General features: G+C 51.0%; 41 protein-coding genes, 16 tRNA genes and 1 rRNA gene (1 of these 58 cut by a window edge). 50 read left to right on the top strand and 8 right to left on the bottom strand.

Annotated elements, in window-relative coordinates:
• The 23 genes from I8J30_RS24845 to I8J30_RS24735 all read left to right on the top strand — a co-directional run.
• Window positions 1-118 (top strand): 23S ribosomal RNA (locus tag I8J30_RS24845); the annotation flags it as partial.
• Window positions 119-225: 107 nt separating this feature from the next.
• Window positions 226-301 (top strand) — tRNA-Asn (locus I8J30_RS24840).
• Window positions 302-308: 7 nt separating this feature from the next.
• Window positions 309-399 (top strand) — tRNA-Ser (locus tag I8J30_RS24835).
• A 5-nt stretch (window positions 400-404) separates the two neighbouring features.
• Window positions 405-479, top strand: a tRNA-Glu gene (locus tag I8J30_RS24830).
• Window positions 480-557: 78 nt separating this feature from the next.
• A tRNA-Val gene (locus I8J30_RS24825) sits at window positions 558-633 on the top strand.
• A 30-nt stretch (window positions 634-663) separates the two neighbouring features.
• Window positions 664-740 (top strand) — tRNA-Met (locus I8J30_RS24820).
• 37 nt (window positions 741-777) lie between these two features.
• Window positions 778-854 (top strand) — tRNA-Asp (locus I8J30_RS24815).
• 14 nt (window positions 855-868) lie between these two features.
• Window positions 869-944, top strand: a tRNA-Phe gene (locus I8J30_RS24810).
• Window positions 945-966: 22 nt separating this feature from the next.
• Window positions 967-1,042, top strand: a tRNA-Thr gene (locus I8J30_RS24805).
• Window positions 1,043-1,046: 4 nt separating this feature from the next.
• Window positions 1,047-1,130, top strand: a tRNA-Tyr gene (locus I8J30_RS24800).
• Between the two features lie 9 nt (window positions 1,131-1,139).
• Window positions 1,140-1,213 (top strand) — tRNA-Trp (locus I8J30_RS24795).
• 16 nt (window positions 1,214-1,229) lie between these two features.
• Window positions 1,230-1,305 (top strand) — tRNA-His (locus tag I8J30_RS24790).
• A 27-nt stretch (window positions 1,306-1,332) separates the two neighbouring features.
• Window positions 1,333-1,407: transfer RNA gene (locus tag I8J30_RS24785), tRNA-Gln, on the top strand.
• A 6-nt stretch (window positions 1,408-1,413) separates the two neighbouring features.
• Window positions 1,414-1,488: transfer RNA gene (locus I8J30_RS24780), tRNA-Gly, on the top strand.
• A gap of 8 nt (window positions 1,489-1,496) precedes the next feature.
• Window positions 1,497-1,570 (top strand) — tRNA-Cys (locus I8J30_RS24775).
• Window positions 1,571-1,593: 23 nt separating this feature from the next.
• A tRNA-Arg gene (locus tag I8J30_RS24770) sits at window positions 1,594-1,670 on the top strand.
• 7 nt (window positions 1,671-1,677) lie between these two features.
• Window positions 1,678-1,759, top strand: a tRNA-Leu gene (locus I8J30_RS24765).
• 344 nt (window positions 1,760-2,103) lie between these two features.
• Entirely contained in the window at window positions 2,104-2,397 is a 294-nt protein-coding gene (locus tag I8J30_RS24760; RefSeq protein WP_210662722.1) for a LiaF transmembrane domain-containing protein, read from the top strand.
• A 48-nt stretch (window positions 2,398-2,445) separates the two neighbouring features.
• Window positions 2,446-3,138: a PspA/IM30 family protein gene (locus I8J30_RS24755; RefSeq protein WP_210662720.1), complete on the top strand. Its 693-nt coding sequence runs from the start codon at window positions 2,446-2,448 to the stop codon at window positions 3,136-3,138.
• Window positions 3,138-3,608: a PspC domain-containing protein gene (locus I8J30_RS24750; RefSeq protein ID WP_210662718.1), complete on the top strand. Its 471-nt coding sequence runs from the start codon at window positions 3,138-3,140 to the stop codon at window positions 3,606-3,608. Before I8J30_RS24755 ends, I8J30_RS24750 begins: the two co-directional genes overlap by 1 nt.
• Before the next feature lies 1 nt (window position 3,609).
• Window positions 3,610-4,299, top strand: coding sequence for a PspA/IM30 family protein (locus I8J30_RS24745; protein ID WP_210662716.1), 690 nt, complete (start codon window positions 3,610-3,612; stop codon window positions 4,297-4,299).
• Between the two features lie 123 nt (window positions 4,300-4,422).
• Window positions 4,423-5,577, top strand: coding sequence for a sensor histidine kinase (locus I8J30_RS24740; RefSeq protein ID WP_338044939.1), 1,155 nt, complete (start codon window positions 4,423-4,425; stop codon window positions 5,575-5,577).
• A complete protein-coding gene (locus tag I8J30_RS24735) occupies window positions 5,534-6,211 on the top strand; it encodes a response regulator (RefSeq protein ID WP_210662714.1) in 678 nt (225 codons plus the stop codon). Before I8J30_RS24740 ends, I8J30_RS24735 begins: the two co-directional genes overlap by 44 nt.
• A gap of 67 nt (window positions 6,212-6,278) precedes the next feature.
• Here I8J30_RS24735 and I8J30_RS24730 read toward each other — a convergent pair whose 3' ends face one another.
• Window positions 6,279-7,151 (bottom strand): AraC family transcriptional regulator, encoded by an 873-nt coding sequence (locus tag I8J30_RS24730; protein ID WP_210662712.1) that lies wholly within the window; start codon window positions 7,149-7,151, stop codon window positions 6,279-6,281.
• A 162-nt stretch (window positions 7,152-7,313) separates the two neighbouring features.
• Here I8J30_RS24730 and I8J30_RS24725 point away from each other — a divergent pair, with 162 nt between their 5' ends.
• Together I8J30_RS24725 and I8J30_RS24720 are read left to right on the top strand one after the other, a co-directional pair.
• Window positions 7,314-8,828: an L-fucose/L-arabinose isomerase family protein gene (locus I8J30_RS24725; RefSeq protein WP_240548352.1), complete on the top strand. Its 1,515-nt coding sequence runs from the start codon at window positions 7,314-7,316 to the stop codon at window positions 8,826-8,828.
• A 15-nt stretch (window positions 8,829-8,843) separates the two neighbouring features.
• Window positions 8,844-9,164 (top strand): L-rhamnose mutarotase, encoded by a 321-nt coding sequence (locus I8J30_RS24720; protein ID WP_210662711.1) that lies wholly within the window; start codon window positions 8,844-8,846, stop codon window positions 9,162-9,164.
• Between the two features lie 46 nt (window positions 9,165-9,210).
• Here the strand turns inward: I8J30_RS24720 and mobB are convergent, their stop codons facing one another.
• On the bottom strand, window positions 9,211-9,726 hold the full coding sequence (gene mobB, locus I8J30_RS24715) for a molybdopterin-guanine dinucleotide biosynthesis protein B (protein ID WP_240548351.1): 516 nt from the start codon (window positions 9,724-9,726) through the stop codon (window positions 9,211-9,213).
• 204 nt (window positions 9,727-9,930) lie between these two features.
• On the opposite strand from mobB, the gene I8J30_RS24705 reads away from it, so the two are divergent.
• Window positions 9,931-11,322 carry a molybdopterin molybdotransferase MoeA gene (locus tag I8J30_RS24705; RefSeq protein ID WP_240548363.1) on the top strand — a complete coding sequence of 464 codons (1,392 nt, stop codon included), beginning with the start codon at window positions 9,931-9,933 and terminating at the stop codon, window positions 11,320-11,322.
• Between the two features lie 65 nt (window positions 11,323-11,387).
• On the opposite strand, the gene fliD is transcribed toward I8J30_RS24705, so the two are convergent.
• The gene (gene fliD / locus I8J30_RS24700; RefSeq protein WP_210662705.1) at window positions 11,388-12,710 is read right to left on the bottom strand and encodes a flagellar filament capping protein FliD; all 1,323 of its coding nucleotides are present in this window, start codon (window positions 12,708-12,710) and stop codon (window positions 11,388-11,390) included.
• Window positions 12,711-12,857: 147 nt separating this feature from the next.
• Window positions 12,858-13,268 carry a hypothetical protein gene (locus I8J30_RS24695; protein WP_210662703.1) on the bottom strand — a complete coding sequence of 137 codons (411 nt, stop codon included), beginning with the start codon at window positions 13,266-13,268 and terminating at the stop codon, window positions 12,858-12,860.
• Between the two features lie 94 nt (window positions 13,269-13,362).
• On the opposite strand from I8J30_RS24695, the gene I8J30_RS24690 reads away from it, so the two are divergent.
• The 4 genes from I8J30_RS24690 (at window position 13,363) to I8J30_RS24675 (ending at window position 18,127) form a co-directional block, all read left to right on the top strand.
• The gene (locus tag I8J30_RS24690) at window positions 13,363-14,178 is read left to right on the top strand and encodes a YwmB family TATA-box binding protein (RefSeq protein WP_210662701.1); all 816 of its coding nucleotides are present in this window, start codon (window positions 13,363-13,365) and stop codon (window positions 14,176-14,178) included.
• Between the two features lie 125 nt (window positions 14,179-14,303).
• Complete coding sequence (gene zwf / locus I8J30_RS24685; protein WP_210662699.1) at window positions 14,304-15,860, top strand: glucose-6-phosphate dehydrogenase; 1,557 nt, start codon at window positions 14,304-14,306, stop codon at window positions 15,858-15,860.
• Window positions 15,861-15,892: 32 nt separating this feature from the next.
• Window positions 15,893-16,522, top strand: coding sequence for a cyclase family protein (locus tag I8J30_RS24680; protein ID WP_210662697.1), 630 nt, complete (start codon window positions 15,893-15,895; stop codon window positions 16,520-16,522).
• Between the two features lie 18 nt (window positions 16,523-16,540).
• Window positions 16,541-18,127, top strand: a complete 1,587-nt coding sequence (locus I8J30_RS24675; protein ID WP_091212250.1) for a peptide chain release factor 3 — start codon at window positions 16,541-16,543, stop codon at window positions 18,125-18,127.
• A gap of 59 nt (window positions 18,128-18,186) precedes the next feature.
• On the opposite strand, the gene I8J30_RS24670 is transcribed toward I8J30_RS24675, so the two are convergent.
• Together I8J30_RS24670 and I8J30_RS24665 are read right to left on the bottom strand one after the other, a co-directional pair.
• Window positions 18,187-18,621 carry an NINE protein gene (locus I8J30_RS24670; protein WP_210662695.1) on the bottom strand — a complete coding sequence of 145 codons (435 nt, stop codon included), beginning with the start codon at window positions 18,619-18,621 and terminating at the stop codon, window positions 18,187-18,189.
• A gap of 21 nt (window positions 18,622-18,642) precedes the next feature.
• Window positions 18,643-18,987 carry a TM2 domain-containing protein gene (locus I8J30_RS24665; RefSeq protein ID WP_210662693.1) on the bottom strand — a complete coding sequence of 115 codons (345 nt, stop codon included), beginning with the start codon at window positions 18,985-18,987 and terminating at the stop codon, window positions 18,643-18,645.
• A 147-nt stretch (window positions 18,988-19,134) separates the two neighbouring features.
• Here I8J30_RS24665 and I8J30_RS24660 point away from each other — a divergent pair, with 147 nt between their 5' ends.
• The 6 genes from I8J30_RS24660 to I8J30_RS24635 all read left to right on the top strand — a co-directional run bounded on the left by I8J30_RS24660 (window position 19,135) and on the right by I8J30_RS24635 (window position 25,057).
• Window positions 19,135-20,220, top strand: coding sequence for a LacI family DNA-binding transcriptional regulator (locus tag I8J30_RS24660; protein ID WP_210662732.1), 1,086 nt, complete (start codon window positions 19,135-19,137; stop codon window positions 20,218-20,220).
• A 95-nt stretch (window positions 20,221-20,315) separates the two neighbouring features.
• Complete coding sequence (locus I8J30_RS24655) at window positions 20,316-21,488, top strand: Gfo/Idh/MocA family protein (RefSeq protein ID WP_210662691.1); 1,173 nt, start codon at window positions 20,316-20,318, stop codon at window positions 21,486-21,488.
• A 44-nt stretch (window positions 21,489-21,532) separates the two neighbouring features.
• Entirely contained in the window at window positions 21,533-22,171 is a 639-nt protein-coding gene (locus tag I8J30_RS24650; protein ID WP_091212261.1) for a ThuA domain-containing protein, read from the top strand.
• Window positions 22,172-22,230: 59 nt separating this feature from the next.
• Window positions 22,231-23,325, top strand: a complete 1,095-nt coding sequence (locus I8J30_RS24645) for a Gfo/Idh/MocA family protein (RefSeq protein WP_210662689.1) — start codon at window positions 22,231-22,233, stop codon at window positions 23,323-23,325.
• Window positions 23,326-23,423: 98 nt separating this feature from the next.
• Complete coding sequence (locus tag I8J30_RS24640; protein ID WP_210662687.1) at window positions 23,424-24,524, top strand: Gfo/Idh/MocA family protein; 1,101 nt, start codon at window positions 23,424-23,426, stop codon at window positions 24,522-24,524.
• Window positions 24,525-24,595: 71 nt separating this feature from the next.
• Window positions 24,596-25,057, top strand: a complete 462-nt coding sequence (locus I8J30_RS24635; protein WP_210662685.1) for a DinB family protein — start codon at window positions 24,596-24,598, stop codon at window positions 25,055-25,057.
• A 4-nt stretch (window positions 25,058-25,061) separates the two neighbouring features.
• On the opposite strand, the gene sspI is transcribed toward I8J30_RS24635, so the two are convergent.
• Window positions 25,062-25,301 (bottom strand): small acid-soluble spore protein SspI, encoded by a 240-nt coding sequence (sspI, locus tag I8J30_RS24630; RefSeq protein WP_210662683.1) that lies wholly within the window; start codon window positions 25,299-25,301, stop codon window positions 25,062-25,064.
• Window positions 25,302-25,445: 144 nt separating this feature from the next.
• Here sspI and I8J30_RS24625 point away from each other — a divergent pair, with 144 nt between their 5' ends.
• The 4 genes from I8J30_RS24625 to I8J30_RS24610 all read left to right on the top strand — a co-directional run bounded on the left by I8J30_RS24625 (window position 25,446) and on the right by I8J30_RS24610 (window position 29,179).
• Window positions 25,446-26,111, top strand: coding sequence for a potassium channel family protein (locus I8J30_RS24625; protein WP_338044937.1), 666 nt, complete (start codon window positions 25,446-25,448; stop codon window positions 26,109-26,111).
• Between the two features lie 31 nt (window positions 26,112-26,142).
• On the top strand, window positions 26,143-26,928 hold the full coding sequence (locus I8J30_RS24620) for a TrmH family RNA methyltransferase (protein WP_210662731.1): 786 nt from the start codon (window positions 26,143-26,145) through the stop codon (window positions 26,926-26,928).
• A gap of 196 nt (window positions 26,929-27,124) precedes the next feature.
• Entirely contained in the window at window positions 27,125-28,204 is a 1,080-nt protein-coding gene (locus I8J30_RS24615; RefSeq protein ID WP_210662680.1) for an acyltransferase family protein, read from the top strand.
• Between the two features lie 273 nt (window positions 28,205-28,477).
• Entirely contained in the window at window positions 28,478-29,179 is a 702-nt protein-coding gene (locus I8J30_RS24610; RefSeq protein WP_210662678.1) for a DsbA family protein, read from the top strand.
• A gap of 50 nt (window positions 29,180-29,229) precedes the next feature.
• Here the strand turns inward: I8J30_RS24610 and I8J30_RS24605 are convergent, their stop codons facing one another.
• Window positions 29,230-30,093 carry an AraC family transcriptional regulator gene (locus tag I8J30_RS24605; RefSeq protein WP_210662676.1) on the bottom strand — a complete coding sequence of 288 codons (864 nt, stop codon included), beginning with the start codon at window positions 30,091-30,093 and terminating at the stop codon, window positions 29,230-29,232.
• Window positions 30,094-30,612: 519 nt separating this feature from the next.
• Here I8J30_RS24605 and I8J30_RS24600 point away from each other — a divergent pair.
• The 10 genes from I8J30_RS24600 to I8J30_RS34085 all read left to right on the top strand — a co-directional run.
• Window positions 30,613-31,422, top strand: a complete 810-nt coding sequence (locus I8J30_RS24600) for an ABC transporter permease (protein WP_240548349.1) — start codon at window positions 30,613-30,615, stop codon at window positions 31,420-31,422.
• Window positions 31,423-31,436: 14 nt separating this feature from the next.
• Window positions 31,437-32,327, top strand: coding sequence for a carbohydrate ABC transporter permease (locus I8J30_RS24595; protein WP_210662672.1), 891 nt, complete (start codon window positions 31,437-31,439; stop codon window positions 32,325-32,327).
• 21 nt (window positions 32,328-32,348) lie between these two features.
• Window positions 32,349-33,956 carry a type 2 periplasmic-binding domain-containing protein gene (locus tag I8J30_RS24590; RefSeq protein WP_210662669.1) on the top strand — a complete coding sequence of 536 codons (1,608 nt, stop codon included), beginning with the start codon at window positions 32,349-32,351 and terminating at the stop codon, window positions 33,954-33,956.
• A 233-nt stretch (window positions 33,957-34,189) separates the two neighbouring features.
• Complete coding sequence (locus I8J30_RS24585) at window positions 34,190-35,980, top strand: sensor histidine kinase (RefSeq protein ID WP_210662667.1); 1,791 nt, start codon at window positions 34,190-34,192, stop codon at window positions 35,978-35,980.
• A complete protein-coding gene (locus tag I8J30_RS24580; protein ID WP_210662666.1) occupies window positions 35,973-37,574 on the top strand; it encodes a response regulator in 1,602 nt (533 codons plus the stop codon). The genes I8J30_RS24585 and I8J30_RS24580 overlap by 8 nt, the downstream gene beginning before the upstream one ends.
• A 108-nt stretch (window positions 37,575-37,682) precedes the next feature.
• Complete coding sequence (locus I8J30_RS24575; protein WP_210662664.1) at window positions 37,683-39,071, top strand: ABC transporter substrate-binding protein; 1,389 nt, start codon at window positions 37,683-37,685, stop codon at window positions 39,069-39,071.
• A gap of 63 nt (window positions 39,072-39,134) precedes the next feature.
• Window positions 39,135-40,013 (top strand): carbohydrate ABC transporter permease, encoded by an 879-nt coding sequence (locus I8J30_RS24570; RefSeq protein WP_091212304.1) that lies wholly within the window; start codon window positions 39,135-39,137, stop codon window positions 40,011-40,013.
• Window positions 40,013-40,831 (top strand): carbohydrate ABC transporter permease, encoded by an 819-nt coding sequence (locus I8J30_RS24565; protein ID WP_240548348.1) that lies wholly within the window; start codon window positions 40,013-40,015, stop codon window positions 40,829-40,831. The genes I8J30_RS24570 and I8J30_RS24565 overlap by 1 nt, the downstream gene beginning before the upstream one ends.
• A gap of 33 nt (window positions 40,832-40,864) precedes the next feature.
• Window positions 40,865-41,182, top strand: a complete 318-nt coding sequence (locus tag I8J30_RS24560) for a hypothetical protein (RefSeq protein WP_210662662.1) — start codon at window positions 40,865-40,867, stop codon at window positions 41,180-41,182.
• A 27-nt stretch (window positions 41,183-41,209) separates the two neighbouring features.
• Window positions 41,210-42,735, top strand: partial view of a discoidin domain-containing protein gene (locus I8J30_RS34085; RefSeq protein WP_210662660.1) — the 5' portion only. Its footprint extends 1,228 nt past the window's final position; only the first 1,526 of its 2,754 coding nucleotides appear in the window; its start codon is at window positions 41,210-41,212; its stop codon lies off the right edge, out of view.

The raw sequence follows: 42,735 nt of genomic DNA, 5'->3' as shown, positions 1-42,735 counted from the left end.
CAAGATGAGATTTCCCAGTATGTAAGACCCCTGAAAGACGATCAGGTTGATAGGTTCGAGGTGGAAGTGCAGCAATGCATGCAGCTGACGAATACTAATCGGTCGAGGGCTTATCCTACGAACATTCGCTCGGATGTTCAACTTCGGACAAAATCAGCTAAACAAAACCTTCGCAAAGGTTCGTATCCAGTTTTCAGGGTGACATAAGTTCCTGAATTATACTGTTCCCTGATAGCTCAGTTGGTAGAGCACTCGACTGTTAATCGAGTTGTCACAGGTTCGAGTCCTGTTCGGGGAGCCATTCATCTGGAGAGCTGTCCGAGTGGTCGAAGGAGCACGATTGGAAATCGTGTAGGCGCTAACCGCGTCTCGAGAGTTCGAATCTCTCGCTCTCCGCCAGATATGGCCCGTTGGTCAAGTGGTTAAGACACCTCCCTTTCACGGAGGTAACAGGGGTTCGAGTCCCCTACGGGTCACCATTTTCTTTAAAAATTCTTCAAAAAAAGACTTGCATTGACACAAGTAAATGAGTTATAGTATTACTTGTCGCTCAACACGGAGGCTTAGCTCAGCTGGGAGAGCATCTGCCTTACAAGCAGAGGGTCGGCGGTTCGATCCCGTCAGCCTCCACCATTTAACTTCATAAGAAGTACCTTTTAATGACGCGGGGTGGAGCAGCTCGGTAGCTCGTCGGGCTCATAACCCGAAGGCCGCAGGTTCAAATCCTGCCCCCGCAACCAAAACAATTCGGTAGTACATACCGAGCATTAATAACGCGGAGCCGTGGTGTAGTGGCCCAACATGCCTGCCTGTCACGCAGGAGACCGCGGGTTCGAATCCCGTCGGCTCCGCCATTTCTTCAAAGTTCGGCTCGGTAGCTCAGTCGGTAGAGCAGAGGACTGAAAATCCTCGTGTCGGCGGTTCGATTCCGTCCCGAGCCACCATTTTTAAACTAGAAGTCCATATGCCGGTGTAGCTCAGTTGGTAGAGCAACTGACTTGTAATCAGTAGGTCGTGGGTTCGACTCCTATCGCCGGCACCATTATGGAGGATTAGCGAAGTGGCCAAACGCGGGAGACTGTAAATCTCTTCCTCACGGTTCGGTGGTTCGAATCCATCATCCTCCACCATTTAATCTTAGGGGCATAGTTTAAGGGTAGAACAACGGTCTCCAAAACCGTTGGTGTGGGTTCAATTCCTGCTGCCCCTGCCAATTAATTAGTTGTATGGCGATCGTGGCGAAGTGGTTAACGCACCGGTTTGTGGATCCGGCATTCGTGGGTTCAATTCCCATCGGTCGCCCCATAACAACTACAATGTACACTTATGCGTTGGGGATTAGCCAAGCGGTAAGGCAACGGACTTTGACTCCGTCATCCCTAGGTTCGAATCCTAGATCCCCAGCCATTTTATGCGGAAGTGGCTCAGCGGTAGAGCATCGCCTTGCCAAGGCGAGGGTCGCGGGTTCGATTCCCGTCTTCCGCTCCATCTTTTATGGCGCCATAGCCAAGTGGTAAGGCAGAGCTCTGCAAAAGCTTTACCCCCAGTTCGAGTCTGGGTGGCGCCTCCACAATTCTTTACTCTTTGAAATATGTGCCCTTAGCTCAGCTGGATAGAGCGTTTGACTACGAATCAAAAGGTCAGGAGTTCGAATCTCTTAGGGCACGCCATCAATTTGCCGGCGTGGCGGAATGGCAGACGCGCGCGACTCAAAATCGTGAGGGAAACCGTGGAGGTTCGAGTCCTCTCGCCGGCACCATATTGAATAAGACAACCTGTAGGATCTATGATCTTACAGGTTTTTTGTTGTATTACATGTATGATCGGTAATGCACTTGCCGACCGGTGAGTGAGAGACAAACGGTATAGCAGCTAAAGTCTTGGTCTGTACTGAATCCCTCAGAATGGACCATTTTGTCGTTCAGCCTTAAGGTCGGCGCATTCCCCGCCTGAGGTCCAGTAACAAAAACCGTCGCGAGTCCGTTTTGGAAACCGCTGAAACAACCTAGAATAAGAACATAAGCAAGAAACGAAACAAATGAATGAAGCAAGGCGTAATGAGAAGTACCAGCATTTAAACAATGAGAGGCGGTGACACAAACAATGAACGGAAAATCTGCATTAGGTGCAATTCTAGTCGTGATTGGCGCATTGATTGTCATGAAGTTTGTAGGTATCAATTTAAACTGGATTATCGGTCTAATCATGCCATTCATCTTGATCGGTCTTGGCGTGGTAGGTATTCGTAATAACAGCAAAATCATCGGCGGCATTCTGATCGTAGTCGGAGCTATTCTGCTGATGAGTAAATTAGCAGGATTGTTCGCACTGCTGCTCGCAGTAGGACTTATCGTATGGGGCGTCTCCTTATTCAAAAAACGTAGAAACAGTATCTAACGCTTGAACCACAAAGGATTATAGCAGTGGACGAAGGAGGCAAGAACGATGAGTATCATGCGGAGAGTGCGGGATATGACGGTTGCGACGCTGAATGAGCGTCTTGAGAAAGCAGAAGATCCCGTAAAGCTGATCGATCAGTTTCTCTGGTCGACAAGAGAAGAGATTATCGGAGCAGAGAAGCTCTATCAGCAATGCGCCGGTCATAACAATCATTTGAAAATGCAGTGGCTGCAGGCTGAGCAGTTGAAAGAAAAGCGGGAACAGCAAGCCATAATCGCGCTGAAGGCCGGCGAGGAGCAAGTGGCTCGCATCGCATTGATGGAGAAAGCGTCCAGCGAGGAACGCGCGTTGCAGTACCGTGAGCTTTATGATCAATCGCTGCAAAGCACGAGAGAATTGGAAGAACAGCTGCGCGAGCTGCGCAGTGAGTATCAAACGGTGTATGAGAAACGTGAGTATTTTGCCGCACGCATGGAATCGCTTCGCTTACAGCAGCGCATGAATGAGCGTTATTCAGGCAGCAGCGCATTTGGTTCGGCAGGACAACAGCCGAGCGGAATGTTCCGCAAGCTGGAAGACCGGATTTCGGATATGGAGCTGGAAGCACGCAGCTTGCGTGACCTACGTAAAGCAGGGCAAGAATTTATTGCTGAGGCGGGACATACGCTGCAGAACGTCATCGAACGTGAAATGGAGCAATTAAAACGTAAATTACAACAGGAAGGATGGAAGCCGTAATGAAGAAACTGTATCGTTCGCGCCGCGACAAGAAGCTCTTTGGCTTATGCGGCGGTTTAGCCGAAATGCTGAATGTTGATGCGACGCTGCTGCGGATTCTTCTGATCGTGGTGACCGTCTTTACAAGCGGTGCATTAATACTTGTCTATATTCTGGCTGGATTGGTTGTCCCGAAAGATCCGTACCACTATGGCGGATATGGACCGGGCGGTTATAACGGCGGCGGTAATTGGAATAACGGACCGCAAGGCGGCCATTACCCGGGACAGGATCATGGTTTTGGTTATAAGAGCTCGTACAACACACCGCCTCAGCCACCGGCTTCAGGCGGAGCAAATTGGCAGTCGCCGCCGGCGCAGTCGGCTTCTAATATAGATGCCATGATGGAAGATTTGGAGAAACGTGCATTGCGCAAAGAAATCGAAGAGCTTCGTGCTAAATTAGCGAAACATGAGAAGGGAGAGTTTTAACATGAGTATTTTCAAAAGAATGAAAGATATGACGAAGGCATCGTTACATGAGCTGCTTGATAAAATGGAAGATCCGGTTGTGATGCTTAATCAGTACTTGCGCGATATGGAGGCTGAGATCCATACGGCTGAGCTCACTGTAGCCAAACAAATGGCAAGTGAGCGCCGCATGAAGCAGCGCCTGGATGAGGCGGTACGCAGCGGTGCAGACCGTGAAGCGAAAGCGGAGACTGCACTTCGTGCAGGTCAAGAGGAATTGGCACGCAAGCTGCTGGAAGAGAAAATCTTCTTCGATCAGAAAACGGCGGAATACACAGAGATGCACGCTAGCGCGAAAACGCAAGCAGATGATCTCATGACGCAGCTGCACGGCATGAAAGATGAATACTACCAGCTTCGCAACAAACGCAATGAGCTGGCTGCCCGTGCCCAAATGGCGAAGGCGAAGAAACAAATGGCGCAAGTATCTGCTGTACATTCCATCGAAAGCGGCCACGCATCGCGCGGCTTCAGCCGGATGGAAGAGAAAATTATGCAATTGGAAGCTGAAGCAGATGTCATGCGTGTTCCATACGGCACATACAATGCACCCGCAACAGCAGCAGGTTCTGTAGACCCTGCCAAACAGCTTCAAATCGATGAGCAGCTGCAAGCGCTCAAGAACAAGCTAAACCCGCCTTCCGGCGAGTAAAGCGGAACGAAAGCATTCACAATAACCGTACTAAGCTACAAACAAGCCATACCTGGTCGATGCGCTATTCAGGCATCGACCACTGGCTTGTCTGCGGTTATACATAGATGAGGGGGTACCGCAGTGAAGGAAGAAGCGTCTTCGCCGAGATCGGAGGCTGAGAAGGATCGTTCTTCGAAGTCGATGACAGCACCGGCAACGACACCGGCAGCACAAAACCGCTTTCCGGTGTATCGGAATGAAGGATCGCCTTCAGCCATGCAAACGGAGAAACGAAGGAATGCAGCGGAAACCGTATTGTGGATACTCGTTATTCTCGGTTTAATTGTATTGGTTCTGCAAGGAACCGGTTATGTGAAGCTGTTTGCACTGCAAAGTAAAGCAGCGTTGATCGGGCTTACCGTAATCGCCCTCTCGCTCGTCCTTGCTACCGCGTATAGTTACTTGCAAAGCGTGAAGCTTCGGGAAGCGATGAAGAGGCTCACGGAACAGCAGCGCCGTAAACGTCAGCGGGTGACACTGCCTGACCAAGAAGGGCAGGCGCAGGCGCCTGAATCCTTCTCGGAAGAGGATGAGGCTTGGACGGAGCAGGTACGGTTCTCCGCAGTCATTGAGGAGCGGCAGCGGCTTGCGCGCGAACTCCATGATGCGGTTAGTCAACAGCTCTTCGCCATCTCCATGACCGCTACGGCGGTCAGCCGGACGATGGAGAAGGACTGGGAACGAGCGAAACGTCAGGTACAGCTCATTGAGGAGATGGCATCTGTAGCACAATCGGAAATGCGTGCTTTGCTGCTTCATTTGCGGCCGATCCATTTGGACGGCAAAAATCTGGGTCAAGCTCTGCACAGCTTAATCGATGAGCTGAAGCAGAAGGTGCCGATGGCGATTACGCTGGAGGCGGATCCAACGATCAAGCTGGATACGGAAGCAGAAGACCATTTGTTCCGCATCGCTCAGGAGGCGCTCTCCAATACACTCCGCCACTCCAAGGCAGAGCATCTCAATATCTATTTGCAGCACGCCGGAGCTTATGTACGGCTGACCTTGCAGGATGATGGAACCGGCTTTAACCTGGAGGAAAAGAAGCAAACCTCCTACGGATTATTAACGATGGAGGAGCGCGTCAATGTGCTCGGGGGCTCGTTAAAACTAATAACTTCACCGGGAAATGGCGTACTAATAGACATATGGGTGCCTGCGGCAGGGCATGATGGAGGAGGAATATCACCGAATGGAAGCGATCGAACGAATGGACAGCATCGAACAACCTATTAAAGTATTGCTCGTGGACGATCACGAAATGGTTCGTATCGGGCTTGCAGCTGTGCTGAATACAGAGGATGGCATTGAAGTCGTAGGGGAAGCAAGCAATGGGATGGAAGGAATCCGCCTGGCGCAAGCGTATCGGCCGGATGTCGTCTTGATGGATTTGGTGATGGAAGGCATGGATGGCGTCGAAACGACCCGCAAGCTCTTGGAGTTATATCCGGATTGCAAAGTAATCGTACTTACCAGTTACTTAGATGATGGCAAAATGTATCCGGTTATTGAAGCCGGAGCGTTCAGCTATTTGCTCAAAACGTCCCGTGCAAATGAAATTGCCGATGCGATCCGCGCTGCGGCAAGAGGGCAGTCCGTGCTGGAATCGCAGGTTGCCGCGAAGATGATGAACCGGTTCCGTCAGCCGAAGGCTGAGGCCGTTCGTCCTCTCCACGACCAGTTGACAGACCGGGAAATGGACGTGCTGAAATGCGTGGCAAAAGGGTTATCCAACCAAGAGATCGCCGAGGAGCTGTTCATCGGAATCAAGACGGTGAAGTTCCATGTCACGAATATTTTTGCGAAGCTTGGCGTGGATGATCGGACGCAGGCAGCTATATATGCGCATAAGCATGGATTAGCGGAGTAGTACTTAGAAATAAAAGGTCGTTTCCTGGATTTCAGGGAACGGCCTTTTTTGGCGGGAAAAGGGGTTGTCATAACGTTCTCCATTTCTTACGGAAGGCGAAGGGCGTCAGACCTTCCCGCGCTTTGAAGAGGTTAATGAAATGGCTGACATTGTCGATGCCGATTTCATCCGCAATGGCTGCGATGGATTGAGCGGTATATTGGAGCAGCTCTTTGGCTTTTACGATGCGGAGATAAATCAGGTAGTCATTCGGCGACATCCCGATATGTTTCTTGAACTCACGGGTGAAATGATATTTGCTCACTGCAAGTGACCTCGCCAAGTCATCCATCCGCAATCGTTCGGAGTAGCGACGTTCCATCTCGCGTACGGCATCGGCAATATAGGAGGGCATGGCGTCGGAATCGGAATCTCTGACATGAGCGGACAGGATCAGCTCGGTTGTTAATTCGGTCAACAGCTTGGAGGCCAGCAACTCTGTATGTACGGTTTTGTTCTCGTGGATATCGATTAGGGCTCGGATTTGCCCGAGAAGGGGTGATTGCTGCAGTAGTTGCAGTCGGGGATCGCCTTGCTGCGCATACAGCTCGTAGTAATGCTTGCTGGCCCAGCCATAGAAATGAACCCAAGCGAACTCCCAATGGTTATGCTCGGCCGTTCGATAATGCTGATGCGCCATACAGTCGATGAAGAACAGCGAATGAGGCTGTAAGCTGTAGGTTTGCCCGCCATACTCGAGCTGTCCCTCGCCGGAGACGGTGTAGAGGAGCAGATACGAAGGCAGATGCTGACGTTCTGTGAAGTACGGCGGATGCGTCCAAAAATAGCCGACTTCCTGCACATACATTAGCGCCGATCGGGCTGCAACACTGGGCGAAGTAATGAGACGGACGGAATCCGGAGTCCAGCTGTGAGAGGCATGCTCTGTATATTGCGGCATAGTCCACTTCCTTCGCAGCAGTCTATTTCCTCCATTATCCAATGCATTCGGAAAGATAGCAATATTCTGTTATTTTGAAGCAATATCGCGCGATGTTAGTTAATATCATACGAATTACAATGAATGTATAAATCTATTATTTATACATGGGAGGAAACGACGATGTCTTTGCTCACCCCTATCAAGCCAGCAAGAAAACCTCGCATCGGCTTATACTCGATCGGCCTGGAAGCTTACTGGCCGCAGTTTCCCGGTCTTCGAGAGCGGCTAACGGAGTACGGCAGCCATTTGGAGAAAAAGATGTCTCAGCATGGTGTAGTCTACAATTTCGGGCTGGTCGACTCGGAAGGCAAGGGGCGGCAGGCAGGGGAATGGTTCAATGAGAAGAACGTCGATCTTGTTTTCTGCCATGTAGCTACTTATTCCACGAGTTCGACGGTGCTGCCTGTCCATCAGTTCTGCAGCAAACCGGTGATCGTCTTGAATTTGCAGCCGACGGCGCGAATCAACTATGCGCGATCGACGACAGGCGAATGGCTCGCGCACTGCGTGGCTTGTCCGGTTCCTGAAATCTCGAATGCCTTCAACCGGGCCGGCATTCGCTTCCGCGTCATCAATGGGCTGCTTGGGCTCGACTATACACCGGCTATTTCATTGACGGATGAAGTAACTCAAGATCGGCCCGAGGCGATAAAGGCGCTGCGCGAGATCGAGGAATGGATTAAAGCGGCAGGCGTTGTTCGGACGCTGCGCCATGCGCGGTTTGGTTTTCTCGGGAATACGTACAGCGGGATGCTCGACATGTACAGCGATTTCGCGATGCTCCAAGCTCAGCTAGGGCTGCATGTGGAGGTGCTGGAGATGTGCGACCTCGATCGATTTCTGAAGGAAGTGACGCAGGAGGAGATTGAAGCAAAGCTTGAAGAAGTGGAAGAAATGTTTGAGATTAGCGGGGATTCCCCTTCGGATCCCATTGCCAAGAAACCAACCCGGGAGCAGCTGGAATGGTCGGCGAAGGTGGCGGTAGCGCAGGAAAAGCTGGTGCGTGCCTATGACTTGGACGCGCTCACGTACTATTATCACGGCCAGGACGGGAATGAGTACGAGAAGCTGCAGGCTGGTTTTATCGTTGGCCACTCCCTGTTAACCGCACGCGGAATTCCATGCTCAGGCGAAGGGGATATGAAGACAGCGATTGGGATGAAAATATGCGATATCCTCGGAACCGGCGGGAGTTTCTCCGAAATCGTTGTGGTTGATTATGAGGATGAAACGATTTTGCTCGGACATGACGGGCCGTTCCATATCGCAATCGCGAGCGAGAAACCGATCTTGCGCGGGATGGGGCTGTATCATGGGAAGAAAGGGACAGGGGTATCCGTAGAAGCGAAGGTGAAGCGGGGCTCCATAACCACACTGAATGTGACACAAACCGGCGACGGCAAACTGGCGCTGATTGCGAGTGAAGGTCAAGCGACAAATGGGGAAATCATGCAGATCGGCAATACGCAGACGCATGTGAAATTCGATCTTCATCCCGACGACTATATGGAGAAATGGTTTGCCGAAGCGCCGACGCATCATTGCGCGATTGCGGTCGGCAATCAAGCGGCTCAGTTCAAGAAAGTAGCGGAGCTGCTCCAGCTTCGTCATGTGACGTTGTGCAAAAACAAATAAAAGGAGTGAGCGGCGATGCAGCGGGTTTCTTTTATTTTGCAAATTGATGAGCGCGATCGCGAGGCGTATATCGAACGGCATCGGAATGTCGATCCGGAGCTGTTACAGGCCTTCGGGGAGGTCGGTATTCGAACGTACAGTATTTTCATCGACGGCGGCAGGCTGTTCGCTTATATGGAGGTAGAAGATTTCGAGCAGGCGATGCAGACGCTGAGTACGCATCCTGCGAACATTCGGTGGCAGCAGTTTATGGCGGATTTGCTGATAAAGCATGAGGATGGAAATATTGTACACGAGATTTCAGAGGCGTTTCATTATTCGAGGGATACAAAATAATGCGGCTGCTCCGAGAGTCAAGTTGACTTTCGGAGCAGCTTTTGCGTTAGAGGTGCGTGAGCAGATGATTATAGATGGCTGGGATATCGTTAATATCAAAGTGCGGGACATGGGGGAGTAAGCGTGGGTTGGCCTGCGGCCAGACGGCTGTCATGATGGGATTCGTCAGGGTAAGCAAAGACTCGTCCTCCGGTGAGCGAAGAAGAATTAGCTTGGGATAATGCTCCTGCTTAAAGCCTTCGACAAGCACGATATCGACATGCTGCATATGTGTAAGCAGAGCGGAAAGCGGCTCAGCGCGCGCGCTGATGATGGCAGTGCGGGCAGATGAGCTGATCGCGGTGATATCGGCGCCGGCTTCTTGATGCCGCCATGTATCGGTTCCCGGCGTATCCATCGTGAAGTCGTGGGCGTCATGTTTCGCGGTACCCACAGTATAGCCGGCTTGTTTTAACAGCTTCGTGAGTAGGGTGACCATGGTGGTTTTGCCGCTGTTTTTGTAGCCGACGATTTGAAGGACGAATGGGGTAGAGCGGCGAAGTGATTCGGCATGCATTGTCATGACGGGTACTCCTTGTTTCAGAATGGCTCGTTGCTTGTCGAGGTTAGGATGTTGCCTTGAGTATAACATAAGCGGTATCGCGGGTTTGCCTCATTCTGATACAATGGTGGGACAAGAGATCGAGTGAGTGGAGGAGAAGCATACGTGAAGCAGCCGCAGGGAGAGGCGCGTTATCGTAGACGCGCAGTCAAAGTGGAGGAAGCAATGCGGCTCGTGCTGGAAGCGGCTGTGCCGGGGCGGCGGGAGCTTGTCCCGCTGCGGCAAGCCGCAGGTCGGCGGCTGGCGGAGGCGATTACGGCGACGACGGACTGGCCGCCTTTTGCGCGATCCGGACTGGACGGCTTCGCCGTCCGCAGCGCGGATACGGCGTCGGCGTCGCCGAGTACACCGGCGACGCTGCGCGTTGTTAGTTCAGTTGCCGCGGGCGAGCTCGCCTCGGCTGCTGTTGCGCCGGGGACGGCCGTCCGCATTATGACGGGCGGACCGGTGCCCCCGGGGGCGGATGCCGTCGTCATGCTGGAGCAGACGGCGGACGCCTGGGATGAAGGGCTGCCGGCGGTGCACGTGAAACGCGCCGCCGAGCCCGGGCAGAACATCGCGCCCCGCGGCGAGGAGTTTCGCTGCGGCAGCGTCATTGCGGAGCCCGGCACGCGGCTGCGGCCGGGCCACGTCGCTCTGCTCGGCACGTTTGGCTACGCCGACGTGCCGGTGTATGCGCGCCCGCGCGTCGCGGTGCTGGCAACCGGCGCAGAGCTGCTGCCGGTTGAGGCGGCGCTCGCGCCGGGCTGCATCCGCGACAGCAACAGCGCCATGGTCGCCGCATTGGTGGAACAATGCGGCGGCGAAGCGCTGGTGCTGGCCCGCGTGCCAGACGAGCCGGAAGCTACGGCTCGTGCGCTTGCAGAAGCGCTGGCGCTGAGTGACCTCATCATCACAACCGGCGGCGTGTCGGTGGGAGATTATGATGTCATCGCGAGCCTGCTTCGCGGTATAGAGCCGACCGCCGGCGCGACCGAGTCGCCATCGCTTCCGCATACTGCGGCAGCCACCGGCGAAGCTCCGGCATTCATGCCGGCGGGCATAGCTCCGCTGCAAGCACAGCAATCCGTGTCAGCCACCGGCGAAGCTCCGGCGTTCATGCCGGCGGGCACAGCTCCGCTGCCCGAACCCGCACTTCCACAGGCCTCACGGCTGCTGTTCAACAAAGTGGCCATGCGGCCGGGCAGTCCGACCTCGGCGGCCGTCATCGACGGCAAGCTGCTGCTTGCGCTGTCGGGCAATCCCGGAGCGTGCTTCGTCGGCTTCGAACTATTCGCGAAGCCGGCCATTCAGCGCCTGCAAGGAGCGGGCGCGAACGAATCGCTGCCGAAGCAGGTGACGGCGAAGCTGGCGTCCCCTTTTGAGAAAGGCAGTCCGCACGAGCGATTCGTGCGCACCCGGCTCTTCTCCCGTGAGGGGATGCTCTACGCCGACCCGCTGGCGTTCGGCAAATCGAGCATGATGGCCTCCATCCCGGAGGCCGACGGACTCATTCGTCTGAAGGCGAGCCCTGAAGGAACGCCGGCCGACACGATCGTCGATATTATTCTGCTATAAACAAAACCCGCCATCATGAAAGCCGCGACATCAAAGTCGGCTCCACGACCGGCGGGTTTTATGGATCACATAAACGAGTTCACATACAGTCCGCCCAGCGGCAGCTGCAGGTACGACTTCGACGAAGCACCGTACAGCGTAAAAGACTGAAATCCGCCGGCCTTCGAACTAATCAAGGCCTCCGTCGGCAGGCCGGTAAAACGATCAAGCGCTTCTTTCAATCGCGAGGTTAAGCCGCTTCTGCCCGTTAGAAGCCGTCTCACTTCATCGGGCCGCGTCTGCATCGCGGTCTCGAGCTTCTCCTTATCCAACTTATAGCTGCCATCCGCAGCATGGGATAAGCCGATAACGCCAGAACCGGAGCTCTGTACGGCGTCTTCGATCCGATTCCGAAGCATCGGGTTCAAGTAGCCGGCCGCACCCTCATAGATGGATTGAAGCGTATTGACTTCATCGACAATCTCGCTGAGCTGCTTGGTTACCGCATCAACATTATGCTCCACCATTACGGTGAAGGCAGCAGGTGCATTCAGCTTCGCAAGCGGTACGGTTACTTTCCCTTGTTGCAGGGAAATGTCATTCGACGACGAATCAATGAAAGGTTCACCATTTACCTGATACCTCGCATCTGAAGCATTCACTGCAGGACGTCCAATCCCGCTGGCTGCAATAAGATCGCCGCGTTGATCTTTGATTTCGAAAGCAGACTGCTCACCGGTTTCATTCGCGGAGAGCTCTAATTTCACGGTACCGGTTGTCCGATCCTCCGGAACGGAAGCGGTCACGCCGAGCTTGGCGCTGTTTATGAGATCGCGGAGCTTGCCGAGCGTTTTTTCATTCGTTTCTCCGGGTCTAATGGTAATCGATAATGCATTCGTTTCATTCACTGCTTGGATGGTAAACGTATGTGTTCCTGCACCCATTATGGAGGGAGCATTCTTGGTCAAGGCAAAGCTTATGTTCTTCTGAGCCCGTGCCACAGCATCCACCTGAATGTCGTACCGGGAACATTCAGCACCGAAAGCTGCTTGTCCCGTCACGATATTGTTATCCACGTTATCCGATACAGTCACAATCCGATTGCCAAAAGCGGACTTATCCTTCATCATCATGTCCGTGACAGCAGCTTTTACCTTGTTTCCTTGAGCCAGCCACGCAGCCGAGCTTCCTGCGGCAGCCTTCAATGTTTCTTGGGCCTGTTTGGGCAAGCCGAAGCTGGCAATGGAGCTGAATAAATTCCCTGATCCCGTTGGGGCTTTCCGTTGTTGACGTGTGAATGGCCATGAATTGAAATTCGGGTACAGCGCATACCGTTCTATCGGAATGATGGGCTCTTGCGTCCTTCGTACGGTTCCGAATACAGCGGGTATAGCATACGGCATAACCATATCAATGCCCTCCGATCATATCTCAAACCTACTACCAGTTTAAATAAAATTTTCCAGTTTGTCGATCATCGATGTTTGTCGGCAGACAAAAAGCCCTTGCCTCGCAGCATACACCACACCAGGCTTCGGGCTTTAAAACGGCCGTTGTTAGATGAGTAGAAAAAGAAAAGCAAGAGCCGCCAAATCAAGGGCAAAAGCCCCTCCGAATGGCGAGTAACCGTAGCCATACCCATATCCATAGTACGGATCCCCATAATACGGATCGTACGGGTAATAAGCCTGCGTTTGTGCGGCTTCCTTCGGCTTAGCCTCCGTCACCGCTTTTTTGCTTCCTTTCTTGCTCTTCACCTTCGAATTCGTCACTTTGCCCTGCTGAGGCGGCTCGGCTTTCGAGCTGACATGCTTCAGAGCGCCGGCTTGTTCATTAAACATCAGTTTTCCGCCATGACACCGGCTAAGAATACCGTAGTGTCGCTGACCATCATGCGTAACGGCGCAAACGGCCATGCCGCAAAAGTTCTTAATATGATCCTCATGGAGCGGGTAAATTTGGTCCACTTTTATTTGATACCTCCCCCTGGGTTCTTGGATACAGTCTATTCACCTACAGGCATAAGCGTATGGTTATTTACCTAACGAGGAGTGAAATGATATGGCTACTTCCCGTCCCGAGGACAATATCGTCCCAAGCTTGCGACGTCCCAAACGCACCCCGAAGTGGGGCGTTCTGACCGCTCTGCTCGTGCTGCTGGCTGCCGGGCTGTGGAGTGCCAATTATGCCAACAACAAAGAGACTCCTATCACTACGGGAGAGCGGCTTCGGCATGATTTGGAGGCCGTGTGGAAGTGGAGTGGCAGTGAATACAAAGGAGGAATGGAGCAGGCAAACTGGACGTTCCGCTGGGACAGTGATTCCGATCGGAAGCAAGCCGAACATATAGCCGCTTCGCTTGGCTTTACGTTGTCTGCGAGCATGGATGGGAGTGAGCCTGTCGATATCATGGCATCTGCATCTAATGAAGCGGGACATATGAAGCTATGGATTCATTCCAAGCCAAGCCAAGAAGAGCAGTCCGGCGACAAGCCGTTTGAGCTTGTTCTGCTGCTGAATACAGATCCGGGCACGAGCCGAACTGCAATGACAGAGATGATTGACGAAGTGGAGCGGGCAACAGAGGGACTTGATCTTGTTATCCATGGTGGATTTACGGTTCGCGGTATACCGGTCCGTGAAGGCGGTGCTGCGCGAATTGCGGCCTTAGCCGCTGCCAAGGAGATGGAATCGTATAACGACGGTCATACGGAGAGCATCACGTATTTCAGCGAAGCGTTGCAAAGCAGCGTACTGAGCGGCTCCGCGAAAGTGAATCTGCAGTTGGCCGAATCATCCGCAGCAGCGGGGGAAAGCGGGGAATTAATCGTCGGAGTGCCTTTAATTACGGGGGATTATTCGCTGCCGAATAACTAGAAGTTTGGAAACCGATTCGTTTTTTTTATCTTTGCATGAATAGCATCTATGGCCTCAATATGCTAAACTACATAACATGATCTTACCAATCGTTGTATGAAAATACATAAGAGAGAATGAGGGAAATGACCGAAGTGAGCAAACATGAATCAGTTGCCGCAGAGGGTGCGGTTTATTATTTATTTGGAGCTACAGGAGATTTGGCGCGTAGGAAACTGTTTCCTGCGCTATTCAGCTTATATAAAGAAGGCAAGCTGGCCGAGGATTTCGCCGTAGTAGGACTTGCCCGCAGACCGCGGACGAATGAGCAGTTCAGAGCTGACGTGTATGAATCGATCAGCGAGTTTTCGCGTTACAAATCGGACGATGCCGCGCTTTGGAACCGGTTCGCCGAGCATTTCGTATACATGTCCCTCGACATTAATAATGTAGACGGATTCCGGGAGCTGGCCCGCTTGTCGCAGGGGCTGGATGAGAAATTCAACATTCCGGGCAACCGCTTGTTCTACTTGGCGCTGGCACCGAACTTGTTCGGACCGGTTTCTTTCAACCTGCGCGACGGCGGCTTGCTGGAATCTGCGGGCTGGAACCGTCTTGTTATCGAGAAGCCGTTCGGTTATGATCTCGAATCAGCGCGCAAGCTGAACAGTCAGCTTAGCCAAGTGTTCAAGGAAGAGGAGATCTACCGGATCGATCACTACTTGGGCAAGGAAATGGTGCAAAACATTGAGGTGCTCCGTTTCTCCAACGCATTTTTTGAGCCATTGTGGAACAATAAACATATCGCTAATGTGCAAATCACGCTTTCCGAGACCGTAGGCGTGGAAGAGCGCGGCGGTTATTACGATAAGTCCGGCGCACTTCGCGATATGGTTCAGAACCATATGATGCAAATGCTGGCGATGATTGCAATGGAGCCGCCAAGCAGGCTGCATCCGGAAGATATCCGCGACGAAAAGGTGAAAGCACTGCGTTCCCTGCGTCCGTTCTCGTCGGCGGGCGAAGTGAGTCAGCATGTCATTCGCGGTCAATATGACGAGGGTTCGGCGAAAGACAAACCGCTTAGCGGCTATCGCCAAGAGGATTCCGTTAATCCGGAATCGACCACCGAGACGTATTTTGCAGCTCGCGTGTTCCTCGATAATTTCCGCTGGGCAGGTGTTCCGTTCTATATTCGTACGGGCAAACGCCTTCCGGTCAAAACAACCGAGGTAGTGATTGAGTTCAAGAACGTGCCGGACAATATCTTGTTCGCGCGTCGTCATGATCTGGCACCAAACCTGCTTGTCATCCGCGTCAATCCGATGGAAGGCATTTATATCAAGATCAATGCGAAAAAGCCGGGCGTCGACAATGTCGTACAGCCGGTTTCGATGGAATTCTGCCAAAGCTGCATGATCGGCATCAATACGCCGGAAGCATATGAGCGCTTAATCTATGATGCGGCTCGCGGCGAATCAACCTACTTCACTCGTTGGGATGAGGTTGCACAGGCGTGGTCCTTCGTGGATCGCATCGCTGACGCATGGCGTGAAGACAGCTCCGATCTTCAGCTCTATCCCGCAGGCTCGTGGGGACCGGCGCGCACGGATGAACTCCTTGCACAAGACGGCTTCCACTGGTGGCCGGTAAACGGGCAAGCTGAGGATAACGTGATTTGGATCTCCGGCGGACCGAAATGATTGCATGCAAGACGGTATAGGAGACGTTGACCATGTTTAAAATTTACGATATTTCGATGACGATCGATCCGTCGATGCAAGTGTATAAGAATAAAGAAACGAAGCTTCCGAAGATCACGAATGTGTCCAACCACGATAACGGGCAGGCTGTCTACGAATCCCGTCTTGATATGGATGTTCACTGCGGTACGCATGTGGATGCCCCCCTGCATATGCTGAAAGATGGCGAGACGATTGAAACGATCGGTCTGGAGCAGCTCATAGGCTATGCTCGCGTCGTCGATTTGACGCATTGTGAGGTCTGCATCACGCTCGCAGATTTGGAGCCGCTTCACCTGCAGCGCAATGAGTGGGTACTGTTCAAGACTCGCAACTCGTTCTCGGAAGCATTTGATTTCAACTTTGTCTTCCTGCGCGAAGACGGCGCTCGTTATTTAGTGGAACTCGGTATCCGCGGTTTGGGTACGGACGCACTCGGCATCGAGCGCGCACAGCCGGAATATCCGACGCATCGCGCTCTGTTTCGCAATAATATCATTATTGTCGAAGGATTGCGTTTGAAGGATGTCACGCCAGGCAACTATTTTATGGCCATTGCGCCGCTTAAGCTTACGGGGCTGGACGCTGCTCCCGCCCGGGCTTTCTTGATCGGCGGCATGTAAAGGACGAAGGGAACTATCATGAGTAAAACAATGACCGATGAGATTAAACAAGAAGTTGAGAAAAGGCGTACATTCGCCATCATCTCTCACCCCGATGCGGGAAAAACGACGCTAACGGAGAAGCTCCTTCTATTCGGAGGCGCCATTCGTGAAGCGGGTACGGTTAAAGCGCGGAAGGCAAGCCGCCATGCGACGAGCGACTGGATGGAAATCGAGAAGCAGCGGGGAATCTCCGTTACGTCTTCCGTCATGCAGTTCGACTATAGCGGTCATCGCGTTAACATTCTCGATACGCCGGGTCACCAAGATTTCAGTGAAGATACGTACCGTACGCTGACTGCAGCCGACAGCGCCGTCATGCTTATCGACGTCGCGAAAGGCGTCGAGGCACAGACGATTAAACTGTTCCAAGTATGCAGCAAGCGCGGTATTCCAATCTTCACCTTCATCAACAAGCTCGACCGCGAAGGCCAAAGTCCATTTGAATTAATGGAAGAGCTGGAGCGCGTGCTTGGTATTCGGGCGGTTCCGATGAACTGGCCAATCGGGATGGGACGCGAGCTTTGCGGCGTATACGACCGGATGAAGAACCAAGTGGAGCTGTTCCAAGGCAATGACCATTCCACGATTGAAGTCGTGAAGGTAAAGGATTATAACGATCCTCATATCCGCGAGATGGCGGGCGACTTCTTGACGGATCAATTGATTCAAGACCTGGAGCTTCTTGATGTCGCAGGGGATCAGTTCGATTACGAGAAAGTCCGTGCAGGCGAATTGACCCCGCTGTTCTTCGGCAGTGCGGTCAACAACTTCGGCGTGCAGACGTTCTTGGAGAACTTCCTGCAGCTTGCGCCATCGCCGACGCCGCGTCAGAGCACGAGCGGTCCGGTCGATCCGATGAGCGAGAAGTTCACAGGTTATGTCTTCAAAATCCAAGCGAATATGAACCCGGCCCACCGCGACCGGATTGCGTTTCTGCGCATTTGCTCCGGCCGTTTCGAACGGGGCATGAGCGTTCGCCATGTACGTAACGGCAAGGATATCAAGCTTGCGCAGCCGCAGCAATTTCTGGCGCAGGACCGGGATATCGTAGAAAATGCTTATCCGGGCGATATTATCGGCTTGTTCGATCCGGGCATCTTCCGCATCGGCGATTCCTTGTCACAAGGCGGCGACGTCGTGTTCGACGAATTGCCGACCTTCTCGCCGGAGCTGTTTGCGAAAGTTACCGTGAAGAACGCACTTAAGCATAAGCAATACCAGAAGGGGATCGACCAGCTGACCGAAGAAGGAACGATTCAAGTGTTCCATTCCACGGGCAACTTCGATGAAACCATTCTTGGCGTTGTCGGACAGCTGCAATTCGAGGTGTTCGAGCATCGGATGCGTTCGGAATACGGCGTCGACATTCAGCTGCACCGGATGCAATTCCAGTTTGCCCGCTGGATCGTCGATGACAAGATCGATCCTTCCAAGTACCGGATTAATTCCACGCTGGTGAAGGATAAGAAAGATAATTACGTTGCGCTGTTCGAGAATGAATATGCGATGCGTACCGCAATGGATAAGAATCCAACCTCCAAGTTCTTGGAGATGGCTCCTTAATGAATAAAGAAAAGACCTCAATTCCGTTTATTTGCTAACGGCGTTGAGGTCTTTTTGCGTCAGTCGATCAAATCGGGAATAGGACGTCCGGCCAGCTGCTCCATCCGGCGATGATGCTCGATGGCGGCCAGAATTTCCTGCTTCACGCCTTCATTGTAGGAGCGAATCATCCCGGGAAGAAGGAACAGATCTACGATTACCCATACAAAAAGGGCGACTCCTGAAAGGATGCATAGCATTATTGCCAGGATGCTGAAAGAGGATGTAGAGGAAACGGCTGAAGAAATGGCGCCGACGAAGTAGAAGAGTACCGCAGCTATGAAGAGGAGGAGCTGTGCAATACCTGAGCCTATACGTTTCAGATAGAAGCGATGCAGCCCAAGATGGCCGCCGAGCAGCATCAGATAGGCAACGGCCGGGGATTTCTCGGCCCCGCGCAGCTCAGAATTCAGGATAAGCAGCTCACTTAAGGTCAAGTCATGTTTGGTAAGCATGCGCTTCTACTGCTCCTTTGCTTAACGTCTCATCGCATTATTGAAATGCTTCTGTCCGAGCAGCTCATCTATAATTCGACCTTCGACGCGCTGATTCTCTTCTTTCACCATTCCATGGAGCAGGAAGGCATCAATTAATACCCAAATGGCCGACACGATGTATCCGATAATCGTAATCGTTAATATCAGCTGGGCAACGGCTGAACCCGTCTTCTTCATGTAGAAGCGATGAGCGCCGAAGCTGCCAAGGAAGAACCACAGAATATAGGCGACAAGCATGTTTTTACCCTGATTCCTTACTTCTTGATCGAGAAGCAGCAGCTCGCGAGCGTCCAGTTGGCTCTTCTGGGCGATGTTATAATGCATGAATAGGAGTCCCCTTTGTCATAAATTGTTAGAAATTAGACTTCATTAGTATAATGCAGCATTCAAGAATCGGGCAAGGAATAACCAGGAAATTTTTCAAGCGCCAGCCTTGTAAAAGGATTGACAGGTAACCGCTTGCATGAGAAAATGTACGCGTGTACATTGGATGATTACCTTGGATGGGAGGAAGGACTTATCCGTAAAAAAGTCGCTGAATTAGCAGGAGTGTCGGAAGCGACGGTATCGCGTGTGCTGAACGGCGCCGGGACAGTGAAGGATGAAACGGCTAAACGGGTCGTGGATGCCGCCAAGCAGCTGGGGTATGTGCCAAGCGCGCTCGCACAGCGGTTTGCGCTGCGCAGAAGCGGAAATCTCGGCGTTATTCTGCCGCTATTGCCTAAGGTGAATCTCTTCTCGACTTATTACTTCTCCGAAGTATTGAGCGGGATCGGGGTTACGGCCAAGCAGCGCGGGTATGATTTGCTGCTCTTGTTTCGGGAGGCTGACGAGCCGCGTGATTATGCGAATCTGTTTCGGACGCAGAAGATTGACGGGTGCATCATACTGGGCGCTCAAGATGTGCCGACGGAACGTGAAGCGCTTGCCGAGCTCAAGGAAGGGCAGCATCCCTTCTGCCTCGTTAATCAGCGCTTTGAGGGAGAAGCCTTCAACACGGTGGATGCCGATCAGCGAATGGGGAGCCGTCATGCGGCCAGACATCTTCTGCAGCAAGGCTTCCGGAAGATCTGTTTTCTCAATGGCCCGGCGGAATACTCGAACAGTTTGGATCGGTTGAAGGGCTATCAGCAGGCGCTCATTGAAGCGCAGGTGACTTTCCAAGCCGAGCATGTGCTGATCGGGAATTATAGCCGCAAGAGCGGCTACCAGCAGGCTGTAAAGGTGGCGGAGCTTATTCGCAGCGGTGACGTCGATGCGGTGATTGCCGCGAATGACCGTATGGCGATCGGGCTCATGCAAGGGCTTAAAGAGCTCGGGATACGCGTAGGCGAGGACGTTGCGCTTGTTGGCTGTGACGATTCCGATGTCTCGCGGATGACGGAGCCGCCGCTTACCTCCATTCGTGTTCCGTTCTATGAAGTTGGCTGCGAGGCGGCGTCCCGCCTGCTTGACATGATGACGGAGACCGAACCATCTTCCCCTTTTGAAGTTAAGCTGCCTGTAAAGTTGATTGAAAGGGCTTCCTCCAAGACAACGAGAACGACGACAACCTAACGTGATGCATAGGTGACCCTATCGGTTTCACGCTTAATAATTGAGGAAGTTTCACCGCATTGCTAACCTAATTTTATGAGAGGTGGAACCAAACGATGAGCACTATTCGAGTAGGAATGATTGGTTACAAATTTATGGGCAAAGCCCACAGCAATGCCTATAGAGCACTTCCGATGTTCTTCCCGAAAGTGATTCGCCCGCAAATGGCGGTTATTTGCGGTCGGGATGCAGCCGGCCTGGAGCTGGCTCGCGAGCAGTTTGGCTGGGAAAGCGCAGAGACGGACTGGCGTAAGCTTGTTACGCGCGACGACATCGATTTGATCGATATCAATGCGCCGAGCGATGCGCATAAGGAGATTGCGATTGCTGCTGCGGAAGCGGGCAAGCATATCTTCTGCGAGAAGCCGCTTGCCCTTAATCTGGCGGATTCCATCGAGATGCTGAATGCGGCTGAGAAAGCCGGCGTGAAGCATATGGTTGGCTTCAACTACCGGTTTGCTCCGGCTGTACAGCTCGCTAAGAAGCTGGTTGCCGATGGCCGCATCGGTGAAATCTATCATTTCCGCGGCTTCTTCCTGCAGGACTGGATCGTAGATCCGCAGTTCCCGCTCGTATGGCGTCTGCAGAAGGAAATTGCCGGCTCCGGCTCGCATGGAGACCTCGGCGCGCATGTCATCGATATGGCTCGTTTCCTCGTGGGCGAATTCCAAGAAGTGATCGGGATGAGCGAAACGTTCGTGAAGGAGCGTCCTCTGCCAACGGCTACGCTCGGCCTAAGCGGCCTTAGTGCCAAAGGCGACACAGATGCGCCTCGCGGACAGGTAACGGTAGATGACGCGACCTTGTTCCTGGCTCGTTTTGCAAACGGAGCGCTCGGCAGCATCGAAGCAACGCGCTTCGCGCCGGGCCATCGTTGTACGAATTCGTTTGAAATCAACGGCAGCAAAGGCAGCATCAAGTTTGATTTTGAGCGCGTGAATGAGCTTGAAGTGTACTTTACGGATGATGCTGCGGACGTTCAAGGCTTCCGGCGCGTGATTGCAACGGATGCTCCGCATGCCTACAGCGAGGCTTGGTGGCCTGCGGGACATACGATTGGTTACGAGCATACCTTCACGCATGAGATGCACGAGTTTATGCTGGCACTGGCCGAAGACCGTCAGCCTGTTCCGAACTTCGTAGACGGCGTAGAATGCCAGGCTGTTCTGGAAGCTGTCGATAAGTCGATTGCCGAACGCCGCTGGGTCGCGATTTCGGAATTAAGATAAAGAGAACGATTGCGGATTAACTATTGGAGCAGAGGATGGGAAACATGAGAAAAGCGTTGATCGTATGGGGCGGCTGGGATGGTCATCAGCCGGAGGAAGTAGCGGGAATTTTTGCCGATTTGTTGAATAAAGAAGGCTTTGAAGTAACGGTTTCGGATACGCTGGACGCTTACAAGGATGAGGAGCTCATGGCACAGCTGGATCTAATCGTTCCCGTATGGACAATGGGGTCGATTACGCAGGAGCAGCTTCGTCCGCTGCTCGATACGGTACGTGCGGGCTGCGGCATCGCGGGCTGCCACGGCGGCATGGGCGATTCCTTCCGCAACGATGTCGATTATCAGTTCATGGTTGGCGGCCAGTGGGTCGCTCATCCGGGCAATGACGGCGTCGTTTACGACGTCAATATGGTTCGCGAGGACAATCCGCTTACAAGCGGCATCGGCGATTTTGAAGTGTGCACCGAGAAGTATTACATGCATGTGGACCCGGCCAATGAGGTTCATGCCACGACGTCGTTTGGCGATGTGAAAATGCCGATTGTTTGGACGAAGACTTGGGGCGAAGGCCGCGTGTACTACAATTCACTGGGGCATCAAGCGAACATCGTGGCCATGCCGCAAACGCTTGAATTGATGCGCCGCGGATTCCTGTGGGCAGCACGCGGCAGCCAAGAAGCATAAGAATACGAAAGTCAGCGAGCACTTTATATCATGCGTACTTTTAGGAGGAATGGCGTTTCATGAAACCAGTAAAAGTCGGAATCATTGGCTGCGGTAATATCAGCCATGTTTATTTTACAAACTTGAAGAAGTACCCTCAGGTGGAGCTCGTCGCGGCGGCGGATATCGATATCGAGCGCGCTAAAGCGCGTGCCGTTGAATTCAGCTTGAGCAAAGCCTATACGGTGGAGCAGCTGCTCGCTGATCCGGAAATCGAAATCGTCGTCAATCTGACGATTCCGAAGGCACATGCCTCTGTCTGCTTGCAGGCGCTGGAAGCCGGCAAACATGTGTATGTGGAGAAACCGATCGTCGTTACTCGCGAAGAAGGCAAGCAAGTGCTGGAGCTGGCGGAGAAGAAAGGTCTGCGTGTCGCAAGCGCGCCGGAGACGTTCCTTGGCGGCGGCATTCAAACTTGCCGTAAGCTGATTGACGAGGGTGCAATTGGCATGCCGGTATCCGCGACAGGCTTCATGCTCTGCGGCGGTCACGAGAGCTGGCATCCGGATCCGGAGTTCTATTACGAAATCGGCGGCGGCCCGATGTTCGATATGGGCCCTTACTACTTAACGGCATTCGTTACTTTGCTTGGACCTATTCGCCGCGTTACCGGTTCGGCGCGGATTACGCATGCAGAGCGCACGATCACAAGCGAGAAGAAACGCGGCAAGCTTATCCAAGTGGAAACGCCTACGAATATTACGGGCGTGCTCGACTTCGAGAACGGCGCGATCGGCACCTTGCTGACAAGCTTCGACGTACCGGGAGGCACATCGCTGCCGAACATCGAAATTCACGGCAGTAAAGGTTCGCTGATTGTACCGGATCCGAACGGCTTCGGCGGCAAAGTAAAGCTTCGCCGCGCAGGCGGAGAATGGGAAGAGATCGAGCTTACTCATGGTCACATCGATAACAATCGCGGGATTGGCGTTGCGGATATGGCTCGCGCGATTCGCGAAGGCGGAGAGCACCGTGCTAACGGCACGATGGCGTACCATGTGCTCGAAGCGATGCACGGCATTCACGATGCTTCGCGCGACGGAAAGCATTATGTGATGGAAAGCACATGCGCGCGTCCTGAGCCAATGCCTGCACTTGAAGCTCAGTCCCAATAACGCTAATATGAAATGAGACACGCAGCCTGCCCGCTCGCTCGGGTAGGCTGATCATTTTCAATATCCTATATTCAGGTTACATAAAAGGAGATTCATTCATGAAACCAGTAAAAGTCGGTATTGTGGGCTGCGGCAATATCAGCCAAATTTATTTTACGAATTTGAAGAAATACCCGGAGATTGATCTTGTTGCTGCAGCTGATATCGATTTGGAGCGCGCGAAGATGCGTGCCGAGGAATTCGGTCTGGCCAAAGCTTATACGGTAGAGCAGCTGCTTGCAGATCCGGAAATCGAAATCGTCGTAAACCTGACGATTCCGAAAGCTCATGCGCCTGTTTGTTTGCAGGCTCTTGAAGCGGGTAAGCATGTTTATGTAGAAAAGCCGCTTGCGGTTACTAGAGAAGAAGGCAAGAAAGTGTTAGCCCTTGCAGCTGAGAAGGGCTTACGCGTCGCAAGCGCGCCGGAGACATTCCTTGGCGGCGGCATTCAAACTTGCCGCAAGCTGATCGATGACGGCGCCATCGGTACTCCGATTTCCGTAACGGGCTTCATGCTTGGTGAAGGACCAGAGGGCTGGCATCCGGATCCGGAGTTTTTCTATGAAGCCGGCGGCGGCCCGATGTTTGATATGGGGCCGTACTATTTGACGGCCTACATCGCGCTGCTGGGTCCGTTTCGCCGCGTGACAGGCTCGGCTATTATTCCTTTCCCGGAGCGCACGATTACGAGCGAGAAGAAGAACGGCAAAATCATTAAAGTCGAGACGCCAACGCATATTGCCGGCGTTATCGATTTCCAAAGCGGCGCTGTCGGAACGCTGATTACGAGCTTCGATTCCAAGGCAGGCACTTCATTGCCGAACATCGAGATTCATGGCAGCGCAGGCTCCTTGCTTGTACCGGATCCGAATACATTCGGAGGTACCATTAAGCTGCGCCGTTACGGCACGGAAGAATGGGAGGAAGTGCCGTTCACGCACGGCAACACCGACAACAACCGCGGCATCGGCGTGGCCGACATGGCGCGCGCTATTGCCGAAGGTCGTCAGCATCGCGCGAATGGGGCAATGGCTTATCATGTTCTTGAAGCGATGCATGGTTTCCATGATGCTTCCCGTGACGGCAAACACTACGTGATGGAAAGCACTTGCGACCGTCCGGAGCCGATGCCGGCGCTCGAAAGCAACGCAGTCGTATAAGAAACAGAAAAAGACATTCAAACCGGCGTCACGGTTTGAATGTCATTTTTCTGTTTATAGGAGGGTCGCTTATGATTTCGAATTCCATTCGCAGCATGGAAGCTATGCTGGATTCCGTGCCACAACGATTCCAATCATTCGGTCACCACGAAATCGTGCAGCCCATCGCTGAAGGGAAATGGTCGCGTCTGCAGCTGCTTGGACATCTATGCGATTCATCCATCAACAATTTATGCCGGTTCGTTCAAATTGATGGACATACTGAAAGGGAAGCGATACCGGTCATCGTCCCCTACGACCAAGAGAATTGGGTGAGGGCTCAGCGGTATTTCGATGCTCCCCCTGAAGAAGTGCTCGCGTTATGGGTGAGCCTTAATCAATCCGTCTTGCGCGTCATTACAGGGTTATCGCCTTTAAGTTTAGCGCGTACCGGACAATTTCCAAGCGGAACTACGGTCACCTTGGAATGGCTGATTGAAGATTACGTGGCTCATATGGAGCATCATTTGCAGCAAATCTTCGGGCATGCGTGAGCGGTCAGCTTGGACTCGGTGATGCGCTTTCCGCAGCGGGATGAAGCACGTCGTAGAGTGCTTGAACCATGCGGTTATGATCACTTTCTTCGCTGTTTTTCCAAATCATCTCGAACAGTACTCCTAGTCCGGGGAGTGCTTTCTCATCACTTCCGATGGAGCCTTCAATGACGTCGGTCAGTTCTTCCCCCGTTAAATTTTGTACCCGACGAACGATTGCCTGCCGCAAATCAAGATTGTTCAATCTGATCCCTCCATCACATACAGATTCGAGGATTAATATTTCCTTGCGACCTTGATTTCATGCCGGAGGATGCAGCGAGGCGTTCGGATATATAAGGAAATTGTGCTATAATAAGCTCAAATTGCTTCAAGGGAGATGAAAGTCTTGCCGAATAAGCAGTACGCGGTAATTGGTATGGGACGGTTTGGCACAAGTGTCGCACAATCGCTGTCCAAGCTTGGCTTTGACGTGCTGGCGATCGATTCCAATCAGCAGAAGGTCGAGGACGTGTCCGCATGGGTAACGCATGCCGTTACTGCGGATTCGACGGACGAGGATGCGTTGCGGTCACTTGGGTTGCGCAACTTCGATGTCGTCGTCGTAGCGATCGGCGCGGATATTCAAGCAAGCATTCTTACGACGCTTATATTGAAGGAATTTGGCGTTCCGCAGCTGATCGTTAAGGCGCAAAGCGAGCTGCATGGCAAGGTGCTGACGAAGATCGGCGCGGACAAAGTGGTGTTTCCGGAGCGGGATATGGGCATGCGTGTCGCCCATCATTTAATTTCCCCCAACATCTTGGAGTACATCGAGCTGTCGAAGGATCACAGCATCGTCGAGATCAAGGTACCCTCTTTTGCCGTCGGCAAAAACCTAAAGCAGTTAGATATTCGCGCCAAATACAAATGCAATGTACTCGCGATCAAGACAGGGAACGAGCTTAATATTTCTCCATTGGCGGAGGATGTTATTCGAACTGACGATGTGCTGGTTATTGTGGGCAAAACGGAACATTTATCGGAATTAGAGCTTGATTATGCGGAAGGCTGATAATAACGTGCAAACGAACAATAAACGAATGATGAGCATTACTTCAGTGCAAAATGAGAAAGTGAAAGCGATGGCAGCCTTGCTGGAGAAGAAGCACCGGGACCGCTCGGGCCGCTTCATTATCGAGGGGGTCCACTTGGTGCAGGAAGCGCTGCTTGCCGGCGCCGATGTGGAGACAATCGTGATCGATATGGAACGCGGCATACCGGGCGAGCTTCGTACGCTGCTTGGGCAAACCGATTGCGAGCTGATTGAAGCTACCCCGGCTGTTATGGCCAAATGCACGGGGACGGACTCTCCGCCGCCGGTGTTCGGCGTGGCCGCAAAGCCTTATGCGGACGTGTCCAAGCTGTATCAGCAAGACTCGCTGGTTGTGGTGCTGGACGGCGTACGCGATCCCGGCAACGTCGGCACGATCATCCGCAGCGCGGACGCGGTCGGCGCCCACGCCGTTGTGCTCGGACAAGGCTGCGTCGATCTCTACAATCCGAAGACGGTGCGTTCGACGATGGGCTCGTTGTTCCATCTTCCGGTCATTGAAGGGGATCTTAGCGAACTGCTGCCTGAGGCTAAGAGGCACGGAATTTCCCTTGTCGGGACAAGTCTGCAAGCATCGGCTACCTGTTACAGTTATAACTGGAGTGGGCCAACTTGGCTGCTGATGGGCAGCGAATCGCAAGGATTATCTGGGGATGTACTGGGGCAAGTGGATACGAGCATCATCATCCCGATGCATGGCCATTCGGAGTCGCTGAATGTGGCGATGGCCAGTACGATATTGTTGTATGAGGCGCTGCGGCAGCGGCGGTATCGTTAATGTTTAACGATCTCACACTAGCAACTGCTACGAACTTCAAGGGTTGCCCTGATCATTCAGGGCAGCCTTTTTTTAGTCTCTTATTTATAAGAAGTTAACACTTAAATTCGTAGTTTGCTATTTACATCATCCCTATTTATTGATACATTTCGTATACAACGTTCGAGTAGATGAACGATGAAAGCGGGGGGAATTAGTGGGGAAAGTAAGCTTGAAAGAGTTGTTTTTGCTCCGAACTGTCGCATGTTTAAGTATTGTATTTCTACACAGCGTTGATGTCGCGGATAGCTGGTTTTTTGGTGGATTAAGATTGTTTCTTTCATTCGGCACACCTGCGTTTATCCTGATTTCCGAGATCGTATTGGCAAATGCCTATCCAACTCACACGCCGAAAGGGTTCTTGAAAAAAAGACTGCGTTATATCGGAATACCGTATATCTGTTTTGTTATCATCTATTCCCTTCAGAACACGTTTACTTTAGCTGGGAAAGCGGAAATCTCAGTCCTAGCAACCAATTTGGTTAAAGGCTTCTTTCTCGGTGAAACATCAGCCTATTTTGTAGCTATTATATTTCAATTCTATCTATTGCATATGTTTTTCGTCCGCTATGTCTTCAATCGGTTTCGTCCAAAATGGATACTGATTATAGCCGGACTGGTAAACGTGAGCTATCTTGCTTTCTTTAACTTAGTCAGCCCGCCTGATCATCCAACTGCGATCTATGTTTGGGATACATTCTATAGGATGCCTTTTATCGGATGGGTGTTCTATTTTGCAGTAGCCTATTATTTGGGCAGAAATTATGTGCAATACCTAAGTATGTTGCAAAAGTATCGACATTACATCTATGCGTCAGTCCCTCTTACAGGTATAGTTATGCTCTTTCTTTTTATGAGTGATATCATTCCTGTCTTGTCCTCCAAGCGCTTTGATATGATTTTCTTTACGTTGAGCACAGTGTTCATGTTGCTCATTGTGGCAGCCAAACTAAGAGGAGTACCATCCTTGATTGTGAAAATAAGCCAGTGTTCTTTTGGGATCTATTTAGTCCATCCTTTAGTGCTTTCCGTTATTGATCATTTTTTCATATTACCCAACAACATGTTTAGTGCATTCGTTCTATTCCTTTTCGCTCTAAGCGGTTCGATGGGGATTGTGGTTGTTTTTAACCGATTTTCGTGGGGGAGCTATTTCATCGGGCGCATTGGAGTAGGATTAGATCTCAAACGTCCAAACAATCGGATAACCAATGAGAAAACACAGCCTGTAAACTAAAGTTTTTGAATGTGTCAGGAGATAAGAACGAATTTCTAATATAAATCTTATCAAGCAATCAAAAGAGGCAGCCTGCATGGGGGATGCCTCTTTTGTTCTGGGAGCCGGCCGAAACCGGTCCGAAAGGTTCATAAAGCCTTTACAATTAGCAACCAAATGGAATTGATGAGCAAGTGTTCATATGTTAGAGTGAAAACGTTAATGTACGTCCAGCTATCTGACATAGATCAATGCGGTACCAAGTCAACTTAAGCAATTACGGAGGAAACAACCATGGCTAAAAAAATAAAAACAACGCCTACCCGAAATAATAAAGGGCCGTCAAGCAAACAGCTGGTTCTATTCACATCGATTATCGTAGGTTTATTCGTATTATTGTTTATCATTGGTCAAGCAACCGATAAGACCGGAAATTCGTTTCAAGATGCGCCAGCGATTATCAATCAACCGATTGAAGGCGACAAAGACGCCAAGGTATCCATCGTTGAGTTTGGCGACTATAAGTGTCCATCCTGCAAAGCTTGGGGTGAGCAATTTTATCCGAAATTGAAGGAAGCCTATATGGATAGCGGGAAAGCCAATTTCACCTATATTAACGTGCTGTTTCATGGCGATGAATCCAGGCTGGGAGCACAGGCAGGAGAAGCTGTCTGGTCACAGAATCCCGAGGCGTTCTGGCCGTTCCATAAAGCCTTGTTTCAAGCTCAGCCAGCACAAGATCATGATGCATTATGGATAACAACAGATAAGATCAATGAAATCGCCGCAACCGTAAAGCCGGCTATCGACCTTGAGAAACTGAATGCAGCGATCAGCAGCGAGGCTGTTCAAAACGAAGTCAGCGCAGACGAAAAATTGGTTCAGGATTATAGAGTGATGCAAACGCCTAGCATCATGATTAATCAAGTCATGGTTAAAGATCCTTTCGATTATGCAGCCATTGTCGAACTTATTGAAGAACAATTAAACGAATAAAGTTTATGATCAAATACCCATTGAACCAAACGGGTATTTGATCTTTTTTATTATTTATTGCAATTTTTACGAAAGTAACCCGGATTAACTCCTGTTTCGGATTTGAATGTTTTGGAGAAGTGGTGGACATCCGTAAATCCGCAATATTCGCTCGCTTTTTGCAGGGAAATGCCATCTCTCAACAGTTCTTGCGCGTAATTAATTCTCAGCTTTAAGAGGTACTGATACGGACTCTGGTGGAAATGCTCCTTGAATAGTACGGTGAAACGGGAAGGGGACAGGCCGGCTCTCTTGGCCATATCATCAATATGTATGGGCTCCGATATGTGAAAGGCGAAGTAGGATGTAATCCAATTTAAGAATGGCTGTTTAGACAGCGTGCGCGGTTGAGGCGCCATATACGTCTTGAAAACGATCGTTAACCATTCATGAGCAAGCTGATTGGCGTCCATCATTCCGATGTAGGTTTGCAATTGCCAGTTCTCGATGATCTTGAATGCGAGATCCCTTAGCTTGTTCTGATTGGGAGTCTCCAGCTTAAAGGGGATATTTAAGGTTTCACAATCATGAAGCCGCGGCTGCATGAAATCCATATAGGTCGACATGTCTATTTGGCCAGGTCTGGTGACGAAACTGCTCTCCCTATGGGGATTGTAGAAGAAATCCAGGTGAACATAGGGGTTAATCGTATTGCCGATTCCTTTAATCGTATGGACGTCACCAGGCTGAAGCAGGCAGAGATCGCCTTCTTTCACAACATGAAGGATACCATCGATTTGAATTTCAAATTGACCTTCTTGAGCATAAAAAATGATGTAATCCAGCAAGCTTCGCTCACCCAGAAAAAAAGGCCGACGGATCGCATAGTCTGCGTTCCGGACATAAGGCGCAATCGCATAATCCTCTACCTTCATTTTTACCCATCCTCATAGATAATCGTTTTTTACATAAAATCCAGTGTTTTTATATACAGTTTTTGCGGTGCTAAGCCTCTATACTAATCGTATCTGCATTATATCATTTTTGCGAAGGGGTCGAAGGCTGGATCAACTAAATAAGGCGTAAATACGAGGGAAATCAGCTTTCTACTTGGACTATTAGAAGGAGCAGAGTCATCGTGTCAGCAGGCAACCGGCGGTTGGCAGATTGGAAAATAGGTAATCGTCAGAAGCAAGAGGACACGTGAACGAAAGAAATGTGCATTTCATGCCAATGAACAAACAGTTGGAAAATGCATTCCGAATTATTTAGTAAGCGCTTTCATTTTAGGCATATTTGGGTTTTGGAAAGGATGGATGATCAGCTTGAAATCTGTAACCGGAGAGGCCGCTCTCAATAAAAGCAGGGTGATTACAGAATGCATCAAACACAAAAATTTATTGCTGATGCTTTTACCTGGTATTATCTTCTTTCTGATTTTCAGATACGGACCCATGTATGGTATTCAGATTGCATTCAGAGATTTTAAATTCAACAAAGGAATCACCGGAAGTGAATGGGTAGGTTTGAAGCATTTCTACGATCTGTTCAGTCGCCCAAGCTTCCTTGAAGTTTTTACGAATACGATAAAAATCAGTACCTATAAGCTTATTTTCGGCTTCCCGGTTCCCATTATTTTTGCCTTGCTATTAAACGAGCTAAGAATGGTGAAATTCAAGAAAGCGGTCCAAACGATCAGTTATCTGCCGCATTTTGTTTCGTGGGTCATACTTGGAGGCTTGTTCCTTCAATTACTATCGCCAACGTCCGGTCCGTTGAACATTCTGCTGAGAGAGCTTGGGATGAAACCTATTTATTTCTTAGGCGATAATGCATGGTTTGTAGGAACGCTGGTCGTTACTTCAATCTGGAAGAGCGTCGGGTGGAGCTCCATCATCTATCTTGCTGCGATCGCAGGGGTTAACTCCGAGCTGTATGAGGCAGGAAACCTTGATGGTTGCAATCGCTTCCAGCTTGCCAGATACATTACTTTTCCGGCGATCATGCCAATCGTAACGATCATGTTTATTTTTGCTGTAGGCGGCATAGTCGCTGACGATTTTGATCAGATTTTCAATCTTTATTCTCCGGCTGTTTATAAGGTAGGCGATGTTCTGGGGACCTATGCGTACCGGAATGGGATAGAAAGCATGGATTACAGCTTTGCAACTGCCGTTGGTCTCTTCACCAATATTGTTTCGCTGGTGTTGGTGTTGTCGGCTAATTTCTTTGCAAAAAGATACAGCGATAATGGAATCTGGTAAGGGAAGTGAACGAGATGAATAGTTCTAGCCGGATAAAGAAAAGTTTTGGCGAGCATGTCTTTGATTCTTTGAATGTCATTTTCATGATTCTACTTTGTTTTACGACAATCTATCCCTTCATGTATCTCCTGTCGCTCTCATTAAGCGCAGGCAATATCTCGCTTACCAAAATACACTTTATTCCTCCTGAGCTGTCATTTGATAATTTCAAAAGTGTACTGAGCTATAGCTACATCAAAACGGGGTTTGTAAATTCGACCTTGCGCGTTGTCCTTGGGACTTCTCTGGAACTATTCTTTTGTCTGATTACTGCATATCCGCTTACTAAAAAAAATCTGCCCTTCAGAAATTTTTGGACCGGAATTGTTGTGTTTACGATGTTTTTTGGCGGAGGGCTGATTCCTAACTACATCTTAATGAGAGAGCTGCATCTGATGAACACCATATGGGCGTTGGTTCTTCCGAATTTGGTTCCCGCATTCTCCATGATCCTGATTCGAAATTATATCAGTTCACTTCCTGAGAGCATTGAGGAGTCCGCTAAAATCGATGGCGCAAATGAGTTTACAATCCTATTTCGAATTATCGCGCCGATGATTACTCCTATCCTTGCTACAGTTGCACTTTGGTCCATCGTAGGCCATTGGAATGCATGGTTTGACTCGATGCTGTATTCGACATCGCCAGAGAATCAGGTTTTGCAAGTTGTCATGCGAAACATTATTCAAAAAGGCGATGTGAATTTGGAGGCCGGGTCAACCACAACTACTCTTGCTGGTAGCGTTAATCCAACAACGATCAAGGCTGCTACCATCATGATCACATCGCTGCCCGTCATCGCCATATATCCTTTTTTACAGAAATATTTCGTTAAAGGGATTATGGTTGGTTCTTTGAAGGGATAAAAAAAATGGGGAGGCAAGACAATGAAGAATCTATTCAGCTTGAGAAAGAGTATGGTACTTGTTCTATGCACCGCTATGCTCGCATCGTTCACAGCATGTAGCTCCAATTCATCGAACAACGCATTGAACGGTGAGCAATCTGCAGGAAATGATTCCAAGTCAAATGCAGCGAATGACTCTGCTGCAGCATCGAACTTTGACAAAAAGCTTGATATCTCTTGGGTAGGTTGGACAGGCCCGGTTGATAACGAGGGCGAGATTGTCAAAGAAATTGAAGAGAAATTCAATGTGAATCTTACGATGGTAGACGTCGGCGATGCGGCTGCGTTCGATGTCAAGATCGCTGCCGGTGAAGTGCCCGATGTATTCCCGCTAGGCTTCTCAAAATATCAAAAATACATAGATGATGAAATTATTAGTGAAATCCCCTATGATACGATTCAAAAGGATGCTCCGGCTCTATACGACGCCTATCAAACCGAAGTGTCTTCGTATTTGGACCTGACGAAATCGGATGATAAAAACTATGGTCTTGTTGTCCCTAACCCGGAAAGCGGTAATTTCAGACCGCTTGTGGTTTGGAGAGGGGATTGGCTTGAAAATGTAGGCCTTACAAAAGAGCCGGATACATTGGCGGAATTTGAAGATGCCATGTATAAGTTCACGAACAATGATCCGGACAAGAACGGGAAGAAAGACACGTATGGGTTGTCTACATCGATGATGCAAACCGTATATGGCGCATATGGCTATCTCCCGACGGCATGGACACGCAAAGACGGAAAGCTGGTGTATGGTGCTGTCCAGCCGGAAATGAAAGAAGCATTGAAAGTTTTGGCCAAATGGTATAAAGACGGCGTTCTTACGCCTGAATTCGTAAATGCGGATGGAGAAAACAAAGGCGGAGACTGGTCAATCGCAACCGATTTTGTAAACGGCATGATTGGAGTAACCAGTTACCCGGAATACCTCTACTGGAAACCGGCTCAATCCGCTGGTGATCGCGAAGGCTCGAACATTATGGAAATGAGAAAAACACTTCCGGATGCGGTAGATAAGCTGGTCTACGGTAAGCCTGTTGCGGGTCCGGATGGTAAAAGAGGTTTAGAGCTTAGAAACGCGCTTCAAGGCAGATTTATTGTTATGGGCAAGCAAGTGGAGAAGGATCCTGAGAAAATGGCCCGTATTTTAAGTATCCTGGAATACAGCTCAGCTACGTATGAAGGTTACATGCATACGCGTTATGGTAAAGAAGGCGTAAACTACAATTTGAAGGACGGACTTCCTGAAGCGATTGGCTCGTTCTCCGACTGGAATGAAATCGTGAAAATCGGCGGAGGCGCTACATTCAATAATGCGATCTGGATGCCATCTATCATTGGGAAAGTCAACCGCGAGTATGCTTGGGGCATGTCTCTCGGAACGCTCCAAAGTGATGGTATTATGAATGAGGTTATTCTACCTCTCCCATCCCAGCCTAAATATGGAGCAGAGCTCGATAAAATCAGATCAGAGGCATACGTCGATATCATTACAGGAAAGCAGCCGATCGAGTATTTCGACACCTTCGTAGAAAACTGGAGAGATGCTGGCGGTAAAGTGCTCGAAGAGGAAGCTGCTGCAAGATAATGTGCTAAGGAAGAAACAGAGAAAAGCTGCCGAACCAATTCGGCAGCTTTTTTGTCTCATTTTTCCCGCCTGCATCGTTAAATTTGGGGAAGGCAGCTTTCGCCTTCACAAATTTTTTAACATAAAGAACACGTTTTCTTTTCTTGTGCGGCCGAATCGCGATGGTAAAATAGATTAGATCATATTGAGCACATGCAGCGCTTGCCTATACCTGCCTAATGAAGGAGACCCGAATGATCAAGTGGCTGTTTATCAACCGGAGCATACGTACCAAACTCGTCTTGAGCAGCGTGTTCATCTCCCTTATCCCGATGCTCATTCTTTCCTTCCTGTTCTACAGGGCCAGCTCGCTTTCGCTAGAGCGCACGATGGTCAGGAGCGCCGACCAGAACGCCGAATATTTGTCCAATGACCTGGATCAGTTTTTCCGCAGCTTCTCTTCGTCTGCTTTGCAAGTCTATGGCTTCAACCAACTGGTCAATTTTATGCGTAACGGCGCCAACTACAACAATGCCGATATCTTTCAAACCAAAGACGCGCTCGATAACTACTATCGCCTCGTTCAGAGCAAGAATAAAGACGTGATCAAGATTATGATGTACGGGCAGGACAATAAGCTGAGGGATTCATGGTTAAGAGCGGCCAGCTACGATTCGATTCGACTCGATGCTTCCGTTCCCCATGCCGATCAATTGCTGGATTTGCCGTTTCAGCATGCCCTGATGTTCACTTATTTGGACAAGGAGCAGGGGGAACGGTTTTTCGTTTATGCGATCACGATTTATGACCCCTTCTATCGAAATAAATACGGTACATTAGTTTTTTATACGAGGATGAGAGATTTCGTGAAGCAGATCGAAACCTACAATCGATCCCCGAACAATATCGTCCTTCAGAACGATCAAGGCGAAATCTTCTATCGCACGAACGATCAATTCAGTGAAGCGGTCCAAACCTACAAGCGCTCCGATAACGTTGCCTCTTACGGCAAACGCGAGCTTCGATTCACGGACCGCCGTCAAGCGCTGATCAGCACGTCCGCGCTTGACAACGGCAACGTCGGGCTAACGCTTCTGTATTCGAGCAGCGAGCTCGCGGAGAATCGTAAAATTACGCTGCTGCTGACGGTAGGAGCATTTGCCCTCGTTATGCTCGTAATCGCGTTATTCTCATCGATGGCGCAGCAGTTTATTACGCGGCCCGTTCAGTCGCTAAGCAAGGCTATGCGGGCCGTCCGTAAAGGGGATTTCCATGTCACGCTTAAGCCGAGCCCATGGCGCGACGATCTGTCCGAATTGACGAGAAACTTTAATTTCATGACAAACAAGATTCAAGAATTGATCGAGCAGGAATATCAGCTGCTCATTCGCAACAAGGAAGCGCAAATCATGGCGCTGCAGATGCAAATCAATCCGCATTTTCTATACAATACCCTTCAAACCATCGGCGGCAAAGCCGTCTTAATCGGGGAATATGACATCCATGAAATGTGCAGGGCGCTGGGTGATCTGTTCCGTTACAACTTCTATGAAGGAAACAGCGAGTCCACAATCGGTCTGGAAATGGTGCACCTGAAAAATTATTTATATATTCAGCAGCTTCGTTTCGAAGAATCGCTCGTAACCGAGTTCGATGTGGAGCATGCGCTGCTTGACTGCAGCGTCATCCGGTTCGTCCTTCAACCCATTGTAGAGAATGCGATTGTCCATGTACTGGGTAAAACCGAGGACAGGCAGCTTCATCTGCAAATCACGGCGATGCAGCAATCGGATCGGGCCATCATTAAGGTGCGGGATAACGGTCCCGGTATAGACGCCGAGCAACTGGCTCGGCTTAGAGCGGTTCTGGAGCATAAAAACACCGAAGTATTCAGCGGCATATCGATCGGGTTGAAAAACGTGAACGAGAGAATTCGCATGTACTACGGATCCGATTACGGGCTCAGAATCGATAGCAACGAAGGCGAAGGTACGGAAGTGATTGTAACGATCCCCTACAGGAATAGAGGTATGCTGCATGTATAAGGTTATGGTAGTGGACGATGAGCCGTGGAGCCGTAAATCGATCAGCAAAATGATCAGCGGGCTTGCTCTGGACGTCGAGGTCATCGCGGAAGCGAGGCACGGCGAAGAGGCGCTTGCGCTTATCCCGATCCGAAGGCCGCATATCGTCGTGACCGACATGAATATGCCGGTATTGGACGGCGGGCAATTTTTGGAAGCGCTTCATGAACGGTTCGGCGAAATCAAGGTAATCGTGATTAGCGGGTATTCGCAGTTCGAATATATGAAGGCGGCCGTCACGTATCAAGCATGCGAATATGTGCTCAAACCGGTATCGGTAACGGATCTCGAGCAAGCACTCAATAAGGCGATCCAAGCTTGTAACACCTACATGAGCATTCAGCAGCAAATGCGGTTCAATCAGGAGGTTCGGCTTCTTAAGCGGGAGACCTTTCTGCAAACCGTTACAAGCCATCGGATTACGAACACGGCGGATATACAGCGGGAAGCGGGAGAGCTCGGCATCGCCGTGGACGGCGGTTATCGGGTTGCGGTGTGCATGTTTCGGCAGTTCAGCGAGGTATCCCGAACTAAATTTCACGGTAACGCGGATCTGTTCTTATTCAGTCTGGAGAATATTCTGTACGAAGTGATGCGGGAGGACAAGCTGCATGTCTATAAATCGGATGACCGTACGCGCATTTGCCTGCTCTTCCCGACTGCTTCCTATGATGAACAACGGGCTCGGCAGCTATTGATTGACTATCATGAAGCTGTCAGTGAAATGCTGCTCGTCGGCGTGGTAGCTGGGCTTAGCCGTGCTTATACAAGGCTCGAAGAGCTGCCTGCCGCGTATCATGCGGCGGGCGATGCGCTCCGAAATAATCGTCTGCTGGGGGAGTCATTCGCATTCTCGTCTGCTGAAAGCACGGGAGCGATCCAGCCGGTCGAGCTGCTGGGCTCCTTCGATTTGAAATCGATGAGGCAAGCGATCGGAGCCCATAATCCGAAAGACTTCAAGCGGCTGTTGAACGATTACTGCGAGAAAGTTGGCCGGCAGCCCAATGTCACCATTCGCCAGATCCAACGCGATTTGAGGCAGATGATAGAGTTATCGCTGTCCGAATTGAAGGGAATCGAGGCAACGCAGTCCGTATTGCCCAATGCTGACGAAGTGTCTCGCATCTTGGATGAGAAGGAGCTGCAGTCGTTCCTCAGCCTGCTTACTCAAGCCATTGAAGCCCATTGTGCCGGCGTCGGCGAGGCGGAGAACGTTCGCTCGGTTCGCGAAATCGCTCTGTTCCTGGATGAGCATTATTTTGAGGATCTCAGTCTCATCGACGTCGCGGCGCGGTTCCACATGGATGCCGCTTATTTGAGCAAGCTGTTCAAGAGCATCACGCGCGAGAACTTCACCGAATACGTCACGCGCAAACGAATGGAGAAGGCTTGCGAGCTGTTGAAATCGTCCGCATGCAAAATCAACGAAATATCCGAGCTGGTCGGTTACGAGAATCAGCGATATTTCAGCCAAGTATTCAAGCGGTTTACCGGGCAGACGCCTTCGGAATACCGGGATGGATCGATTGGAGCTGCGGAAATAACAAAATATTGAACATTGCAAACACAAATTAATTCATTACGTGAAAAGTGGCCGACCGATAAGATAGACTCATGGACGAAACGATCGTCCTCGGACAATACAGGAAAAGGGGACTGGAAAATGAAAAAGAGTTTGGTCGGTCTGAGCGCCATCATCGCGATGCTTTCTCTGGCGGCATGCGGCAACGCGAACAATGATGCGACGTCATCCGCGAACACATCTTCAAATGCATCATCGAATACAGCCTCGAATACGTCATCAACGGAGAACACTTCCAATGCGGCTTCGAACGACACCTCGTCGACTAATGCAGCGGAAGCGAGCGCGGAACCGGTAACGATTTCGTTCATGCACTTCAAGAGCGACGTGACGGACGGCATTCAGAAAATCGTCGATCAGTTCGAAGCGGCTAATCCGACTATCAAAGTCGATGTTCAGCCCGTGAAATATGACGACTATTACACCATTCTGAAAACGAAATTGGCAGGCGGAGACATCCTGGACGTGTTCACGTTGAACGCCGGCGCGCAGGCGAAATTGTTTGTGGACGGCGGTTACGTGGAGGATTTGAGCGGGCAGGAATTCCTGAACAATTTCGATGCGGACGTGCTGACTTCGCAGGCGACGGACGGGAAGAACTACATTATGCCGCTGAACGCCGGACCGATTGCCGTATTCTATAACAAGAATATATACAATGAATTGAATCTTGAAGTGCCGAGAACGTTCGATGCCATGATCGAGAATGCGAAGAAGATTAAATCGGCGGGCAAAACGCCGTTCGCGCTCGGCTGGAAGGATGGCTGGCCGCTCGGCATGTGGATCGGCCGCGATTTGCCGAGTAACACGGCGCTTGCCGCAAACAAGCCTGACTTCTTCGACAAGCTGGAGACGGGCGGCTCCAAATTCGCCGACAATCCGGCGATGCAAACCACGCTCGATCATGCCCAGCAAATATTCGATCTCGGCAACAAGGACCAGCTCGGCCTCGGTTACAACGACGTCGTCGACCTGTTCGCCAAAGGCGATGTCGGCATGATGTACATGGGCACTTGGCCGCTTGCGGATATTCAGAAGAAAAATCCGGACTTGTACAATACCGGCATCGGCTACTTCCCTTACCCGTTCAGCAACGATGAAAGCTTGAACAAATTGGAGTTTAATCCGGATGCTTCGCTTGCGCTCGGCAGCAAATCCCAGCACAAAGACGCGGCGATGAAATTCCTTGCTTTCATGGCGAGCAAAGAAGGCGGAGACGCTTGGGTTAAGAATACGAACACGCTGAGCTACGTAAAAGGCGCAACGACCGACATCGCGCCGGCTTTGAACGATCTGAAGCCTTACTTCGATAACGGCCAGCTGTACAACTCGCAAGCCTACATGTCGAAAACGACGATCGACTGGACCGGTCAGCTCATCCAGCATCTACAGAAAATGTTCTTTAAGAAAGAGACGCCGGAGCAAGTCATTTCCGCACTGGATGACTGGGTGTCCAAGAACCATAAATAATGGAATCTCAGATGACGGCATAGGCGGCGCCTATGCCGTTACCTATAGGAAAGGAAATCGTCTATGAATAGCTTAAAGCGATCGATCCGCAGCGAGATGTGGTATGTGCTGTTTATACTCCCGGGGTTGTGTCTGTTTGCGTTTGCGGTGATCGTCCCGTTAGTCATTGGCGCGAAATATTCGTTCACGGATTGGGACGGCGTCGCACCTACCGCGAAATATATCGGCTGGGATAACTACGCGCAGGCATTGCGCGATCCTGACCTGTGGGCGGCGCTTCGCAACACGTTCAAGTACGCGATATTGGTAACGCTGCTTGTGAATCTCGTGTCGCTGCTGCTTGCCGTATTGCTAGACTCTTATTTGAAATTCAGAAAGGTGTTCCGCACGATCTTCTTCTTGCCCGTTGCGATCTCCACGGTGCTGTCGGCTTATATTTGGAGCTACAACTACAGTAACGGCCTGCCGAAGCTGCTCAGCTATTTCGGCATCGATATGACAAGTCCGCTCGGCAATCCGGATCATGCGATGACGGCGCTCATCGTCATCTCGCTGTGGCAAGGGATCGGCTCTCCGATGATTATCTATATCGCCGGTTTGCAAGGCATTCCGGGAGAGCTGACCGAAAGCGCGCGGATCGACGGCGCCGGCGCGTTCGGCGCTTTCCGTCATATTACGCTGCCGCTGCTGGCGCCATCGGTCACGATTAATTTGCTGCTCGTGCTGACAGGCTCGCTCAAAGTGTTCGATCTCGTCTTCTTGACGACCGGCGGCGGTCCGGCTTTCTCGACCGAGGTGATCTCGACGTTTATTTACAACGTCTCATTCAACTCCGCTAAAGCGGGGTACGGTACGGCATTGTCGATGCTGTTCTTCCTCATTCTCGTCATCGTCACCATCGTGCAGCTGGCTATATTTAGAAGGCGGGAGGTGGATATGTAATGAAACTGACGCACGCGATCGTCCTTACGCTGATTGCCTTGCTGGCCCTTATATTCGTTTTTCCGCTCTACGTTGCGCTGCTCATGGCGCTGAAATCCGCGAAGGAAACCTTCGACTCCTTCTATGCGCTGCCGTCGACTTTGCATCTGGATAATTTCGTGCATGCCTGGAAAACGTCGAAGTATCCGTCCGCGATCCGAAACAGCCTGTGGGTGAACCTCATTTCCGTCGCGCTGATCATATTCGTGTCCGCGCTTGCAGGGTACTCTATCGCCCGGCGGAATAAACCCATCTATAAATTCATCTATGTCCTGTTTCTTTCCGGGTTGATGGTTCCGTTCCAGGTCATCATGCTTCCGCTGTATAAGATGGGCAAGATGGCCCATATGATCGATACGCACTGGGGAATCGCTTTGATTTACGGCGGCTTCGGCGTTCAGATGGGGGTGCTGTTCTATGCGGGCTTCATTCGGGGCATCTCGCTTGAGATCGAGGAAGCGGCGCGGATCGACGGTTGTTCGACACCGGGCATATTTGCCCGCATCGTACTTCCGCTGCTCAAGCCGGTCACCGCTACCGTCGTCGTGCTGAACGCGCTGTATATTTGGAACGACTTCCTGCTTCCGCTGCTGTATCTGCAGGATAAGGCGTATCGCACCATTCCGCTGCAGCAGTATTACTTCTTCGGACAGTACAGCAGCGATTTGAATTTGGCATTCGCTTATGCCGTAATGGGGCTTATTCCGATTATCGTGTTTTTCCTTTTCATGCAGAAATTTATTATTAAGGGCATCGCAGCAGGCGCCATTAAAGGGTAGAGAAGAATCATCATTATGGGAGGGACGTACAGAATGAAACGAAGCATTCAAGGATTGTTCGTTTTGCTGCTCATAGTTACGATGATTGGACCTATTAACGTTGCGGAGGCTAAACCGACCAAAGTATCCGTAGGACAGACGGGATCTGTCGTAACCGCGGGCAACGGCTCGATTTCGCTCACGTATGATTTGTCGACGGGGCGCGGCAGCTTCAAGCAAGGCAGTACAACGCTGATCTCGAATTTCTATTCCGATTATCAGCTGTACGGGACAAGTTCCCGCATTCATTCCTACGATCCCGGCAAGCGTTCGGCGAAGTGGGAGGCAATCGGCAATGACGGATATGGCTAGCACGGCGAGCGAATTACGATCAAGAGCGTGCTCGATTCCGGCTCGACCATCACGCTGCGGCTGACGATGTACGAGGACCAGCCATATTTTCTGTCCGACATGACGGTGAGCAGCGCGGCAAGCCAAACGATCGACGTGCTGGAGCCGATTGCAGCCGACAATCTGGATATCGGTTCGGGCACGGACAAACGGATCTATACAACGCCTTATACGAATAACTATGATTTCGGCGTAGCGCCCGTCGACGATTTCGGCAAAAGCCAGAACGGCTATGACCGCCCCTACGGCGTAGAGGATCAGTGGAGCGCGTTCAACGGAACAAGCTACTGGGTTGCGGCGGTATTTGATAATGCGGCGAAGAATGGCATCATTGCCGGAGCGGCTACGACGAAAACTTGGAAAAGCATGCAGCATCTAGGCCAGGCGACGGCACCGAACGGCCCGCTGACCGGCTTCTCCGTCTACAATGCCGGCGGACAGCAGAGCGGCACTACGGTGTCGTCGGATGCATTCTTCATTGGATATTTCGATGATTATGAGACGGGCCTCGAGACTTTCGGGGAAGCGTACGCCGTCCAAGAGCCGATGCTGCAGTGGAAAGGCGACGTACCGAGGGGCTACAACACCTGGTACAACTTCTACAGCCAGTACGCCACAGAGGGCGCGATGCATGCGATGACGGATTACTTCGTCGCGCATCTGAAGTCGCTTGGCTACACTTACATGAACTTGGATGCCAGCTACCAGGGAGTCAAGGGGCAGGAGCAAATCCGGAATTTGAAGGATTACGTTACTTATGTACATGGCAAAGGCATGAAAGCCGGTTCCTATGAAGCGCCTTTTGCGATCTGGAATAAGCTGACCGATCTTGTACCGACGACGAACTATACGTTCGGCGATATCGCGCTGAAGGATACGAACGGCAATCCGATCATGTCCTATCTGAACACGCCGATTGTCGATGCGACGCATCCGGGCGGACAAGTCTATTTGAAGTGGCTGATGAATACCTATCATGTCGAGCCGGGCTTCGACTACGTCAAACTGGACTTTATTGATTTCGGCATGTATGAAGGCAGCTTCTACGACAAGAGCAAGAACGGGATACAGGCCTACCGGATCGGAATGAAGATCATGCGGGATGCGCTGATCGGCGCGCGGCAGAAGATCTTCATCGACGAATCGATCGCGCCTCTGCTGCCTTCGGGCTATGCACACGGCAGAAGAACCGGCTGCGACACGGTCATCGGTCTCGATGACGGCGCAGGCATCCGTTATTCCGGCATCGAGCGTCAAGCGTTCAATGCGGCAGCTTCATGGTGGACCAATGGCACGTTATATCCTTACAACGATGCGGACATGTCGATGCCCGAAAATATCGTGCAAGGCGTTTATGGGAAGAGCACGTTGAATCAAGCAACGCTGCTAACGACCGCGATCGTGATGGGCGGCGGCCATTTGCTGATTGGCGACGACGTTCCGTTCATTTCGGAGGACCGAATGAAGAGGCTCGTCATGAACAAGGCGCTGCTGGACGTTGCGGATTTAGGCAA

The organism is Paenibacillus lignilyticus (genome assembly GCF_017942085.1).
Taxonomy (GTDB): domain Bacteria; phylum Bacillota; class Bacilli; order Paenibacillales; family Paenibacillaceae; genus Paenibacillus_Z; species Paenibacillus_Z lignilyticus.
Note: the sequence above shows the minus strand (reverse complement) of the source record. Positions and strands in the feature narration are given on the sequence as shown.

Coding starts and splice junctions, on each gene's coding strand:
- I8J30_RS24760 (WP_210662722.1), top strand. CDS start 2,104: ATGAACGGAAAATCTGCATTAGGTGCAATTCTAGTCGTGATTGGCGCA.
- I8J30_RS24755 (WP_210662720.1), top strand. CDS start 2,446: ATGAGTATCATGCGGAGAGTGCGGGATATGACGGTTGCGACGCTGAAT.
- I8J30_RS24750 (WP_210662718.1), top strand. CDS start 3,138: ATGAAGAAACTGTATCGTTCGCGCCGCGACAAGAAGCTCTTTGGCTTA.
- I8J30_RS24745 (WP_210662716.1), top strand. CDS start 3,610: ATGAGTATTTTCAAAAGAATGAAAGATATGACGAAGGCATCGTTACAT.
- I8J30_RS24735 (WP_210662714.1), top strand. CDS start 5,534: ATGGAAGCGATCGAACGAATGGACAGCATCGAACAACCTATTAAAGTA.
- I8J30_RS24730 (WP_210662712.1), bottom strand. CDS start 7,151: ATGCCGCAATATACAGAGCATGCCTCTCACAGCTGGACTCCGGATTCC.
- I8J30_RS24725 (WP_240548352.1), top strand. CDS start 7,314: ATGTCTTTGCTCACCCCTATCAAGCCAGCAAGAAAACCTCGCATCGGC.
- I8J30_RS24720 (WP_210662711.1), top strand. CDS start 8,844: ATGCAGCGGGTTTCTTTTATTTTGCAAATTGATGAGCGCGATCGCGAG.
- mobB (WP_240548351.1), bottom strand. CDS start 9,726: ATGACAATGCATGCCGAATCACTTCGCCGCTCTACCCCATTCGTCCTT.
- I8J30_RS24705 (WP_240548363.1), top strand. CDS start 9,931: ATGCGGCTCGTGCTGGAAGCGGCTGTGCCGGGGCGGCGGGAGCTTGTC.
- fliD (WP_210662705.1), bottom strand. CDS start 12,710: ATGGTTATGCCGTATGCTATACCCGCTGTATTCGGAACCGTACGAAGG.
- I8J30_RS24690 (WP_210662701.1), top strand. CDS start 13,363: ATGGCTACTTCCCGTCCCGAGGACAATATCGTCCCAAGCTTGCGACGT.
- zwf (WP_210662699.1), top strand. CDS start 14,304: ATGACCGAAGTGAGCAAACATGAATCAGTTGCCGCAGAGGGTGCGGTT.
- I8J30_RS24680 (WP_210662697.1), top strand. CDS start 15,893: ATGTTTAAAATTTACGATATTTCGATGACGATCGATCCGTCGATGCAA.
- I8J30_RS24675 (WP_091212250.1), top strand. CDS start 16,541: ATGAGTAAAACAATGACCGATGAGATTAAACAAGAAGTTGAGAAAAGG.
- I8J30_RS24670 (WP_210662695.1), bottom strand. CDS start 18,621: ATGCTTACCAAACATGACTTGACCTTAAGTGAGCTGCTTATCCTGAAT.
- I8J30_RS24665 (WP_210662693.1), bottom strand. CDS start 18,987: ATGCATTATAACATCGCCCAGAAGAGCCAACTGGACGCTCGCGAGCTG.
- I8J30_RS24660 (WP_210662732.1), top strand. CDS start 19,135: ATGTACGCGTGTACATTGGATGATTACCTTGGATGGGAGGAAGGACTT.
- I8J30_RS24655 (WP_210662691.1), top strand. CDS start 20,316: ATGAGCACTATTCGAGTAGGAATGATTGGTTACAAATTTATGGGCAAA.
- I8J30_RS24650 (WP_091212261.1), top strand. CDS start 21,533: ATGAGAAAAGCGTTGATCGTATGGGGCGGCTGGGATGGTCATCAGCCG.
- I8J30_RS24645 (WP_210662689.1), top strand. CDS start 22,231: ATGAAACCAGTAAAAGTCGGAATCATTGGCTGCGGTAATATCAGCCAT.
- I8J30_RS24640 (WP_210662687.1), top strand. CDS start 23,424: ATGAAACCAGTAAAAGTCGGTATTGTGGGCTGCGGCAATATCAGCCAA.
- I8J30_RS24635 (WP_210662685.1), top strand. CDS start 24,596: ATGATTTCGAATTCCATTCGCAGCATGGAAGCTATGCTGGATTCCGTG.
- I8J30_RS24620 (WP_210662731.1), top strand. CDS start 26,143: ATGAGCATTACTTCAGTGCAAAATGAGAAAGTGAAAGCGATGGCAGCC.
- I8J30_RS24610 (WP_210662678.1), top strand. CDS start 28,478: ATGGCTAAAAAAATAAAAACAACGCCTACCCGAAATAATAAAGGGCCG.
- I8J30_RS24605 (WP_210662676.1), bottom strand. CDS start 30,093: ATGAAGGTAGAGGATTATGCGATTGCGCCTTATGTCCGGAACGCAGAC.
- I8J30_RS24600 (WP_240548349.1), top strand. CDS start 30,613: ATGTATGGTATTCAGATTGCATTCAGAGATTTTAAATTCAACAAAGGA.
- I8J30_RS24595 (WP_210662672.1), top strand. CDS start 31,437: ATGAATAGTTCTAGCCGGATAAAGAAAAGTTTTGGCGAGCATGTCTTT.
- I8J30_RS24590 (WP_210662669.1), top strand. CDS start 32,349: ATGAAGAATCTATTCAGCTTGAGAAAGAGTATGGTACTTGTTCTATGC.
- I8J30_RS24585 (WP_210662667.1), top strand. CDS start 34,190: ATGATCAAGTGGCTGTTTATCAACCGGAGCATACGTACCAAACTCGTC.
- I8J30_RS24580 (WP_210662666.1), top strand. CDS start 35,973: ATGTATAAGGTTATGGTAGTGGACGATGAGCCGTGGAGCCGTAAATCG.
- I8J30_RS24575 (WP_210662664.1), top strand. CDS start 37,683: ATGAAAAAGAGTTTGGTCGGTCTGAGCGCCATCATCGCGATGCTTTCT.
- I8J30_RS24570 (WP_091212304.1), top strand. CDS start 39,135: ATGAATAGCTTAAAGCGATCGATCCGCAGCGAGATGTGGTATGTGCTG.
- I8J30_RS24565 (WP_240548348.1), top strand. CDS start 40,013: ATGAAACTGACGCACGCGATCGTCCTTACGCTGATTGCCTTGCTGGCC.
- I8J30_RS24560 (WP_210662662.1), top strand. CDS start 40,865: ATGAAACGAAGCATTCAAGGATTGTTCGTTTTGCTGCTCATAGTTACG.